The sequence below is a fragment of the Exiguobacterium sp. s40 genome, assembly GCF_018617905.1.
Taxonomy (GTDB): domain Bacteria; phylum Bacillota; class Bacilli; order Exiguobacteriales; family Exiguobacteriaceae; genus Exiguobacterium; species Exiguobacterium mexicanum_A.
Map to the genome: position 1 here is coordinate 1 of NZ_JACSLC010000012.1, position 56,540 is coordinate 56,540.

Below are 56,540 nucleotides of genomic sequence, written 5' to 3' on the forward strand. Positions count from 1 at the left end.
CGTCCTGAGCCAGGATCAAACTCTCCAAAGAATTTGATATAGCTCTTTAAAAATGACGAAGCTTGCGCTTCATTCAAAAATTGTAAAACATTTTTGCCTCATCGTTCAGTTTTCAAAGTTCGTCAGTTAAAATGGTGGGCCTAAGTGGACTCGAACCACCGACCTCACGCTTATCAGGCGTGCGCTCTAACCGGCTGAGCTATAGGCCCATAATAAAAATGGTGCACCCTGAGAGATTCGAACTCCCGGCCTTTAGATTCGTAGTCTAACGCTCTATCCAGCTGAGCTAAGGGTGCATATTGGTGCGGTCGAGAGGACTTGAACCTCCACGGTGTTAACCACCACTAGGCCCTCAACCTAGCGCGTCTACCGATTCCGCCACGACCGCAGCGTATTAAGGTGTTGCGAGGGATAAAAATGGTGAGTCATGCAGGGCTCGAACCTGCGACCCTCTGATTAAAAGTCAGATGCTCTACCAACTGAGCTAATGACTCAAATATAAGCTGGGCCGGAAGGGATCGAACCTTCGCATGTCGGAATCAAAATCCGATGCCTTACCACTTGGCTACGGCCCAACGTAAATGGCGGTCTTGACGGGATTTGAACCCGCGATCTCCTGCGTGACAGGCAGGCATGTTAACCCCTACACCACAAGACCGTTATACGTGCTTAAATTTGAAATGGTGGAGGATGACGGGATCGAACCGCCGACCCCCTGCTTGTAAGGCAGGTGCTCTCCCAGCTGAGCTAATCCTCCGTATGATGATGACCCGTACGGGATTCGAACCCGTGTTACCGCCGTGAAAGGGCGGTGTCTTAACCGCTTGACCAACGGGCCAGATGTATGTGTTTTCTAAAAATAAGTGGCGGAGACGGAGGGATTCGAACCCTCGCACCGGTTTCCCAGCCTACTCCCTTAGCAGGGGAGCCCCTTATAGCCTCTTGGGTACGTCTCCAAAATAAAATGGCTCCGCAAGTAGGATTTGAACCTACGACCTACCGGTTAACAGCCGGTTGCTCTACCACTGAGCTATTGCGGAACGTTGCTTGAATTTATCGAAGTAACGATTTAAATTGTAACCGCAAACCAGAAACCTGTCAATCACTTTTTTAGAAAAGCTTTAATATTCCATGCCGTCTCTCGGCGACTTCTATAAGATAGCACGGGCAGAAAAGACCGTCAACACTTTTTCGTAAAAAAATCGAGCAAAATGAAAAACATTTCGCTCGATGCTAGTTCTCTCTTATTTAATTGCGTGGCTCAAGCATCGTGAGACTGATTCGTCCACGATTGGCGTCCACTTGTTCGATCCATACGGTGACGATGTCACCGACCGCGACAACGTCGAGCGGATGCTTAACGTAGCGATTCGACAACTTCGAAATGTGGACGAGTCCGTCTTGCTTCACCCCGATATCGATGAACGCCCCGAAGTCGATCACGTTTCGCACTGTTCCTTGGAACTCCATACCGACCTGGAGATCTTCCAAGTTCATAACGTCTGTCCGAAGTAACGGCTTCTGAATGTCTTCGCGTGGATCACGTCCTGGTTTCGCGAGCGACTTCAAGATATCTTCAACCGTCGGCAATCCGGCATCTAGCTTCTCACTCAGCACTTTGGCGTCAACCGTCTTCAATCGATCTCGCAGTTCAGCCGTACCGACCGCTTGCTTCGAAACACCGAGTTCCTTCAATAGAGAGAGCGTCAACTTATAGCTCTCCGGATGAATCTCCGTTTGATCGAGTACATCGCTTCCGTTCGTGATCCGTAAAAAGCCGGCTGCTTGCTCATAGGCCTTCGCTCCAAGACGAGGCACTTTCTTGATTTCTTTCCGCGTATCAAAGCGCCCGAACTCATCCCGATACGCGACAATATTTTTAGCCGTCGTCTTGTTCAATCCAGATACATATGTGAGCAGCGATTCCGAGGCTCGGTTCACATCCACACCGACCATGTTGACGACACTCTCGACGACAAACTCGAGCGACCCCTTCAGCTTGTTTTGACTGACGTCGTGTTGATACTGTCCAACCCCCACCGATTGCGGGTCGACTTTAACGAGTTCGGCCATCGCGTCTTGGATACGTCGGGCGATCGAGACAGCCGAGCGTTCTTCTACTTTCAATTCCGGGAACTCAGACCGTGCAATCTCTGACGCCGAATAGACACTCGCCCCCGCCTCATTGACGATGGCGTAAGCAATCTCGCGTTCAGCTTTCTTCAGCCAGCTCGATACGAATTGCTCCGTTTCACGGGATGCGGTCCCATTCCCGATGACGATGACCGAAATCGGATAACGTTTCACGAGCGACGATAGCACTTTTTCCGATCCCGCGACATCGTGTTTCGGTGCCGTCGGATAGAAGACACCGACTTCTTCGACTTTCCCGATTTCATTGACGACGGCCCATTTACAACCTGTGCGATAGGCCGGGTCAATCCCTAGGACGACGACCTCACGAAGCGGCGGTTGCATGTAGAGTTGCTTCAAGTTTTTCGAGAACACGTCGATCGCCTGTTCTTCGGCCGTCTCGGTCAATTCGCTACGAATCTCACGTTCGATGGCCGGAAATACCGACTTCTTGAATGCGTCCTTCACGGCGAGCGTGACGAGTTCGCGTTTCTCTGTCGGCAAACGGTCAAACTTGCCGAGCGCTTGTCGCATGAAGCCGGCTTCGTCGAAGACAATCTTCACTTGCAACACGTCCGTGCGCTCTCCCCGGTTCAAAGCGAGAATCCGGTGCGGGACGATTCCTGCGATTTTTTCTTCATATTCATAATACTGGGCGAATACTTCTTTCTCGTCTTCCGCTTGTTTTTTCTTCTGCGAACGAAGGAGCGCCTCTTTCCGGACTCGTGTTCGAAGTGATTGTCGAAGCGTCGCCACTTCGCCCCACTCCTCCCCAATGATTGATTGGACGAACGGAAGTGCTTCTTCAAGCGAAAGATCACCCGCTAACGACTGCGCTTCTTTCAGCGAATAGGGTGTCGGTTGACGATACCAGTCAGCGAGGGCTTGTAGTCCTTTCTCCCGCCCTTGTTCAGCTTTCGTCCGTCGCTTCGGACGATAAGGGAGATAAATATCATCGACTTGTTGCAGGCTCGTCGCCGCTTCAAGCGCCCGTGTCAATTCCGGCGTCGCCTTCTCGAGTTCTTCAAGTTTGGCGAGGACGTCCGTCTTACGCTTGTGCAAACTCTCTTCATATTGTAAGGCGTCGAGAATCGCTTTGATTTCGACTTCATCGAGATTACCGGTCATTTCTTTACGGTACCGGGCCATGAACGGAATCGTCGCTCCGTCCGCGGCAAGTTGTTGCACCGTCTCGACTTGACTCGTCTTCAACTTCAACTCTTTTGCGACTTTCGTAATCAATCGAATCACTTCCTTTTCTCTTCTCTCTAGAAGTGTAGCAAACTCACGCCTAGACGACAAAAAAACGATGACTATTTAGTCATCGTTTGAAAATACTTCGTTGAGCGGGACTTTGATGGCCTCACGTAACTTCTCAAGTGCGCGTCGCTGCAAGCGCGATACGTGCATCTGCGAAATCCCGAGGAGTTCACCCGTCTCTTTTTGGCTCATGTTTTTATAATAAGCACATTCTAAAATCGCCTGTTCCCGTTCGTTCAGCACACTGAACGCTTTTTCAAGGATGAGGCGCTGGTCGACCGATTCGTAGCCACGTTCTTGGCTTCCGACAAGGTCGAGGAGCGTGACGGTCGAACCTTCGTTGTCCGCTTCGATTGAGCTGTCGACGGAAAGGGCTTGGTAGCTCTTGCCCATCTCGAGCGTCTCGAGAATCTCTTCATCGGAAACGCCGAGGTAATCGGCAATCTCATCGATTCGCGGTGAACGTTGCAACTCGGTCGTCAATTCTTCGACCGTCTTCTTGATTTTCGGTCCAAGCTCTTTAATCCGGCGTGGAACGTGGACGCTCCACGTCTTGTCACGGATGAAACGCTTGATTTCACCGATAATCGTCGGAACGGCAAACGACTCGAAACTACGACCGAACTCAGGGTCGAAACGACGAAGGGCAGCGAGAAGTCCGATCATCCCGACTTGAACGAGGTCATCGTGGATAGCCCGGCCGCGTGAAAACTTTCGTGCAAGCGCCTCAACGAGGTCCGAGTATCGGTTAATGAGGAGCATCTGGACTTCTGCATTTTGATCGTCCTGTTGATAACGCTCAATCCACTCTAATACTTCATCATCACTGTGATGGCGTTGTTGAGATTTTGCTGGCACTCTGATCCACCTCGTCCCTGTTAAGGAGTTTCGTCATCGTCACCTTGACACCATTGTCCTTGTTGATCGAGACGTCATCCATTAAGGCTTCAATGAGGAAAAGACCGAGTCCTCCTTCGTGAAGCGATTCAATTTCAGCCGTCTCTTCGACTGGCGCCGCTTGGCGTTTCACGTCGTCGGCAAATGTTTTGCCCGAGTCCTCGATCGTCATCTCGAGACGATCTTGATGGACGCCACACGTGAGTTTCACTTCACCTTCTTGGTCTTCATAAGCATGTTGAACAGCATTGCCACAGGCTTCCGAGACCGCGATTTTAATATCTTCGATCTCGTCGTACGTATATCCCATACGGTTAGCGATTCCTGAGACGACTAAACGGACCACACCGACATACTCCGGTTTGGCCGGGAACGTCATCACCGTCTGTTCGATGTTACTCATTGCGTGCCACCTCTTACGTTTGTATTGATCGAAAGCAACTTGTGCAGCCCTGTCAATTCAAAGAGACGATTGACGCGGTCGGTGACGCCGACGAGCGACAACTCTTTCTCATTACGTTTGGCTATTTTAAGGGCACCGACAAATACGCCGAGACCAGTTGAATCCATATAATCCACTTCATCCAAATGAACGGTGACATCTTGTTCCGTGATTGCCGGGTGCAAGACTTCCTTCAATTTTGGTGCGGTATATGTATCCACTTCTCCGGATAAGTAAAGGTGTAATTGTTCTCCAATGACTTGCTCGCGAATCGCTAAATCCATCGTATATTCCCTCCTAATGTGCGTACAGAAAAATTGAGTACGATTAAACTAAATTCCCGTTTTACAGAATTCTAAACTATTTTTTAAAGATTTTTTTGAAAAAAACCGATACCCATGTATCGGTTTCTTTATATGTAAGCTAGAGAGGGATTAATCCCAGACTAATCTCTAGCGCTCGGTCAACTTTGTGCATCGTCTCATCATCAAGATGAGTGACTTTATCCGTCAGACGACGCTTATCAATCGTTCGAATCTGTTCAAGTAAAATCACGGAATCTCGTTCGAGACCATGTTTGACTTGATATACCTCTACATGAGTCGGCAGTTTTGCTTTCTGGATCTGAGCCGTAATCGCAGCGACAATGACGGTCGGGCTAAAGCGATTGCCGATATCGTTTTGAATGACGAGAACCGGACGAACTCCACCTTGCTCTGAACCGACTACGGGCGACAGATTCGCATAAAACACGTCACCACGCTTTACGATCACTCCGCTCACACCCCGCTTACTTGACGTAAGAGAGCATGTTCGGCTTCCGTCTCAATCATCAGCATCTCTTCTGCCATATTCAAATTAAACGCGGCCATCTCTTGATAGCCTCTCGCCAATTCTTCGCGCAGTGTTTGTTGTCGATCAGCAATTTCTTTGGACAAGTACGTCACTACATCGTTCAATGACAATGATTCACGGTCTTTCATCGAAATCGGACCCCCATGCTGCGAGAACCGATCTGGAACGGACGCTAAAGCACCCGCAGTTCGCTGTTTCAACATCTTACACCTCCAGAATCGTTTCAATGACTGGCGGAAATATTCCCGCGTTCTTTACCAATATAACACGCGAGTTTGGGAAAATATAGAGAATTCCCGAAAGAATTCAGATAATTTCACACGTTTTCCGCTTTACACATAACGTCGCGGGAGGCGATTCGTTAATTGACAGACGACCTCATAGTTGATTGTCTCGAGATGCGTGGCCAGTTCGTCAATCGCGACTGGTCCGCCGATGAGCGTGACCAAAGTTCCGACCGGCAGCTCTTTAGGAAGCCTCACCATGAAGCGATCCATGCAGACACGACCGATAATGGGACAGCGCTCTCCATTGACGTCTACTTCGAAGCCGCTCGCTTTACGGATCCAGCCGTCGGCATATCCGACCGGCACAGTACCGATCCACTCATCTTCAGTCGTCGTATACGTCGCCCCGTAGCTGATCGTCTGTCCAGCTTCGAGTTGCTTCACTTGCATGAGCTTGCTCTTCAACGTGAAGGCCGGTCGTAAAAATGAATAGAAGGAAGCCATCTCAGCTGACGGGTAGAGCCCATAAATCGCAATTCCGACCCGCACCACGTTGTACGGCACGTCTTGTCCAGCCATGCGGATCGCCCCGGCCGAGTTTGACGTATGAATGTAGCGGAATCGCGAGTGGAGTCCATCTATCAACTGACCAAATCGCTCCTGTTGCTCATAGTAAAGCTCACTGTCCGGCTCATCCGCCGTCGCAAAGTGCGTATAGATCCCTTCGACGATAAAACGGTCATCTGCCGCTTCTAAAAGGGCATCAAGTTCGGCGCGGGTCCGCAAACCGAGACGACCCATCCCCGTGTCGACTTTCACATGAACGGTGAGCGGACGGTCAGATAGATGTGTGCGCGCCTCACGCAACCAGTCGGCCGAAAAGACGGACAACGTCACATCGTGTTCGGCTGCGACGCCCGCATATTCTGGGAACTGGGCCTCCATGACGAGAATCGGCGCTTTAACCCCAGCCTCTCGGAGCTCAATCGCTTCCTCGAGCAAGGCCACACCGAGCATCGTTGCTCCGTTATCAAGCGCAATCTTTGCCACTTCGACGGCACCATGCCCGTAAGCGTTCGCTTTGACGACGGCCATGAGCGCTTGCGGGATCCGTTTTTTGATTTCGATTACGTTATGTTTGATCGCCGCCCGATCGATTTCAATCCAACTTGGACGAAACATCGTGATCCCCCTCTTCAATGATGACTTGTGCCACGGCATATTGCTCGCTGTGGCTGATACTCATATGAATCCGGCCTGAGTACGGCGCCGTCATATACGGCCGTCCGGTCTCATCCGGTAAAATTTCGATTTGTTGCCACGACAGGCCCCGAGCAATCCCGGTCCCGACCGCTTTGGCATACGCTTCTTTCGCCGCAAATCGTCCGGCGACGAATTCGATGCGCCGTTGTTCTGGATAGGCGTCCGCAAGCGCCCGCTCGGCTTCGGTCAACAGACGTGCGACGAAACGGTCATTTTTGAGCGAGTGAGCAATCCGCTCGAGCTCGACGATATCGATTCCGATTCCCACAATCACAGGACACTCGCTCCTTTCCTTTTTCACTCGTTTCCTTATACAATTAAGGAAAGAGGTGATGTTATGTTTAGTCGTACTGAGAATGTTCAAACGTTCGTCCGGGCGTATCCACTCGTAACGCTGTTCATTGTAATCCAACTGCTCGTGTTTGTCATCGATTCTTTGGTCCCCGACCTCCGGATCGTCGCACTCGGCGGGTCATTCCATCTCGCACTCGCCCAAGGGGAATGGTACCGTCTCTTGACGGCCAACTTCATCCATTTAGGGCTCGGTCATTTGCTGTTCAACTCGTTCGCTTTGATTATATTCGGACCTGCCATGGAACGCATGGTCGGTCACATCAAGTTCGCCGTGTTCTATATCGTGGCCGGTGTGCTTGCCAACTTGCTCACGTTCTTCACGGTGAGTGAACTGTTCTACCTGCAAGCCGGTGCTTCAGGTGCGATTTTAGCGATTCTTGGCTTCTATGTGTACATCGGCCGGTTCCGCCGGACGCTCATCTATAGCCAGGACGCGCGACTCGTCTATATCTTCGTCGCCATCAGCGCCGTGTTCACGCTCATCGGGGCGAACGTATCACTTTGGGGACATGTGTACGGCTTCCTTGCCGGGTTCTTGCTTGCGGTCCCGCTTGCCCGGTTCGCGGTCCCATACTCGCGTCCGCTCCGTCATGGGAAGTACCAACCACGCAAGTATTCCCCGCCGATCATTCATACGGGTGAAGGCAAATGGATTTTTTACGTAATTGTCGGACTGGCCGTGTTCGGCCTGTTCGCCCGCTTTTTGTAATCACAAGTGCTCCTGAAAAGCAGACGGGTTTCGTCACGTGACCGATTTGTTTTCAGGAGCTTTTGTATTCGTGAAACATTTATCATATAGGGACAGCGATGAAGACAACATAAAAAACAGCCCGGCGCAACAGCACCGGACCGTGAATATGAATTAGATTTGATTTTTGTGACGAGCGTCTTGGAGCGCGTCGACCAAGTCTTTCACATCTTCGACGAGATTTTGAATCGTGTCTTGGTTCTCTTCGTAGAGCGCCTTCAAATCCATGACGCGATCTTTCAAGCTCCCTTTCGATGAGGCTTGAAGGCCGACCGAATGGCTTTGTGTTGACGCATCCTTCGACTTGAGTCGTGATTTCATATGTTTGAGCTGTCTGACTTGTTGTTCGCGCGTCTCTCTGTGGAGAAGCGATGCCCCGGCTCCGATGACGGCACCTGCGGCCATTCCCATCCAGAAGTAGTTCTTGTTCATAAAAAATCCTCCCCTAACATGACGTTATATTTATTATAAATCATCCGCTTCATCGACGACATAGTGTTTTATGATTGGACCGGCTCCTTTTTGTTCGACGGCTTCTTTCAGCCATTCTTGGAACAAGACATAGTCGGTCGAATCACGGAAACGATTTCCGCCCTCGGTGAATTGGATGAAGATAATCCCGTGGTGATCGTCCGGGTCGACACCGAGCCGATAGGCGGCAAAACCGCTATGGCCAGACCCAAGACGTGATTTGTCTTTCAACAAGCGATGGAACAAGAGCGACCGGGCGTTCGAATCGACCGGAATGTTCGCATAGACAATATTCCCTTTCGAGGCGAATTGTCCTTCCGCTTCTTCGATTTGAAACGTCTTCCCGCTTTGGAAGGGAGACTTGTCGCCTTCTGCGAGCAAAATCGTCTCGGTCCCGTTGGCGACAAGGATACCGGGTTGTTGACGCAATCGTTCAGCGACAGTTCCTGAGGCAAACGTCATGAACAGTTTAGACAAGCCTCTCACACCCTTTCGCGAGCATGATGTCTTTCTCCGTGATTCCACCTTCGTCATGCGTGGACACGGTCAATGTGACGTTCCGATACTCGATCAAGATGTTCGGATGATGATTGAGCTCCTCCGCCAAATCAGCGACGAGATGGACGAACTGAATCGCCTCTGGAAACGTCTCGAGCCGATACGTCTTTTGTAATTCCCCTTCAACAACATCCCAGCCATTTAAGCGGGATAGTTGCTCTGACAGTTCGGATGATGACAGCAGCATGTGCTGATTCCCCTTTCGCAAACGGTTCTTCTTACACCTAGTACCCGACCCCGATCAAAAATAATCTTTTTCGCATCACGCAAAATGATTTAGAATAAGAAGGATAGCCAACTATTCTTCACATGAGAGAGGAGATCTCGCCATGCGAGCATTGATTGTGATCGACTACACGTTTGATTTTATCGCAGATACGGGTCGTTTGACTTGTGGAAAACCAGGGCAAGACATAGAAGAACGAATCGTCCAGTTGATCGAGGAGTTTGCGGACGAGAATTATGTCGTCATCGCGAACGATGTCCACGACGCCGGCGACACGTATCATCCTGAGACGACGCTCTTCCCGCCCCACAACATTCGCGGTACAGAGGGCCGTGAATTATACGGTGCCGTCAAAAACGCGGCAAGCCGGGCCGATCATTGGATCGATAAGACACGCTATAGCGCCTTTGCCGGCACAGACCTCGACTTGCGCTTGCGCGAACGGGCCATCACAGAGATTCATCTCGTCGGTGTGTGCACAGACATTTGTGTGCTTCATACCGCTGTCGACGCTTACAACCTCGGCTATACAATCGTCGTCCACGCCGACGCCGTCCAAAGCTTCAACCCAGTCGGACACGATTGGGCGCTTGAACATTTTGTCACGACACTCGGGGCCACTGTGACCGGGAAGTGACGTAAAACAGAAAGGAACGATTATGTTACATCGCAACTTAGCGCTTCACACCGACCTATACCTCCCACGTTGGATGTATATCTATTGGAAACAAGGCCGTCACAACGAACGAGTCGTGTTCGACCTCTATTATCGCTCGAACCCGTTCAGCGGAGGTTACGTCGTCTTCGCCGGCATCCAAAATATCGTGCATTATTTAGAGAACGTCTCATTCACGGAAGAAGATATCCGCTACTTGAAACAGCAACTCGACTTCGAGGACGAGTTCGCGGATGTACTCCGTAACTTCAAGTTCACGGGCTCGCTCTACAGTGTCCGTGAAGGAGAAGTCATCTTCCCGAACGAACAAGTCGTCCGCATCGAATCGACGATCTTTGAGGCGAAGTTGTTCCAGACGGCGCTCTTGAACATCGCCAACCACGAATCACTCATCGCGACGAAATACGCGCGCATCCGCCAAGCTGCGCCGAACGAGACACTACTCGAAGGCGGTGCTCGTCGCGCCCAAGGCGTCGATGCTGCGTACTACGGAACACGGGCCGCCTATATCGCCGGTTTCGACGTCACGAGCTTGGTTTCGGCCGGACGTGATTTTGACGTCCCGACCGGTGGAACGATGGAGCACGCCGATATCCAGTTCCACGATGACGAACTCGAGGCATTCCGCTCGTTCGCCTCGATGTACCCGGACAATACGAGCCTGTTGATCGACACGTACGATACGCTCAAGTCAGGTCTCCCGAACGCGATCACGGTCGCCAAAGAACTTGAAGCGAAAGGCTACCGCTTGAAGTCGGTCCGACTCGACTCGGGTGACTTGGCCTACTTGTCGAAACGGGCCCGAAAAGCATTGAACGCGGCCGGACTCGATTACGTCAAAATCGTTGTCTCGGGCGACCTCGATGAGTACGTCATTCAAGACTTGCGGATGCAAGGAGCTGAAGCCGATACGTTCCTCGTCGGGACGCGCGGTATCACGGCCTATGAGCAACCTGCACTCGGTATGGTGTACAAACTCGTCGCCCGCGAAGGCGCCGACGGGAAGCTGAAGCCGGTCATCAAAGTGTCGTCTTCGAAAGTGAAAACGACGACTCCGCACAAGAAAGAATTGTATCGCATCATCGATAACGAGACCGGGAAGTTCAAAGGTGACTATATCACCCTTGCCGACGAACCAGTCGAGTCGTATAACGAGATTGACTTGATTGACGTGCGAGACCCCGCGTTCCGCATCAAGACACGTAACTTTAGCGTCAAACGTTTGCTTGTCCCGATTTTCCGAGACGGCGAACGCGTCTATGAGTTACCGAACGCAAAAGAAATCCGCACGTATCATCACGAGCAGATGAACGGTCTGTGGGAAGAGTACAAACGACTCCGCTTGCCGGAAGTGTACTCGGTCACATTCAGTAAACCGCTCTGGGACTTGAAGCTCGAAATGATTCGTCAAACTCGGATTCCGAAATAAAAACAAGAGGCTACGGATTTTTTTCCGTTAGCCTCTTGTTTTTATGTCGTCGTCATCTCATTCGTATGGATTTTATCTTCTTTTCTCCGAAAGTAAAGGGCGATCGAAAGAGAGATCAAAATCAATATGAAGTAAACGGTCCGTTGCCAAAACGTCGCTTCCGTATCCCCTCGGAACAACGCGATGATATAGTCACTCCCGCTCACGAAGAACAAGCCCGCGAGCAAAAGGAAGATTCGATATCCGGCCCGACTCCGCTCCTGCTTTACTTTGAAGAAAAGGACACCATAATAACCGATTGCTAGAATCGCGATATACCCGATTATGCCAACAACCCAACTCATCTTGATGCCTCCTTGTCCTCTATTTTTTTTACGTCGCTTCCCCGCTATCGTAACACAATCTTCGAATCAGACTGTGTTAAGATGAGTTAAAGAAAATGTGGAAGGGATCGATACGATGAAAACGTTCCGCCTAGTCCAAGTTCGCCTCGTCCAAGACGAGTACGGCAACGAATTGAACCTGCCCGTCGAACTGCTCGATGGGTTGATCATCTCAAAAGAGCACGACAACGAATGGCTCCTCGAGATGCTCGTACCGACTGAATTCGCCGTCACGCTTCATCACTATTTGAATAAGCGAATCCTGCTTCTCGCCGAAGCCGTCATCACGTCTCCATCGAACCGGCCGGCCGCCCTCGCCTTGACGTTCACGAGTGAACGGTCGCTAAGCGACCATCACACGTTCGTCGCCGAAGGGCTCATGCTGATGCCGAAACAAGATCCGACCAAGCAAGTGCTCGATTCGTTGATTTCCGAAGGCGTGGCGAACGCCGAACTCAAACCGTCCTTCTTCGAAAAACAAGTCGAACAGCAGCAGTCGTTCAGCCGCTCCGCCTTCACCCAGCTCGTCAAAACAGGATCGTTCGAATAAATCGAACGGTCTTGTTTTTCTTTCCCCGTTTTTATAAAACTCTCAACCCAAAAAGGCGAAGAAATTTCTTCGCCTCAAATGTAGATGAAAAACAAGATGACCATCATCGTCATCCCGACGACTTTGAGCATCGTGCTGCCGAGGAAAGCGAGCACGGTCCCGACACCGATGCTCCACGCTTCCCGCGTCGACTTCCCGAGCGTGAGTTCCGCTAAAAACGCGAAGATGAACGGGAAAATGAGCACTCCGACGAGCGGGAAGATGAACGGTCCTGCAATCAAACCGATGGTCGCTCCCCACTTCGCCCGTTCAGAGCCGCCCCGTTTATCGACCGTAGCCCGGGTGACGATATAGTCGACCACGAACAGGAAGATCAAGAACAAAATCTGCCAGAGCCAAAACGTCCATGTGAGCGGCTCGAATGAGAATCCAAAACCGTAAATCATATAACCGATGAATAAGAACAAGACGCTCGGGATGACCGGATAAATCAGACCCGCGAACGCGACAACAAATGATGCGATGATGAAAATCCAGAGCAATGTCGTCATGAGCTTCTCCTCACTTCGCGACAATCACATTCGTAATATGATCGGCGACATTAACCGCCTTGACCACGAACTGACCGTCTTGATGTTCGATATAGTTCGAGCAGGCATTGCGCATGGCATGACGGAACGTATACGTGTCGTCAATCGCCGATAGCGCAGCTTTAATCGCATGTGAATGACAGACGACGATGACACGTTTTCCGGCGTGCGCCTCGACGAGATCGTGCATACCGCTCAAGACGCGGGCTCGCATCTCGTCTTCGGACTCGAGACCAGGTACGCGGTCTTGGTCATCGGCTTGAACAGCCTCATAGATGCCCGGTACCGGTTTTCCCGACGCGGCCCCGAATTCACGCTCGATGAAGCGTTCGTCTTGAATGATGTGTGCTTCGTCGATGCCGCACGCCTCCGCGATGTAACGCGCCGTATCGACGGCCCTCGACAATGGGCTCGCCACGATGACGTCCCACGATTCTTGACTTAAAAAGGCCGCACTCTCTTCGGCCTGTCGATGTCCGAGTGCGTTGAGCGGGATATCTTCCCGTCCTTGAATGATTTCTTGAAAATTCCAATCGGTCTGACCATGTCGGACCAAGCATAGTTCTGTCACGCGAGTCACTCCTTTTTGATTCCTAAATCCTACCCCATCGTACCATCTTTGCGAAAAAGCGCAACGTCACATCATCGCGTCATCGATGAAACGGTCGATGCGAGCCATGAGCTGTGTTTCTTTGATCGGGTTATCGGATTGGAGGAAACTCGCTAACGAATGGGTGCCGTTCGGAAAAGAAATCAATTGCACGTTCGCGCCGACCTCGCTCGCATGCTCCACGAAATGGAGTGCTTGCCCGAACGGAACGATGGGGTCTTTCTTCCCATGCAAAAGGAGAATCGGCGGGGCATCATCGTACAGATGCGTGACCGGAGAACACTTCACCATCAGTTCGCGCCACGCCTCACGACTACCTTCGTAAAACTTCAAATGGGCGAGCCACGTCTGGATGAACTTGAACAACAAGAAGTTCGTCGGCGGATAAAGGGCGATGACACCTTTCACCGGCGGCACGTCTTCACCAAGTTCTCCTATAAACTGCTTACTTCGGTCGAGTGCTGTCGCAAGGACAAGGGCCGCGCCTGCCGAGTCGCCCCAGACAATCAATTTGTCGATGTCAAGATTGAGCAGACCGTCGTGTTGTTTGAGATAGCAAAGCGCATCGGAGACGTCGATGATGTTGTCCGGGAAATAGACCCCGTCCTCGAACAGACGATAATCGATGCTGATGACCGCGAATCCTTTGGCGAGGAAGTGGTCGAGCAATGGATGGAACAACGTCACCATGCCTCGATTCCCTCGAACGAATGCCCCGCCGTGTGCATAGACTACGACCGGAAACGGTCCTTCGCCGGGTGGGTAGTACACATCAAATTGGAGCGGACGGTCATTGACAATCTTGTACGTGTGAGTCCGGCGTTTACGGGTCGAGGGACGCACCGGCAACTCAGGCTCTTGCCAACGCACGAGCGATCCGTATTGGTTCCATACGCTTGCCCCGGCTGCGGTGGCGGCCGCGAGCGCCGCACCACCGACGAACCAGGCGGTCTCCTTTCTCATATACATCCACTCCTCGTTCTTTTTTTTAATCATATTCCCTTTTTCTCGAAAAACCATCCATCTGAAGTCGGACTTGACGTGTTCGCATTCGCCCCCTATAATATAAAACGCAGTCTCAGAACGTAACGGTTACGATTTAAAGGTTTTATATAGAGAGGACAGGTGGAGAGGGTTATGAACAAAAAACTGTTAGGTGTCGCCGCTGCCGGGACACTTTTATTAGGTGGTTGCGCAAGCAATGAAGAGGGCGGTGCCACAGAGGAAGCCAACGACCAGTTGACCGTATATGCGTCGACGTTCGCGTTGAAATCATTCGCCGAGGAGATTGGCGGCGACCGCGTCCGCGTCGAGATGGTCATCCCGCCTGGTGCCGACCCGCACACGTACGAGCCGACCTCAAAGCAAATGACAGACATCGCTGAAGCGGACTTGTTCTTGACGGTCGGCCATGACCTCGAGCCATACGTCGAGTCGATGAAGAAAAGCTTGGCCAATGAGAACGTCACGTTCGTGAAGACGGCCGAAGACATCACCCTTTTATCGGCTGATGACACGGTCCACGTCCACGGTGAGGACGAGCATAGTGAAGAAGACGAGCACGGACATGAGGACGATGACCATGCCGAAGAAGAAGCCGGTCATAGTGAAGATGATGGCCATAATCACGGTCAATACGACCCACACGTCTGGCTCGACCCAATGAATGCCGTCTCGATGGCCGAAGCGGTCGAAGCGGCCTTCAGCGAACAGGCCCCTGACTATAAAGATGAGTTTGCGGATCGCTTGAGCGCCTTTAAAGAAGAAGCCGACACGCTCGACGCCGAGCTGAAAGCGGCAGTCGAGGGCGGTTCGAAGTCAGAGCTACTCGTGACGCACGCAGCCTATGGTTACCTAGCAGAGCGCTACGGATTTGACCAACTCCCAATCACAGGTCTCACGCCTTCGGAAGAACCGTCACAACAGGCGTTGAAGCGCGTCATCGAAGAGGCTCAACTTCACGACTTGAAATACATCGCCTTCGAGGACACGGTTACCCCGAAAGTCGCCCAGGTCGTTCAAAATGAGATCGGCGCGGAGACGGTGACGATCTATAACTTGGAATCGGTCACGAAAGAACAGATGGACAAGAGTTACTTCGATCTCATGCGCGAAAACGTCAAAGCGCTTGAGACGGCATTGAAATAAGACAAAAAACTCGGCGCTGCGGCGTCGAGTTTTTTTGTCTAAATGGTAAAACTAGTGTTTGGCGTTGTCCTGTAGAATTCGTTCCGCGACCAAGACGTAGACTATAGAAACCAAAACGCCTACGGTACCTGGTAGAACGGCGACAATTGGGTCGGCCAAATATGAGGCCGGGATTAGGTTAGTTAACAAAACCTTAACGCCATAGAGTGCGATTAAAGCCGTAAGTAGAATTAAAGTGATCGTTTTTTTCTTCACATTCGCGAAAAATTGACGTTCAGTTTGATTTGTCTCATCTGCATTCGTTATACCTAACCAAGATAACATTCAGCGAACCCCCATGATCATCACACTTGTAGCACTTCTCCCCCATTAATTCACGTGAATCGAGACTAGAAGTGACTGACATCTTTCCTAATTATACCATTTAGGCGATATTACTCATAATAAATCAACACGAGCTCATCTCGTTCAATCGCTTCTTCGCAGAATCGTTTCAACAACGTCCATTTGAGCCATACATCATCGAGGCCTTCATGGTCGACGAACGCCATGTCGGCGACATCCTCTTTCGTGAACGCGTTCATCGCGTCTTTGACGATGTGGAGCAGTTGCGGCGTCAAAATCCCGACGACGACCGCCTGCTTCTCATTGACGATCAACTCTTCCCCAATGACCGCCATCTCCAAGTTATACGTGTCATCCCCATCGATATAGACTTCGATTTGCCCGAGAATTTTTTGGAACCGTTCAATGTTCGGGAGCGTCAACGTCTCATACGTGTCACGCTGTTGAGCGTGAACGTGCAACAGCCAATCTAAAATCATTTCCGGGTCTTGCCCGAACGAGACCCATACTTCTGGGGAAATGCGTATATAATGTGTCGTCTCCATGATTGAACGCCCCCCTTTTCTTCAGTTTACCCATCTTTTAGGCGCAAAAAAACCGCCTACGTGTTTTCGTAGACGGTTTGTCGCTTATGAACGAATCGTGCCTGTCTTGACTTCTTTCTCTTCTGCCGTCTCCCAAGCCTCGATGTACTCGCGGCCTGGCAAGTTGTCGATCGAATCGGCGTAAAATACCGGGTCATCACCTTGACGGCGTTGCTCCAAGTAATCGTCGAGGACGAGACGAGCGACTTTCGCGAGACGGAAAATCGCATACAAGTTGACGAGCGCCATAAGGCCCATGAACACGTCCGCAATCGACCAGACGAGACCGGCCGAACGGACGGCTCCGAAGAGGACCATACAGACGACACCGATGCGGTAGAGCGTGACGTAAACCTTTTTATCCGAGATGAACTGGATGTTCGTCTCGCCGTAGTAGTAGTTTCCAAGAATCGAGCTGAACGCGAACAAGAAAATCGCGATCGTGAGGAACGATGTCGCCATCGGACCAATCTCAGCCGTAAGCGCCGCTTGTGTCAATTCAACACCTGCGAACGACTCCGATCCGGCTACACCTGACAACAAGATGATCATCGCTGTCGACGTACAGACGAGAAGCGTATCAACGAAGACGCTGAACGATTGAATCAAGCCTTGCTTGACCGGGTGCGATACTTCCGCTGTCGCCGCCGCGTTCGGGGCAGAACCCATTCCGGCTTCGTTCGAGAAGAGACCGCGACGAATTCCTTGGAGCACCATCGCTCCGATGGCACCGCCGAACAGTTGCTGCAGACCGAACACGCCTTCTGAGAAGATCAAACCGAACACTTCCGGCAATAATGATGCGTTTGAAATCATGACCCATCCTGCGAGCAAGATATAGCCACCGGCCATGACCGGAACGATGATACTCGAGAGCACGGCGATCGACTGAATCCCACCGAAGACGACGATTGCTGTGACGACGGCCAAGACGAGACCGACTGTCGTCGTGCTCACGCCGAACTGGTTGCTCATCGAGAGCGAGATTGTGTTCGACTGCACCGAGTTGAAGGCGAATCCGAACGAGAACGTGATGAGAATTGCGAACAAGATCCCGAGCCAACGTTGACCGAGGGCGCGCTCCATATAGTACGCCGGGCCTCCACGCCATGTGCGTCCGTCCCGAATCTTGTAGACTTGTGCGAGCGTGCTTTCTACGAACGCCGAAGCCGATCCGATGAGGGCGATGAGCCACATCCAAAAGACGGCTCCTGGACCTCCGAGCGCGATTGCTGTCGCGACACCGGCGATGTTACCCGTTCCGACGCGGGCTGCTGTCCCGATCGCGAACGCTTGGAATGACGAGACTTGGCCTTTTTCACGTTTCATGCCGTCTTTGAACAAGAGGCGGAACATTTCAGGCAACATCCGGAACTGGACGAACCCCATCCGGACGGTGAAGTACAAACCTAAGGCGACAAGGACAACGATTAGCACTGATGACCAAAGCAAGTCGTTGGCTGATGAAACGAGACCTTCTACGAATTTCTCCATCTTTAAATCCTCCGTGTATGTATGAGTTATAAGAAAAAGTTATGTCAACTTTCTTTACATGAGTAGAATTATAGGAAAAACGTCTAAGAATTGCAATCTTTTTTCGACAAATTTCACATGAGCTGTCGAACAACAGAAAAAGCGACCGGTCAAGTGACCGATCGCCCATCCTGCATCATTTGATTAGATGAAGAGGTTCAAGTTGCCGCCTTCAGCCGCCCCGAGGTATGCTGCCACACCACCGAGATCGATGCCGTCGATCAACTCTTCTTCTTTGATTCCCATGACGTCCATCGACATCGTACAAGCGACCATTTTGACGCCTGCTTCTTGAGCCGATTTGATCATTTCGTCAAGTGATGGCACATTTTTGTCGCTCATCACTTTTTTCATCATCTTTTGACCAACTCCACCGAAGTTCATGTTCGAGAGTGGAAGTTCACCCGCATGCGATGGCATCATCATGCCGAACATCTTCTCGAGACCTTGTTTCTTCACTTCCGGTGCATCTGGCTTACGAATGACGTTGAGTCCCCAGAATGTGAAGAACATCGTCACGTCTTTGCCCATCGCCGCCGCACCTTGGGCGATGATGAACGAAGCGAGCGCGCGGTCGAGATCTCCGCTGAAGACGACCATCGATGCGCCGTCTGTCGCCGGTGCCCCTGCTTGTACAGCCGCAGGACCATTACCTTTTTGAAGAATTGCTTCCACGCGACCGTTCACGAACTGTTTCGAGACGAGCTTGTTGCCGGTTTTCTTAGCCCATGCTTCGATGTCTGCAAAGAAACCAGGGTCACTCGCGAGGACACGAAGCGTCTCGCCTTCGCCGAGCTCGGCTACTTTTTTATTTACTTCTAAAATTGGTCCCGGGCATTGCAGACCGCATGTATCTAGGAAAATCGGTTCCCCGACTGGTTCATTTGTCATTGCTGGTGGTGCCTCCTCCGTTACTGTTGCGGCAGTCTCACTCTCTGCCTTCGTGCCTGCCTCAATGGCATCAAAATCACGTTTTACTTGTGACCATGTTTTGTAGCCACCGCTCAAGTTTTTCACCTTGAAGCCGTTTTGACGCAAGATACGGGATGCGAGATATCCGCGAAGCCCGACTTGGCACGTCACATAAATCGTTTCGTCTTTGCTGTAGTTGTCCAAGTGATCGCGTAGCGAGTTGAGCGGAACGTTGATTGAACCAGGAATTTTGCCAAGTTCATGTTCTGACTCGTCACGGACGTCGAGCAATGTCGCGCCGTTTTGGACCAACTCGTCAATCTCGTTCCAGTGCACGACTTCGTTATCGCCGAGAACGACGTTCGACGCGACGTAACCGATCATGTTGACTGGATCTTTCGCTGAGCTGAACGGTGGTGCGTAGCTGAGTTCAAGGTCTGGAAGGTCAAGGACCGTCAAGCCACCTTTCATCGCTGTCGCAATCACATCGATCCGTTTATCGACGCCGTTCATCCCCACGCCTTGCGCGCCGTAGATTTCACCTGTCGTCGGATGGAACAAGAGTTTGAGTGATACCGGTGTCGACCCTGGGTAATAACCCGCATGTGAACCCGGGTGCACGTGAACGGCTTCGAATTCTTTACCAGCTGCTGTTAAACGTTTTTCGTTCCAACCTGTCGAAGCAACTGTCATATCGAATACTTTGGCGATCCCAGTCCCCATCGTTCCGTTGTATTTAACGTCACGACCGTTGATGATATCGGCGACAAGACGGCCTTGGCGGTTGGCCGGCCATGCAAGCGGAACGACCGTCGGCTCTTTAAAGATATAGTCGAGTACTTCGACAGCATCTCCGATCGCGTAAATGTTCGGGTCTGACGTGAGCATCTTCTCGTTGACGCGGATGGCGCCGCGGATGCCTGTTTCAAGCCCTGCTTCCGTTGCGATCGACGATTCTGGCACGACGCCGATTGACAAGACGACCATATCAGTATCGATGACGCGACCGCTCTTCAAGTGGACACGTTTCCCTTTCTCAGAGAACGAATCGACACCGTCAGAAAGCTGAAGGTCGACGCCATGGAGACGCATGTGTTCGTGAACCGGTGAGACCATCTCACGATCGAGCGGTGTCATGACTTGATCGGCCATCTCGACGAGCGTGACGTCGACGCCGCGCTCCCGTAAGTTTTCAGCCATTTCGATCCCGATGAAACCACCACCGATGACTGTCGCGTGTTTTGGCGCTTTGTCGTCAACGTAGCTACGGATTTTATCCGTATCTGGGATGTTACGGAGCGTGAAGATGTCTTCTGCTTCTTCAATTCCAGGGATGTTCGGACGAATCGGTTTCGCTCCTGGTGACAAGACGAGTACATCGTACGACTCATCGTATGTCTCACCTGTCTTGACGTTTTTCACCGATACCGTCTTTTCGGCACGGTTGATTTTCGTCACTTCCGTCAAGTTACGGATGTCGAGTTGGAAACGCTTGTTCATCCCTTCGACGGTTTGAACGAGCAATTTTTGACGGTCTTGAATCACGTCACCGATGTAATAGGGAAGACCACAGTTCGCGAACGAGATATACTCGCCCCGATCGAACATGACGATATGATTCTCTTCATTTAAGCGACGAAGGCGGGCCGCTGCCGAAGCACCACCGGCGACCCCACCGACGATTACGATTTTTTTACTCATTGCGCATTTCCTCCTTTGACGACTTCACCTGGCCAGCTCATCAAGCCATCTTCTATATTGATCACTTTATAACCTTTCGCTTCCATTTGCCAAGTTGCTTGCGTGCTGCGAGCACCTGAACGGCAGAGAACGATGTATTCTTCTTCAGGGTCGAGTGTCTCGATCCATTCCGAAATTTCAGATAGCGGATAATTGCTCGCGCCAGCAATGTGCGCTTCTTGGAACTCGTCACGTTCACGAACGTCGACGATGTTCACTGGTACTTCAAAATCCATTTGACGTTTTAAAGCAGATGCTTTCATGTTATTTACCCATCCTTTTAATCTATGATGTTTCACTTATTTATTCGTCATCTTGGTAGCGGGCGTCCGACGAAAGTTTGTGATTCGTTGAACATATTGCTTCCACGTCATTAATATACCCCCTATGGTATTCGATTGCAAGGGATTTGTTTGACTAAATGGTAAACTTTCAAAAAATCTTTATCTCAAACGTTGTGGCTCGACACATACTCCCCCACGTATTAAGATGAGACTACACAATAAATAGTTGGGTTACTGAACGATTTGAATATAGAGGTGAATCTAATGGAACAGTATCAATACGATGCGAAAGTATTGAACCGGATGAAACGAGTCGAAGGACAAATCCGGGCCATCATCCGTATGATGGAAGAAGGGAAAGAGTGCCGCGACGTCGTGACGCAGTTGAGTGCGGCTCGTTCGGCACTCGACCGTGCTTCGACCATCATCGTCGCGAAGAACTTGGAGCAGTGCATCATCACCGCCCAACAAGATGGCGAAGATACGTCAGAAACCGTCGAAGAAGCCATCAAAATGTTGATGAAACGCTAGTTCCCCTTGCTTTCCCTCCGCAAATGGGAGAAAGTTAGAGTAACGACTTTTAAGGGGGACTTGTTTGTGAACTTCGAAGAAAAAGTAGAATCATTTAAAGCGCTCGTCGCTGAACGCAATATGACGTTCAAAGAGAGCGAGACTGAAACGCACGTCACATTCTTGACGCGTGAAACGACTAAATCCGGGGCTCAGCCCGTTATGATTATCGCCTTCAATAAAAAGACGACGGATGCGGAACTTTATGCCGCGACAGTCACACACGTGCCGGACTACGTGGAAGACCTACCGATTCTTAACGCCTTGAACGAGTTCAACCAAGAGTTCAAATACTTCCGTTGCGTACTCGATAGCGACCGTGATGTCACGCTCGCCTCGACGCTCGACCTCGACCTCGGCTTCTCGCCAGAGATCATCTTGCAACATTCATTCATGATGTTCCAAGCGGCCGATGAAGTGAACGAGTACATGCAGAAGTTGTATACGCAAGTCCAATAACAAACAGCCGCCCCGGACGAATCCAGGGCGGCTGTTTTTGAATCATTCTTTCGATTGTACTCGTATAAGGAGCAAAAGGAGGAATTGCTGATGCTGACACGTTACACCCGTTACCTCGAAGCACTCGAAGGAATCAGGGGAGCGACAAAGTGGTTCACCGATGATTTCCGACGTTTGATGGCCATCAACTATGCCATGCACGATACCCCGTTCGATTCGGGACGGTTCGAACACGCTCAAGCGGTTCTGAAACAGAAGACCGGCATGTTCTCGAAATTTCGCGGCAGTACTAATTTTGTCTGGCTGTCGTTTCTCGATGCCAAGTACGAAGACATCGAACCGGCCATCGACGAGGCACTCCGGCTCGATACGTTACTCGACCGGAAGCACTTCCATTTCAGTATGTTGCGGCCCTTTATCGCGAGCCAACTGATCAACGTCGATGAGCCCGAGCGCCGGCTCGATGAGGCAAGCGCACTCTATCAAACGTTCAAACGAAACCATCCTTGGCTGACGAGCGAAGAAGACCTTCTGTCTGCCCTCGTCCTCGTTCAAGCGTTCGATGACCATGTTGCGCTAAATGAACGAATCGAGACGTATTACGAAGCGTTGAAAGCCGAGTTGCCCCGCTCAAACGAGCTCCAACTCGTCTCCCATCTACTTGCTTTTAGCGACTTGCCTTCAGACGAGGTCATCAACCGCCTGCTCGAGTGGCGCACGCGGCTCCAAGGACAAACAATCGCTGTCAAAAACGAGCATCTGCCAGCGCTCGCCCTCTTGGCCATCGTCGCGGCTCCGAACGACAACGACGAGCGCGACCTGATCGAAATCACGAACGCCGAGAAGGAAAAGCATCGCTGGTTCCACACCCACGCGTTGACGGTCGCCCTGCAACTCGTCGCGGCAAACAACATCAAGGAAGACGCGAGCGATTTACTGTTACACGGGACGTTCGCCCACCTGCTCGCCATGCAACAGGCAGCAACGGCCGCGACGACTGTCGCCATCATCTCTAGCAGCGCTTCAAGCGATTAAAAAAAGAAGGGTCGCCCCTTCTTAAGAAAATAAATACCAGCTGAGACAACCGAGCACGAACACCGAGTTGGCGATTTCGACGATCCCGATCTTCATGATGGGGATCTTTTTGCCGTAGAACGCGACCGCCCGGACGAGACTTGGCGCGTAAGCGAGTGCCAAAACCGGATAGCCGAACGTGATGAAGATGGCGACAAGCAAGGAGTGATACCCCCATGATACGTTTCGATAAAATAGACTTTTTTTCTCTCGAATCATCGTCTTGACGAAAAAGATACTTCCGAGGAAATATAAGTACGGCAAGACGAACATCCACATCATTGTCTCGTCCAAGACCCGTGCCCCGAGATAATAACTCGCCATCCCGCCGATACAAAATGAAGTGACGGCGCTGACGTCGTTCCAGACGTTGCGCTCGTCTTTGATTTTGGCGAAATAGGCGTTGACGAGTCCGAACGGGATCATGGCAAGGACAAACCAGACAAGACGCCACTCGGACAGAAACACCGGGACGGCGGCGACGGTGGCAATCGTCAAATACGTCACGACCGTACGCAACAGTTCCTTAGACTTCTTCCGTTGCTTGATGTATTGGAACAAGAAAAACGTGCCCATATAAACGAATAACCAAGCGATCGCGAACGGGATGTGCGCGAGTGTCCACCCTCCGACGATACCGCCGAGTAAGAACGGTAAGATCAGCATCGACCAGGCGCCGTGCTGTTTTGGAATCATCCATGTCATGTGACTCCCTCCTTCTATGTTTAGTGTAGAGCAACAGCTCAAGAAAGCGCTGTGACGTTTGTTACTGTTCTCCGCATATTCGATTTCTCATGTCCCTGTTACATAAAACGATTGTCTATTTAGAATTTTATTTCGGTATGCTAGAAGTGATTCGAATGAGAGGAGACAGAACAGTGACCCGTCAACCAAATCAAAGAACCAGCCGTCCCATATTCAAAGTCATTTTTGGCTTGATTTTTATTCTTCTGATTGCCGGAAGGGCTCCATTACCACTCACATTCACGACATCGTTCGTTCCGTTCGAAGTCAATGAACCTAATTATCTCCCAATCGAAACAACGAATCACTACTCCAATGTCGTCAATTTGAGTCAAGTCAAACTTGTATACGAGAACGACGTCGAATCGTTGACGATATGGGCCACGACAAACCTAGGCTGGAATCACGTCACTAGTTGGGACGAGTCGATCAAGTTATCGGATGGCTCGAGCGGATATTATACAGAAGTTGATCAAACAAAAATGGTTAGTTGGCAATACGAAAATGTTGAATACGCAATCGACTATTCAGGGAGTCGTCTTTCAAAAGAAGAGTTACTAAAGATTGCGAGTTCAATCGAGAAGTAAGTAATGACAAGCTCCTTTAAATACGCCATTAAAAAAACGATCTCACGCGAGATCGTTTTTTGTTTTTAGTTTGGTCACACTTGGCACGGTTACTTCGACCACATCGTCCGTCAACATTTTCGTGACGACACGACCTGCGATCGAGACCGCGAGAAGCGTGTAAAGCGCGTTCGACAGCGGCAAATAGATGAGCGAGATCGCCAAAACGATGACATCAAATATGATGAGAATCGTCCCGACCGATACGCCGGTCCATTTCGATAGGCCGAGGGCGAATAAATCGTCGCCTCCGGTCGCCCCGCCTGACTTCAAGACAAGACCGAGACCGTAACCGGTCACAATCCCGCTCGCGATGGCGGCAAACAACGTTGCCGGCCAGACTTGAATGTCGAATGTGAGTAAATCCAATCGGTCCCACATCGCATAACTGAGCGATAACGACGCGGCGGCAAGCACGGCTTGTCCGACGAAGCGCCAGCCTTTCCACCAAAGGGCGATTAAAAAGAAGGGGATATCGAGTACGATCATCGAGATCGCTGGATCGATATCAAATAAATAGCGGCCGAGCAATGCTAGCCCGACGAAGCCCCCTTCTGCCAAACCAAACTGTTCATTCAAATAATAATAACCGAACGCCATGATTAGCGTTCCGAGCACTATGGTAGCAACTCGTTTCATTCCGATTGTCCTCCCCGTTTTCAACGGAGAGGAGGATCCTCAGTCGTAGCCGCGGTTCCATCTGTTCCATCTCCGATCTTCCGTTTGTTGATTTTTACATTGATGTCGCTTGTAAAAACTCAACGCTAGAAGTCCGGCAATTGAAACAGAGGCCATGTCCTCTCGGTATCCATAAAGACCTTCCTTTCCAAAATTGCGCGTAATCATGAAATTATTTTAACACATTTTCACGACTATTTCATTAAATGTATATTTAGTGTAGATTACGTTTCGGTAAATCTTTCTTCCCGAACCACCACCAGTTCCAGTCCCCGAACATTTTCATCAAAGACGGTACGAGCAAGATGCGTATGATTGTCGCATCGATGAAGATGGCGAGCGCGATCCCGACCCCGAGCTGTTTGATCGGGCTGACGCCGGTGAAGGCGAACGCCCCCGTGACGACGATCATGATGACCGCGGCCGACGTGATGATTTTACTCGTCTTGGCGAGTCCCATCTCCGTCGCGTAATCGTTATCCCCGGTCTCCCGATAATATTCCTCAATCCGCGAGACGAGGAACACCTCGTAGTCCATCGATAGGCCGAACACAAGCGAGAAGATAAACACCGGGGTCAATATACTGATCGTCTCGGCGTCATACACGTAACCCGATTCGAAGATGATGACGAGCAGCCCGAACGTCGCCCCGAGACCGAGCACGTTCATGATGATCGCTTTGATTGGGATCAAGACGGAACGGAACGCCCACATGAGGATGAACATCGTCGCCAAGATCACGGTCACGACCGCATATGGGATGCTGTCATAAATCTCTTCATAAATTTCTTCGTTGAACGCGGCTGGTCCCCCGACGTCAAAACCGTTCTCGCGCCAATCTCGGACGAACGCCTGCGCGTCTTTATCACTTGGCGGGACGTCAAAGCTGACGTTGACGAGGGCAAGGTCTGTATTTCCTTCAAGCGTGACGAGACGTTCGAACGCCTCAAGTTGCTCTGGTGCCGCTTCAGCGAGTTGTTGGAATTCGGCTGGTTCGAGACCGGATGCCGTCAAGAACGTCGTGACGTTGTCGACAATCGGATCCTCGGATAGCTCATCGGTGAGTGCGGTCAATTCATCGAGAATCATCGAATCGGTCAAGTCATTCGTCTCAAACAAGAGCACCGCATCGGTCGACGTCTCTCCGAACACGTTGTCCCACCGCTCAAGGGCGGCCCGTGATTCGTACGAGGTCGGGAGCGCATCGGCGTCCGGGATGTTCAGTTCAAGGTCACGGACGAACCAGAGGCTTGGCAGTAGCAGCAAGAGCGCGACGAGCGTCATCGTGACGGGACGTCTCATGACGAAGCGGGCCAACTTCTGCCACCGCACTTCAGAACGTGTCTCATTCGTCTTGACGAGCCGTCCTTTATTGATCGTGTCTCCGACGATGTACAGGGCAGACGGCAACAACGTGAGCGCGGACAAGACCGCACCGGCGACGGCAATCAACGCACCGAGGGCAATCGCTTGGAACACATCGACTTGGATGAACAACAACCCAGCCAGTCCGACGAAGACGCAAAGTCCTGAGAATAGAATCGATCGTCCAGCCGTCGCGACCGTTCGGACGATGGCCGCCTCACGTGACTTCCCTTTCGCGAGCTCTTCCCGGTACCGGTTGACGAGCAATAAGGAGAAATCAATGCCGAGCGCGATGGCAATCATCGCGACCGCATTCAACACGAAAATAGACAGTTCCATCGTTTGGGCAAAGAAGAATAGCGAACCCGCTGCCACGATGAACGTGATTAAACCGACGAATAATGGCATAAATGCGGCGAGCGGCGTCCCGAAGACGAGCAAGAGCACGAGCAGCGCGACCGGGATCCCAATCAACTCGGCCCGAATCAAGTCATTCTTTGACGCCTCGTTCAAGTCATCCGCGAAGACCGGCTCTCCGGTCAATCGCACGTCTGTATCCGTATCTCGAATCAAGGCGCTGCGGACGTCTTCAATCGACGTCTCGGCCGTATCGTAGTCCTCGAACTCGAGCAATAAATAGGCGACGTCCCCATCGCGTGCCTCCGGATTCTCGGCTGGCGTGATCACGCCATCGACCCCATCGACTTCGACGAGTCGATCGCGTTGCTGCTCGATGACCGTATCAAGGTCACCACCTTCCAACAAGACGATCATCGAGGCACCGGCCCGGTCGAACCGGTCGTTCAACGTATCTTCCACTTGGGCGAAGCGCCCGTCTTGAATCGCAAATCCATTGCCGCGCAGTTCACTTGGCAACTGTAATCCGAAATATACCGATACCGCGAGCAACACCGTCCAAATCAACACGACAGCGTAGCGCCATCGGACTAACGCTTGTCCTAATCGTTCCATCCCTGTCCACTCCTCTCCATCTAAGAAGACTGTTCCCGTTTTTTTCGGGATTCACCAAGTCTTCGTAAAAAAATCCTGAACCATGGTCTGGTCCAGGAGCATCAACGCTCGAACACTTGAAGCCAACTATGGCAAAAGCGACGTGGCGTTGACAAGACGACAAGTCGGTCGCCCGGTTCGTCCAATAAGACGACTTTCAGTAATTCAGTTTCAGCACACACTTCAGACGAGAACACTTCGCGATCGCGTTCAAACAGTTGGAACGACGTCATCGATGTGATCGCGGTCGTCTCGCCGATTTGATCGACGATGGCCAGATCGCGGTCACCTCCGTATGGAATCATCCAAGACGCGCTCGACGCAACATTCTCGACCACGAACTGTTGATTCGGTTCGTCGTACAGCGTCACGAGGCCCGGTGCCGTGAATCGTTCGAAATCATAGGTCGGCTGATAGGCAAGTTCGATGATACTCCCGAACTCGGGGACCTCTTCGTAGCGGCTATACCGGAACGTGTGGTCGTTCAAGTTCAAAGCGACAATGTCTGATTCGGCCGAGTAAAGAAACAGGTCGTCTCCTGACCAGTGGTGCAGGTTACTGAACCAATCGTCATGAAACGTCCGTGGGATCGGATGACTTTCCATCGTCCCGTTTGTTAAATCCATGACTCCGTATGTCTGTAAATCCCGAAACAGCGCGACGGCTCGTCTACCATGAGGCTCAATATATAGTGCGCACGGTGCCCATTTCCACTCGAGTTCCCATCGGATTTGGAACGTCTCGTCAAAAAACAGAAAACCGGTTTGCGCCAAATACAACATCCATCCTCCACCAACGCGCTCCAACCATTCAACCGTTTGATGAAATTGATAGTCAGCTACTTGTTTGTACATTTGATCACTTCCTAGTTTCAGCTTAGCAACGCCCCACGCATTTTTCGATTTTGAATGTGTTCACAGAACACATTCTCCATGCGCCTGATTTTCCTGTATACTGGCATTAGCATACCCTGAATGTGAAAGGAGGAACCTCAATGCGCCCACTTCAACTCTCTCCCGAGACGGCGGTCGAGCTTGCTAAAAAGCTGAACGTTCCGCTCGAGGAGCTCATGCATATGCCAAAACACATCATCGTGAAGAAGATGATGGAACTGGAGGCAGCCAAAACTGAAACGAACGAGGAAAAGGAGACGGAATGACGTCTCCTTTTTTGGTTACTGCTGTTTGTTCTTGCGTTTTTTCGCGACGTACCAGAGACCAAGGATCGCAAGGGCAGCGCCGCCGGCGACCGCATATTTGCTGTAATCCGGGCGGCGTTCCGTCACGACGAGCGTCGAGAGCGGTGCCACAGTGACGTGTCGTTCTTCAAGGAGGCGCGGCGCTGTCAAATTGACGGTATGGTCTTCAACGTGGACCTCGAACTTACCGGCCGGCAGCTTCACCTCGACCGCTTCCTCGAGCCCGTTATGGTAGACGAGGTGACGTTCGACATACCCTTCGACGTGGCGACTCAGTTCAAAGGCGATCACCCCTTCTTCTTCATCGAAGAAGCGCAAATGTTTGCGAATCTGCTCCGTGTTCTCGAGACGGAACAACGGATATTGTTTCCGCAGACTGATCAATCCCTTCACGTATTCGACGCTCGGCGTCTCCTGCTCGGCCCGTGTCCAGTCCAAACGGTTGACGACCTCACCTGAGTTGAAGCTGTTCTCGTCCCCATCTTTTGTTCGGAAGAACTCTTGACCGCTATGCAAGAATGGGATGCCTTGACCGAGCATGACGATCGTTGTCGCGAGGCGATGCCGGCGACGACGTGTCGTCTCGTCATCGTCCGGGTTCGTGACGGCGAGCTTGTCCCAAAGCGTCAAGTTGTCATGACACTCAACGTAGTTCACGACTTGGTTCGGTTCATCGGCAAAACTCTGACTTGTCACCGCGCCGGCAATGCCGCGCTTGACGTCCGCCGTCATATCCGCGTTGCCGCTGATCCAGCCTGGCAAGTCCTCGATGAACACGTCCCCACGGACGCCGTCGCGAATCGCGTCGTTGAACTGGGCGATACGTGGCATCTTATGGGCGTTATGCTGGTTCGCTTTCTTGCGGACCGAGAGCGGCGTGTCGAGATCCCAACCTTCTCCGGTGACGAGAATCGATGGGTCGATGCGATCGAGTGCTTTCCGGACTTGGTTCATCGTCTTGACGTCATGGAGCCCCATCAAATCGAAGCGGAAGCCATCGATCATGAACTCTTTCGCCCAGTATGAGACACATTCGACGATCAACTTCCGCATCATCGCGCGCTCTGAAGCCGTATCGTTCCCACACGCCGAACCATCGGCGAGCGTTCCATCCTCGTTCAAGCGGTAATAGTAATCGGGCACAAACTGACCGAGCGGTGTCGTCAACGCATCATACGTATGGTTGAACACGACGTCCATGATGACACGAATCCCACGGTCGTGCAGTGCCTGGATCATCGCCTTCAACTCGATGATGCGAGCAGCCGGATCATCGGCAGACGAGGCGTACGAACCTTCGACGGCGAAATAATGGACCGGGTCATAACCCCAGTTATAATTCGCCTCACTCTCACGCGACTCGTTCACCGAACCGTAATCGAAGAACGGCATGAGTTGGAGGTGCGTGACGCCGAGCGCGGTGATATAGTCGAGCGCGGTCGGATTGCCGTTCGGCGTTTTCGTGCCGACCTCGGTCATCCCAAGGAATTTGCCACGATGCATGACGCCGCTGTCGGGATGGCTCGTCAAATCACGGACGTGCGCTTCATAAATGACCGCCTCTTGTGAAGAGTGGAAGAGCGGACGTTCTTTGACCCAATGGTCCGGGTTGAGCGCTGACGGGTCGAGCAGACACCCGCGCTTCCCATTGACACCGACGACTTTCGCATACGGATCGAGCGACTCGACACGTTTGCCTTCGACGGTAGCTTCAAACACGTAAAAATATCCTTCGAATGAAGCGCGGTCGAGTTCAAGGACCCACGTCCCTTTCTCGGCCCGTTCGAGCTCAATCCGTTCGAACTTTCGTGCCCGCGGCGTCCGGTATAGTTTTACGGTCATCTCTTCGGCGACTGGCGACCAGACCCGCAACCGGATGATATCACCTTTAAACGTCACCCCGAGGTCTTTGCCGTGATACGCCATATGGTCTAAATCTACATTTGTCTGTTGATCGATAGTATGTTCCATCTCTTTCACTCCTTCACTACTTCAAATCTGCTATCATTATAACAAAACCCTTGTAAAGGATGGATGAAACATGGCAAAAGACAATTCTTTTGATATTGTGTCAGAAATGAACCTGGAAGAAGTGAAGAACGCGATCCAAATCGCCGAGAAAGAAATTTTAAACCGTTACGACTTTAAAGGATCGAAGAGTGAGATGTCACTCGACAACGGCGACCTCGTCCTCGTATCGGATGACGACTACAAGCTCGAGCAATTGAAGGACGTCATGATCTCGAAATTGATCAAGCGCGGCGTGCCGACGAAAAACCTCGACTACCAAAAAATCGAGCGCGCCCTCGGTGGCACCGTCCGTCAGCGCGTCAAGTTGAAGAGCGGCATCGATAAAGACGATGCGAAAAAAATCAACAACGCCATTAAAGAATCAAAATTGAAAGTGAAGTCGCAAATCCAAGACGATCAAATCCGTGTGACGGCCAAGTCACGCGATGACCTCCAAGCCGTCATGCAGCTCGTCCGTGAGCTCGAATTGTCTGTCGATGCCCAATTTACGAACTACCGATGAAGCTCGCCATCATCAGTGACCCGCACGGTTCGTTTGATGATTTGAAGGCCGTCCTCGAGTCGGTCCGGCGTGAGACGGAGCATATCCTCTGCCTCGGCGATTTATATGAATGCCACATTGGCAAAAAGCGACGGAACGAACGGTTCCACGAAGTGTCCGACGTCGTGACGTACGATCCGGATTACGAGGCGCTGCTCACGTTCCCGAGCCTGCGTGGCAATCAAGAAGAACGGATTGACGAGGTGCTCGTCGTGTCGCATCCAGTTAAGACGCGGATTTCATTATTACCGGAACAGACGACGCTCGATGAGGCGTTGTTCTTGCATGGCCATCAAGTGAATTGGAGTCCGGACTGGGAACCGATTGTCGAGAAAGGCAAGTATCCGCTCGTCTTTATCGGCCACAGCCATATCCCGGGGATTTACCGGAAAGGCCGTTCGATTCCCTGGGAAATCGGGAAACCGTTCACATTGAAGAAAAAACGGTACGTCATCAACGTCGGCGCTGTCATCTTCGACCGGGAATGGTGTTTGTACGATACAAAAACCCGGACAGTCACACGAATGAAGGCATAGGAAAAGGGACCCCCCTCAAAAGGGTCCCTTATTTGTGCTTACATTTCTTCTGGAGCTTGAACACCGATCAGACGGAGTCCTTCTGTCAATACGATCGTCACCGCTTTGACGAGGGCGAGACGCGACTGTTTACCAGCATCTTCTTCGAGTACACGGACATGGCCGTAATACTTGTTGAACGATTGCGCCAAGTCGAGGACGTAACGGCTGATGATCGACGGTTCACGGCGCTCATGGGCACGTGTGATCACGTGTGGGAACGCGTTGAGCATCGTCACGACGCCCCACGTGTGGTCATCATCCGCACCCGTGAATGTCGAGCCGTCGTAGTTGCCCTTACGGAGGAGCGAGTTCGCACGCGCGTTCGTGTACTGCACGTACGGGCCTGTCTCGCCTTCAAACTTGAGCATGCTGTCGAGGTCGAACTCGATGTTGTTGATGCGCTCGTTCTTCAAGTCGTGGAAGATGACCGCGCCGACACCGACCATACGTGCCACGTCGTCCGCGTTCGCAAGTTCTGGGTTCTTCTGGGCGATGTTGCCTTGAGCTTTCTCGATTGCTTCTTTCAGCACTTCCTCGAGCAAGACGATGCGACCTTTTCGTGTCGACATCTTTTTCCCTTCTTGCAAAATCAAACCGAACGGCACGTGGTGCATGCCATCGACGAAGTCGTAGCCGAGTTTACGGAGGACCGAGAACAACTGCTTGAAGTGAAGCGCCTGTTCGCCGCCGACGACGTAGTTCGCTTGGACGAAGTTATACGTCTCATGACGATAAACGGCCGCTGCCAAGTCACGTGTCGCGTAAAGCGTCGCGCCATCTTTCTTTTTAATCAAGCATGGCGGCAAGTTCTCGTCTTCGAGTGAGACGACCATCGCCCCTTCACTTTCGACGAGAAGGTTCTTCTCTTCGAGCATGGCGACGATGCGGTCCATCTTGTCGTTGTAGAACGCCTCCCCGTGGAAGCTGTCGAACTCGACGCCGAGCAAGTCGTAGACTTTTTGGAACTCTTTGAGCGACTCGTCACGGAACCATGTCCATAGCTCTGTCGCTTCTTCGTTGCCGTCTTCAAGTTTCTTGAACCAAGCACGGCCTTCGTCCTCAAGTTCCGGTTGCGTCTTCGCCTCTTCATGAAAGTGAACGTAAAGCTTCAACAATTCGGCAATCGGATGCTCACGTACCGCTTCCTCGTTGCCCCATTTTTTATAGGCGACCATCAGTTTTCCAAACTGTGTCCCCCAGTCCCCAAGGTGGTTGACCCCAACGACGTCGTAGCCGTTTTTACGGGCGATCTGGTTAATGGCGTTCCCGATTACCGTTGAACGGAGGTGTCCCATCGAGAACGGTTTGGCGATGTTCGGTGACGAGAAGTCGGTCACGATTGTCTCGTTGCGTGTCGCATGCGTCGCATAGTCCGCTTTTTCGTCGAGCACCATGTTGATGATTTCTTGTGACACGACGTCACGGCTCAAGAAGACGTTCACGTATGGTCCAGCCGCCTCGACTTTTGTGAACAATTCATCGTTCAAATCGTTCGCGATATCAGTCGCGATCATGACCGGCGCTTTCCGGTAGGCTTTCGCGAGTTGGAAGCAAGGGAAAGCAAGGTCCCCGTGTGCCTCATGTTTTGGTTTTTCAATTAGAGCTTCAATTTGGTCAAGCGTCAACTCGTCCCCGATGACACGGGACAAGGCTTCCGCATATTTGCGTTCATAACTCATTACAATTCCTCCTTATAAAATTTTCATAAAAAAAACGCCCTTTGCACAGATGCAAAGAGACGGGATGGCCCGCGGTACCACTCTTCTTGCCTGCTTGACGCAGACCGCTTTATCGGTGATAACGGGGGTCCCCCGGCTACGCCTACTAAGGTTCGGGCAGCATCTCAAAAGTGCGTTTCGCGATGTTTGTCAGCCTAGGCTCTCACCAATCCCTAGGTCGCTTTGTTGACGGAACGATCGTTACTCTCTTTTTCATCGACTTTCGTCTATGTGGTTGAAAAGCAATTTCATTATAGAGGATATTTCATATAGACTCAATGCTAGAATTCCGCCATTATGATGAATAGGCAGGACTCGGGCATGATTGTGCCGAATCTCCTACCATACATATCGAATTTTCCCATATAGGAGGGAACCATGAACCATTTTCGCAAGATGTCCGTCCTTGGTTGGAGTATTTGGAGTATGCTATTCAGTTTGACGCTCATCTTGTTCGCTACAGGCGTATTAAACATGCCGGCCATCGAGCCGTTGCCGTTCATCTTGATTGCGTTGCTCGTCATCATTTTTCAAATGGACTCCATCGAACGGAAAGGCGTCTACTTCACGTTTTCGGAAAGTATCGTCCTCATCATTTTCTTGTTTTTTGATTTCGAGACGGCGCTTTTCGTCAATCAGATTGGTCTCCTCGTCTTCCAGTTCGTCAACTTGAAACCGCGCATCGCGCTTCGACGCTTCCGCTTCACGTATCCTTGGAACGCCATCACGTCTTTCTTGGAGATTGCCATCCCAGCCGGTGTTTACTTGGCGCTTGGTGGTGTGACCGGTCTCGGCTTCTATTCTCAAGACTCGTTCCTGCCGCTCGCCGGTTTGATTCTGGCCATCATCTTGAACACGGTCGTGCAAAAGTATCAAGTCGGTTGGTGGTTCCGCGTCGACATCCCGGTCCGCGATTTTCTGAGCATCGCGTTTTATACGTATATCGTCAGTCTCGTCTTCATTTTGGCGGCCTCGTTGTTCCGGGAGACGAATTTACTCGTCGTCAGCAGCATCGCTGCCGCGTTGACGTTCTTCATCAAGCGGCTCATCATCCAAAAAGGCCGGCAAGACGCCTTTAAATCGTTGATTGAACAGTATGACGAGGCAAAAGAAGCCGTGTCGTTATCGCAGAGCGAGGCGCAAGCCATCGAAGTGTTTCTCAGTCAATGTGAGCGGCTCAATCACTATGACGAAGGGTTCGTCGAGTTTAAACTGTTCGACCGTACCCTGTACTTTGATTTGAAGACGCGTCAGCCGATTGACCGTCACATCGTGTTCGATTTGCTCGATCACGCTTATCCGAACGAAGCCTCGGTCGAATATGAGATGCGCTTCGAATGGGACGCACCACTGTCGAACGAATTTGACGACGACTATCATAGTTTCATCTCGGTTCGGTCCGAGGAGATCGAAGGGATTCGCACGTGGCTCGTCATGACGGGTGAACACGTCTATGGGTATCCCCCGACCATCCAACGTGAAATCGTCAAACTTCTCAAGTCGTTCAACCGGACGATCAGCCGTTGCCATGAGCGCGACCGTCTTTACACGGAAAGTCGGACCGACAGCTTGACGCTGCTCGCCAATGCACGCGCGTTTTACGAATACGGGATTCAACAAATCTCGGACGGTTCGATGTATCCGATTTCGGTCGCGATGCTCGACATCGACTTTTTCAAAAAAATCAACGATGTGCACGGACATCAAGTCGGGGACAGTGTGCTCCAAGAGTTTGGACGGCGGATTCGCCAGGCACTCCGCACCGAAGATTTTGCCGCCCGTTACGGCGGTGAAGAGTTCATCTTGCTATTGAACCGTTGCGATGTCGAACAGGCAATCGAAATCGCCGAACGAATCCGGCAACAAATCGAGAACAAACCGTTCCACGTCGACGGGATCGATATCCCCGTCACCGCTTCGATCGGTGTCGACACGATTCAGGCGTTCGGTGACAAACGCCTCGACGATACGATTCGTAACGCTGACCGGGCCCTCTACGTCGGCGGGAAGTACGCCGGACGCAACCGCGTCGCCCATTACAATTTCTTAACGACCTGACTCACCCCCACGTTCACCGCGTGGGGGTTTGCTATTGACAAGCGGATTTGAAACAAGTACGTTAGGGAACGTGTCTTATAATTAAATATCACAACTTTTTTATCAAGAGAGACTGAGGGACTGGCCCAGTGACGTCTCGGCAGCGGGTAACCTGTGCCAAATCCAGCGAGCAGTCTGCTCGAAAGATGAAAAAAGTGTTTTCTTGTAGAGAGAGCCTTTTTTCAGAAGGCTCTCTTTTTATTTTATGAATGAGGTGAATCGATTGGAACAACCGACAGCTAACAAATGGGCACTATTGCCTTTGCTCGTCTTCCTCGTCTTCTTTATCGGGGCAGGCATCTACTATAACGACTTTTATAAATTCCCGGTCCTGATCGCGGCGTTGATCGCGGTCATCGTCGCGGCGTTGATGACGAAAGGCAGCGTCACTCAGACGGTCGAGCGTGTCGCCCAAGGTGCGGGGAACCCCGGCATTTTAATCATGGTCTTCATCTTCTTGCTCGCCGGAGCGTTCTCGAGTGTCGCCGAAGCAATCGGCGCAATCGACGCGACCGTCAATGCGGCGCTGACATTTTTACCGTCCTCGCTTCTACTGAGCGGTTTATTCGTCATCGCGGCATTCATCTCGATGGCGATGGGAACGTCGACGGGCACGATTGCCGCCCTCGCCCCGATCGCGCTCGGTATCCACGAAGAAAGTGGCGTCAATATCGCCATCGCGGCGGCTGCCGTCGTCGGTGGTGCCATGTTCGGGGACAACTTGTCGTTCATCTCGGACACGACAATCGCTGCCGTCCGGACCCAGCGTACCAATATGCGTGACAAATTCCGAACCAACTTTTGGATTGTCCTCCCGGCCGCCCTTATCACAATCGTCCTCTTATCGGTGTTATCGAGTGGAGAATCGACTGTCGATGCAGCCGCGTTCGAATGGTATAAACTCATTCCGTACCTTGCGGTCATCGTGCTCGCCTTGACGGGAATGAACGTCATCCTCGTCTTGCTCGGCGGCATCGCCCTGACCGGCATCATCGGTCTGTTGGACGGCAGTCTAGCCGTCACCACGTACGTCACCGCCATGGCGGACGGCATGATGGGCATGGCCGAGATTTCACTCCTGACATTGCTCATGGGTGGGCTCGTCGGACTCATCTCGCATAACGGCGGACTCACGTACTTGCGTGACGCGCTCACGTCCCGAATTAAAAGACGGGCCGGCGCGGAGTGGAGCATCGCCGGGCTCGTCAGTGCGACAAACGTCGCGACGGCGAACAACACGATTTCGATTCTCGTGGCTGGTCCGCTCGCCGCGAACATCGCCGACGATTATGACATCGAACGTAAAAAGTCAGCGAGTGTACTCGATATCTTCTCGTGTGGGGTCCAAGGTCTGTTGCCTTATGGGGCACAGCTTCTCATTGCGGCCGAACTGACGAACACAGCGTCACCGGCGCTCGTTCCGTATATGTTCTATCCGTTCTTGTTGTTCATTTGCGGAGGATTGGCCATCGTCTTTAACTTCCCGCGTTTCAAAAAGCGCGTCTAACCAAAACGACCCTTTGAAGCACTAGCTTCGAAGGGTCGTTTGACGTTTCGTTTCACGTTCACGTTGAAGTTGTTCGTTGCGTTTTTTGAAGGCGCGCCGCTTGAGCAATTCCTCGAGGCCACGGCTGATCGCCCAAAGGACAAACAATAACAGTCCAAGCATCGATAAGCGGAACGGACTTTGAATAAACTCTTCCCACTGGTCACCAATGACCGAAAAAATCAAGACGACAAGCAGTTTCCCGAACCCCGCCGCCATGATGAATGTCCGAAGCGGCATTTGAATGAGGGCGAGTAAGTATGTGATCAAACTGACCGGGATGAACGGGAGCGAATATAAAAAACCAAGCGAGATCGGGCTCATATGGTTGATGCGTTCCAGCCAATATACCCCTTGTTTATGTTTTTCGAGCCACCGTGTCATCGGTTTACGGAATACGTAACGGACGGCTGTAAAGACAAGAATCGTCCCTAGTAAACTACCGACCCAAGACAATAACGTCCCGAGCAAGAACCCATACGTGGCCGCGTTCGCCGAAATGATGAGGACGAGCGGAAGAAATGGAAAGATCGCCTCAAGGAACGGCGCCCCTAGTCCCGCCCATGGGCCTCCCGGAAGCTCTTGCAGCCATTCAATCAGTTGGATAATCCATTGTTGGAGTGATGTGAGCATATCAGTTTCCACCTTCGACTTTCATTAATACCTTTTACCCGATTTCGCTCAGGAAGACGCATCCCCCTGCACGCCAGTAAAAAAAATAAAAAGTATTTGCGAAATTTCGCTGTGATATCTATCATATAATATGGACTTGTGGTTGCAGGCAAGTCCGCTCGTCGAACGACACAACCCAACGTTCGTTTTCCTGCAAAAAACTGAACACAGGGGAGTAATAACATGGAAACAAAACCAATGCGGGTCTTGCTGTACTATAAGTACGTCAACATCGAAGACCCAGAAACGCTCACACAAGAGCACCTCAAGTATTGTAAGGACCTTGGCATCAAAGGACGGATCTTGATTTCTTCCGAAGGAATCAACGGAACGTGCTCTGGGACTTGGGAACAGACCGAGCAATACATGAACGACTTGAAAGCGAACCCGCTTTTCAGCGATATCGAGTTCAAAATCGATGAAGTCGAAGAGCATGCGTTCAAAAAAATCTTTGTCCGTCATAAGAAAGAGCTTGTGACGTGGCGCTTTGATGGTGAGTTCGACGTTCCTAAACAGCACGGTGCGTACCTCGAACCGGCAGAATGGAAAGAGATGATGAATCGCGACGATGTCGTCATCCTCGACGTTCGTAACAACTACGAGTACGATCTTGGTCACTTTAAAAATGCGATCAAAATCGACGTAGAGGCTTCTCGTTACATGCCAGATTGGCTCGAAGAGAACAAGGACCTCTACGAAGGGAAAACCTTACTCACGTACTGTACCGGAGGCGTCCGTTGCGAGAAATTTACCGCATATATGCGTGACCAAGGTCACGACAACATTTTCCACCTTAAAGGCGGCGTCGCCATGTACGGCAAAGACGACGCCACGAAAGGCGAAGACTGGGAAGGTGAGCTTTACGTCTTTGACGAGCGCATCAACGTCCCGGTCAACACGGTCAACCCGTCCGTTGTTTCGGAGTGCATGCACTGCGGAACGAAGACGGTCCGCTACGTTAATTGTGCCAACCCGGTGTGTAATGCTCAACACTTCTGTTGTGAAGAGTGTGAACCGAAACAAATGCGTTCATGCTCGAAAGAGTGCCAGGAGCATCCACGTAACCGCTATATCATCGAGAATATCGCGGACAAACTTCAGCAGACTGAAGGCGTCGTCGGGTAACAAAAATCGACCAGAAAGCACTTCGAGCCTATGCTCGAGGTGCTTTTTTGACAGAAACTTTACGTCTAGCCGATGACAGAATCGGGTATAGTGTAGATACCATTGTCAGACAGGAAGTGAATCGATTGCTCTTTAACGAACCTTTACTCGCCGCCTTGCTCGCTTGGTTCATCGCACAAGCAGCCAAGCTCGTAACCGAACTCATTAAAACACGAGATTTTGAATTAGAAATCATGTTTGCCTCGGGTGGGATGCCAAGTTCCCACTCTTCGACCGTCGTCGCCTTAGCGACCGTCATCGGTCGAGTCGAAGGAATCGATTCCAGTATGTTCGCACTCGCCTTGATTTTTGCGACGATCGTCATGTACGATGCGACCGGCGTTCGTCAAGCGGTCGGATTCCAGGCCCGTTTGTTGAACGACTACTTCAAAGGAATCAAGCACGAGACACCCATCTTAAATGAGCTGGTCGGTCATACCCCGTTCCAAGTCATCGTCGGGGCTTTACTCGGTCTCGTGGTCGGACTGTTTTTCCCAATTTAATGTGAATGATGCAGGCATGTCGTTCCCTCCTTCTAAAAACTCACCATCTTTTTGTGAACTTTCACAACAGAGACGGTATAGTGAAAGAGAGGAGGAATCGACATGCCTTTTTTGCAGAAATCTTATGAATCGCTCGATACGCTCGCCGAAGCAATCGGACAAGCGATTCGGGCCCCAATCACGATTGAAAATCGCCACCATCAGTTGCTCGCCTACAGCACCCACCCCGACTCGACCGACCCGGCACGAATCGCGACGATTATCGGCCGCCGTGTCCCGGAAGCAGTCATCGAAGACTTATGGGAAAGTGGCATCCTTCAAGAAGTGATCGACCGCGACGAACCGGTCGTCATCCCGGCCCGCATGGCCGTCGGTCTCGGTGAGCGGGCGGCCGTCGTCATCAAGCAACAAGGTGACGTGCTCGGTTACATTTGGAGCCTGGCCCGAACGACGCCGTTCTCAGAACAAGAACTCACCGTCCTACAAGAAGGGGCGAACATCGCCAAAAAATTGCTGATGACCATCGCGATGCACGAACGGCGCATCGACGCCGAATTGGAACGTTTCTTTTTAGAAGTGCTGGCCACTCCCGTCTTATCGCCATCCCACCGCGATCGCTTGAATGAGCTCGCACCGATTGCCGTCGCCAGCCGCCTCACCGTGATTGAATGTGCCCAGCCGGTCACCCCGCAACTGGCGGAACGACTGTTTTATGTATTGGCGACCCAACAAGCGATCGAGGTCGTGCTGCACGCCATCGATGGTCAACAGCTCCTCGTCTGGCATTATATGAAATCGGAGTTAGCCGAGGAAGAGACGGCACTTTTGCAGTGGGCCAATCGCTTCGAGACACAGCTCCGAGAGAAATTCACGGAAGTCGATCCACGTTTAGGCGTCAGCCGTCGTTTCTTTGAGAGCGACATGCTGTATGCCGCGATGGAAGAAGCACGACAGGTCACGTCGCTTCGTCGGAAGTTCCCCTATGAGCTTGCCGCGACGCACACGTTCGAACAAATCGGGATTTATCAGCTCGTCCCAGATCTCGCTCGCCGAATCGGGCTTCGGCTCGAAACGCATCCGACCATCGAGCGTTTGCAGGCATATGATGTCGCCCATCATACCGAGCTCGTCACGACGCTCGAGTGGTATTTCTATTTTGATGGGAACGTCAAACGCGTCGCCGCCCATCTTCACATCCACCCGAACACCGTGCTCTATCGGATTCGCCGCATCGAGGAACTGACGAATATTACGCAAGTCTCACTGCCCGAACGAGCCGCTGTTTACCTCGCCATCAAGGCAGGCCAATACCGACAGGATGATTGATGCCCGCTTTGTGATTTTTCACAAAGTGGGCATTGTCATTTTTAGAATCCATGCTAAAGACAGCGTTTTCGGATGGGTCTATACTAGAGGTGTGAACAAATTGTGTCAGTAGAGAGAAAGGGGAACTTTACATGAAAATCGGGGTATTGAAAGAAATCAAAAACAATGAAAACCGCGTCGCCTTGACGCCGATGGGTGCAGCCGTATTAACTGAGCTTGGACACGAGGTTCTCGTCGAGACGGAAGCCGGTGTCGGGAGCGGCTTCACGAACATGGAGTATGTCGATGCAGGGGCGACAATCGTCGACACAGCCGCAGACGTTTGGGGAAACGTCGAATTAGCGTTGAAAGTAAAAGAACCGCAACCGTCTGAATATCGTTATTTCCGTCCGGACTTGACGCTCTTCACCTACTTGCACTTGGCAGCCGAACCAGAACTCACGAAAGCACTCGTCGATTCAGGCGTGACGGCGATCGCTTACGAGACGGTTGAGATCGACCGCACGTTGCCGCTCCTCACGCCGATGAGCGAAGTGGCTGGACGGATGGCCGCTCAAATCGGGGCCCAAATCCTTGAAAAACCGCACGGTGGAAAAGGGATTCTCTTGTCAGGCTTGCCTGGCGTACCACGTGCGAACGTCACCGTCATCGGGGGCGGTGTCGTCGGGATGAACGCAGCCCGCATCGCCATCGGCCTCGGTGCCAACGTCACAATCATGGACATCAGCCCAGCCCGTCTTCGCCAAATCGACGACCAATTCGGCAACACGATCAATACGCTCATCTCAAACAGCTACAATATCGCCAAACAAGTGGCGGACAGTGACCTCGTCATCGGTGCCGTCCTCATCCCAGGCGCGAAAGCACCGAAACTCGTCACAAAAGAAATGGTGCAACAGATGTCACCTGGGTCGGTCATCGTCGACGTCGCCATCGACCAAGGCGGGATTTGCGAGACGATCGACCATATTACGACGCATGACGCACCGACGTATGAGCGCTACGGCGTCCAACACTATGCCGTCGCCAACATGCCAGGTGCTGTCCCACGGACGTCGACGCTCGGTTTGACGAATGCGACGATGCCGTATATCGTCGAGTGCGCTCAAAAAGGGATTTTCCCGGCGCTTCGTGAAAACGCGGCGTTACTCAAAGGCTTGAATGTCATCGACGGGACAGTCACGTATGAGGCTGTCGCGCGTGACCTCGGCTACACGTTCGTGGCGCCTGCTGAAGCGGTCACAAAACAATTACAAGCGTAAGGACCAAACCGACAGAATAGTTCTGTCGGTTTTTATGTCGTCACATCATCAAAAAACGCTCGAACCGGTTGGTTCGAGCGTTTTCGTGCTTATGCGTTTTCGACGGCGATATCCTCACCAATGATTTTGACTTCTGGTTCAAGCTCAATCTCGAACTTCGCCTTCACCGTCGCTTGGACGTGACGGATGAGCGAGATATATTCAGTCGCCGTCGCTTCATCGATATTGACGATGAATCCGGCGTGCTTGAGCGAGACCTCCGCCCCGCCAATCCGCTTCCCTTGCAGGCCGCAGTCTTGAATCAATTTACCGGCAAAATAACCAGGCGGTCGTTTAAAGACGCTACCACACGATGGGTATTCAAGCGGTTGTTTCGACTCGCGCTTGTGCGTCAAGTCATCCATCACTTCTTTGATCGCCTCATAGCCGAGCGGCTCGAGTTCGAACGTCGCTTCGAGGACAATCAGCCCGTCTTTAGAAACTCGGCTCGTCCGATAATCGAGGTCGAGCTCTTCTTTCGTGAGCGTCATGAGTTCGCCTTCTGGTGACAAGACGACCGCGCTCGCGATGACGTCTTTCGTCTCTCCACCGTAGGCGCCTGCGTTCATGTAGACCGCGCCACCGACCGTCCCCGGGATGCCACAGGCGAATTCTAAGCCTGATAGTTCCTCGGTGAGCGCTTGGCGTGACACATCGATGATGGCCGCGCCGGCTTGAGCGATCAATTGATTCCCATCGCGACGAATCGTTTTCAACTCGTTCAAGTTCAAGACGATTCCGCGAAGGCCGCCGTCACGGACAATTAAGTTTGATCCAAACCCGAGAATCATGAACGGGACGCTCTCGCGATGAGCAAGTTCAAGCACGGCTTGTACTTCCTCGTACGTGTGCGGGGCCACGAAATAATCGGCCTTCCCGCCTAATTTTGTATACGTGTGTGCCGACAGTGGTTCGTCTTGGTTGACGCGATCGGCCGGAATGATAGTAAGTAGTTGGTCTAAAAAGCTCATGCGTTGCCTCAATCCTTTACGTTCTATTTTAAGCATGCCTCGGTTCGTCAAGAGAGAGGCAAACACGTCACTGAATGATTTCAGTACGAAACACAGTATACAAATCTTTGACAGGGGTGACAAGCAACGTTTTCTTTACAACGAAGCAATTAGTTTATAGCAATAATGATGTAGCTACTGCCACCACGATAGGAATTGTGAAATTATCCCAGTCCCGATACGAAATCGCTTCTGTCAACGTAGCGATAATGGAAATGATGAATCCATATGTTACCACTTGCCAAAGTGGAACATCATCCCACAAAAACAATAAAAAGAGGACAGCGTACGAACTGAGGAACATGGCCATGCTCCCTTGAAACGAGCGTTTCTGTCCGTATAAGTCGTACGTCACTGTACCATATTTACGTCCAATCAGAGCGGCCAACCCATCTCCCCACGCCAAAACGAGCGATCCGCCCAAAAAAGCGAGCGGCTCCGATTCGAAGAAAAAGTACAGGATGACGAGCAAGGCGATCGGATAATAGACGGTACCGAGTGATTTGCGCTCCGTCTGGTGGACCGGTGACGGACTCTTATAAAGAAGCAATGCGTTCGCAAACGTGAAGAAGACGAGCGGGACGGCTGCGACGTACCAAGTCTCCATTAACCAGACTGCAAGCAGCGACCAATGGCCGACCGCGATATGTACACTCTTTCGAATTGTCTCATCCGTCCAGCCGAGGCGTTTGCCAATCTGTTCAAGACCGACGAGAAACACCAGGACAATGACGATGGACAGGATGGAACTGACCCATTCATTCATCGTTGGACCACCTTTATCTACATTTTTTTATACGTTTCCATTATACCTTAATCAGGCGATAGCCTAGCTTCCTTTTCAAACATTTGGTAGAATGAGGTCAAATGACTGTATAGCCAACGGACGTAGGTGGCTATAGAAAGGATGCCTGTATGCGCGACGCAATTTCGATTCAAACTTTGGCTGATTGCCTTCATTATATGCGGGTTGGCGACGTAGACCGGGCCATCTCTCTCTTCCCAGAGGACGTGCGTGAGCATTTCCCGAAAGAACTTCGCAAAATTCATTTGTTTCATATTGAAAAGAACGGATTGTCGATCAATCAAATCGTTGCTTTGGCGAACACGTTGACGGGGGAACACTTATCCGCCACCACGATCCAAAACTGGACGAAACGAGAGGTCCGGAAAATCATCGGAGTGCCCCGGGTCGGTAAAAAGTACTCGCTCCAACAAGCGGCCATCATTTATTTACTCGATGATTTGAAGCACTTGTTCTCGCTAGAAGAGACGAGTTCGCTCCTGGCGCTCATCTTCAACAACCCTGACCGTGATGAAGACGACCTCATCTCACCGATCGACTTTTATCGTCTCTACGCCGAGTACGCCAAATCGACGAGCCCGATCGAGCTCCTCGACACCCGTGCGAAGCGTTCAATCGAGAAGATGGGCTATACCCATCCGAACATCTTGCACGTCCTTAAACTCTGTTTATACGCGCACCGCGTGACGACCCTCGAGATCGAGGCCAAACATTATTTGAACCGCTTCATTTGACCACGTCGAATGGAGCTTTTTTTCATAAAAAAACACCAGTCGCCGTGACTGGTGTTCGTCATATTGGTCACACCGATACCGTGATGGGCATCCGTGATTTTACTGTCAACGTTTTAAGGACAGACAACAACTCGAACATCGAGAGTTGGTCGGCCTCTTTCGTCAAGCAGAAGCAGTCATCCTCTTGTTTGCGGAGTTCCGCCACAAGCTTGCCTGCTTTGTCTCGAACGCTGAACTTATAGCGCTCGACATCGTATTGAATCGTATAGAGACCGCGTTCATAGACGTTGTACTCACACTTTTTCCCGAATAACGAGAATTTGTCCTTCAACTGACCAATCGCCTGCCCGTCGTGGTTCATGACGACCCACTTTTGACAGTTCGGGATGTACTTCCCGTGAGCGATTTGACGGCCTGACAAGTTGTGCACTTGAACACTGCCCTCCGCGTCGCGGTGAACAGATCCGATCGCATCATTTGTCTCGTCATAAATGGTTGCTTCGCCTTGCGTAAAGACACAACCTTTTACATAAATTAATTTGCGCACCGCTTTTCCTCCTAATACGTTCCAACCTTGGATTTGTGTGTGTTTGGTTGGTCTTTCTATGAAACCCCCAAATTGGTACTGCTAGCCGCCTTTTCTCGTTTCAGCGACTACATATTTCATATGACGAAGATGATTATTGCATCGATTGATGAAAAAGACAACCCCTTTTTCTTCGACACAATCCGCCATTCTGTCAAAGTTGTGAACACGCCTGATTTTATCGCTTAAAACCGGCCTCTTTTAGCAACTGTTCGAGCTCCATTCTTGCAATCAGACGAACTTGATTCGGTTCCGCCAATTCGTACGCACTATCGGTATACGATGAGTTCGTCACGACCCAGCCCTCGTTCACGCCATAGTATGGAACAGACGCCGCGACTTGCTGGACGGCTTCGAGTCCGACCGCCTTTTCATAGCGTTTCGCTTGGACCGCGATCGACCATCCATCTTCTGCTTCAAGGAGCAGATCCGCCCCGAAGTCACGTGACGCCGGGGTCACCGTCACGGTGTACCCGAGCGCGGTGAACACTTCCTCTAAAAATAGTTCAAATTCTCGGCCGTCCATCCGGTCGATGCGGTGGATCGTCGAGAGACGCATCCGCCAAATGAGCCAAAGCAGGCCGACTGCCACGCAAGCGATGATGCTCCAAATCGGTGCATCCCACCACCATAACCCGAGGGCAATCATTAAGCTGAGCCCCATTCCTTTCACGTCCATCGCCCTCTCTATGTGTTCTTATCTTCACTTTACCGTTTGAAGGCAGGAAAACAAAGGGGGAGCTGTCGAATGTATTGAAGATGTACCCGTTTGATATAGAGAAGGAGGGATCATCGTTAATGGAGAACCGAGGACATCTCCAAAGCGAACTGCTACACGCCTTACCGTACGGTGTAGCGTTAATCACGACGGATGGGACAATCGTCCAAGCAAACCGTCCGTTTTTAGAGCAATTCCCTGAAGACTTACAAACGCGATCAAACATCTTTCATATGGTCAACCAGTCACCGATCACGATGGAGCTGTCACGACGGATGGAGCAAGGACTATCTTGGACGTATGAGATGCCGACGATCCGGATTCACGCCATCCCCAATGGTGACGTCTACATCCTCTCAATCGAGCCGCTTCCGCTCGATACACGGGTGACGGTCCAACATAACGCGTTCGAAGCCATGATGCACACTGAGCTTGATATGGCGATGATCATGACCGATGCCAATCTGTTGATCAATCGCTTCAATAAAGGGGCGACCGAACTGTTCGGATATGCGCCGCACGAAGTACTCTATGAAATGACCCCGTTTGGTCTGTTCGAGTCAAGAGAACTGAGCGAGAAGCGGACCCACTATCAAGACGAGACGGAGCGGCTCTTGTCATTCGAACAGATGCTGCGTGTGGCGTTAGACCGAGGCGACCGTGAATGGAAGTTCCAACGAAAAGACCGGACCCATTTCGTCGGAAAACTGTTCATGCACCCTGTCTATGAGCAGGCATGCGTCATCGGATTTTTCTTTTTCGTGTTCGATGTCAGTCCTGAGATCGCCTTGAAAGGCGAATTGCTTCATAAAGAACAACGCTATCGCATGTTTGCCGAATCAGTCATCGAAGCCGTGCTATTCCATGAAGGCGGGACGATCTTAGACGCGAACAAGGCGGCCGAAACGATTTTTCGCATCCCGGCCGAACAGATGGTCGGCCGTCAAACGATCGAGTTCATCGCCGAAGGCTACCGGGCCGATGTGTTGCGCCGCATTCGCAATCATATCCAGACACCGTATGAGGTCATCGGCCGTCGTGAGGACGGGACGTTCCTCGAGATGGAAGTGTACCCGAAAGAAGTGGCGTTCCAAGGCCAGACGCTTCGTGTCGCCGTCATGCGCGACATCAGCGACCGAAAGAAAGTCGAGCGCATGCTCGAGCGGGAGAAGAACGCCATCGCCCGGCAACGGGATATCATCCAATCGATTTTACAGGCGTCCAATGAAGCGTTCGTCTTGACCGAATCGAACGGCAGCGTCCTTTTCATGAACGTGCACGCCCGTCGTCTGCTCGATTTGCCGGGTATCGCCCCGAACAAGATGCAAGAGCGAATTCCGCTCCTGACGACATTCCGCGCGCGTGACCGCACCGAGATGTTGAGAAAAATCGATTTGTTGCTCGACGGATCGGCGCGAGAAGTGTCAATGCGCTTCTCGATTCCGCAACCGAATGATCGGGACGAGCAATATTACGAGATGTATGGGACTGGTATGGATACGAAACGCCAAATCGGAATGGACAGTGGGTTCTTGTTTGTTTTTCGCAACCGGACCGAAGAAGAACGGATGGACCAAATCAAAAACGAATTGGTCAGCACCGTGTCCCACGAACTGAGAACCCCGCTGTCGTCACTGTCGGGATATATCGAATTGATGCTCACTCGCGATTTGAACCCCGAAAAGCGTGAGCGCTACTTAAAGACGATGGCGAAGGAAGCGAAGCGACTGACCGACCTGTTGAACGATTTTCTCGATATTCAACGAATGGAAGACGGCAATCAAGAGTATAAAAAAGACCACTTCATCTTGAACGAACTCGTCCGCGATGTTGTCGAACGCTTCCGCGAGACGAGCAATCACTCGATTCATTTCGATGACGCCGATGAATCGCTTCACCTCATCGCCGACAAAGACCGCATCGAGCAAGTCATCATCAACCTGCTCTCGAACGCAATCAAGTACTCGCCTCATCACCACGAAGTCGAGGTACGGGTCCGCCATGAACGTAACCAAGCCCACGTCTCCATTCAAGACTTCGGCATCGGGATTCCCGAGCATGCGTTCGAAGAGTTATTCAAAAAGTTTTATCGCGTCGACAACTCGGACACACGTCAAATTGGCGGGACGGGTCTTGGGCTGTCAATTTGTAAGGAAATCATCGAATCACATGGCGGTAGTATCGAGGTCGAGTCGAGCGTCGGCGTCGGCTCGACATTCACGTTCACGTTGGACTTAGCGGAGGAGACAATATGAACCATTACGCTTTCACCGGTTTCCCCGGCTTTTTAGCCGGAAAGATGATTACGCACCTCGCAACCTTGCCGAATCAAATCGGAACGATTTACGCGCTCCACCTCCCGACCGAACGTTCCGGGGCACTCGCTTTAAAACAGGAGCTGTTGGAAGCGACATCGTTACGAGATGATCAACTCGTGCTCGTCGAGGCCGATATCACGCTGCCTGAAGTCGTGCTCGACCCGATCATGCGCTCGGTCATCGAACGTGAAGTGAATTACGTGTTTCACTTGGCCGCTGCGTACGACTTGAGCATCCCTTATGATGTCGGGTATCGCATCAATCTGTTTGGGACGAAACACATCACCTCGCTCGCGAAACGGGCCCCGCACTTGAAACGATACGTCTACTTCAGCACCGCCTATGTGTCCGGACGCCGTCAGGGCACCGTTTATGAGAACGAGTTATGGCACCGTGTCCGCTTTAAAAATCATTACGAGGCGACGAAGTATGAAGCCGAGGCCATCGTCTCGCGGGAGCTCGGTTCGATGCCGGTGACCATCATCCGTCCCGGCATCGTCATCGGCCATAGCGAGACCGGCGAGACGAAAAAGTTTGACGGGGTCTACTTCGTCTTGAAGCTGATGGACCAACTCCGCCAAGCCGCCCCGCTGCCGTACATTGGACGACAGAATATCGAAGTGAACCTCGTCCCGTACGATTATGTCGTCGAGGCGACCGCTTACCTCGCCCACGCCCCGGTCGGTCTAAAACGGACGTTCCATTTGACCGACCCGTTCCCGCACGGGGCCCGCGAAGTGTACCGCATGATTCATGAAGAGATGTTCGGTCGCTCTCCACGCGGGACAATCCCGCATGCGGTCGCGGAGACCGGGTTCTCGGCGCTGCATCTGTCGGAACGTTACGGGGTTCCGCGCGAGCTGCTCGCCTACTTCAAGCATCAAGTCCATTTCGATACGACGCAGACGCTCCGCGCACTGAGCGGTACTGATATCGTCTGTCCGGATTTGAAGGATTATCTGCCGAAAGTCGTCGCCTATTATGAGACACACAAAAAGCCCTGACCAGGGCTTTTTGTGTGTTATCCGATTAACAACTTCTCTTTTGGATAGCGAATCTTTCGATCCATCTGGCGCGCAACCGTGAACAGGATGGTCAACGAGCCGACACGTCCGAGCAACATCATGAACATGATGAGACTTTTGCCCGCATCGTTCAATTCTGTTGTGACTCCGAGCGACAATCCGACCGTCCCGAACGCCGAGACCGTCTCAAACAAGAGCGCCGTCGCCGGAATATGACCGTTCGTCAAGATGGTCAGTGCGGTAATCAATAAGATAAAGAAGAAACTCGTGATGGCCACGACGTACGCCTTTTTAATTTGAAACGCGTCAATCGTCCGCTCCAAGATGACCGTCTCTTTCTTCCCGACGATGAACGCCCACATATCCGCCAGAATGACAGCCACCGTTGTCACTTTAATCCCCGACCCTGTCGAGGCGGCGCCGGCCCCGATATACATAAGAATGATCATGACGCCAATCGAAATCGGCGCCATCGTCGTCAGGTCGATTGTGTTAAAGCCTGCCGTTCGCGTCGTCACCGCTTGGAAGAAAGTGACGTGCATCGCTTCACCGAACGGGCGGCCATACAGCCCACCTTCATTCGACACCCATTCGAACAACATGAGCGAGAACCAGGCGATTCCGTTGACGATGACGAGTGAAGCAATCATGATTTTCGAATGGAGGGCGAGACGTTTCCAACGTTTCACCTCGGTCGCGTCGGCGATGGTCGTAAAACCGAGCCCCCCAATCATTAAGAGCGCGGCAATCGTGATAACGATAGCTGTGTTCTGCTCGAACTGCATCAAATTGTCCGGCCATAGGGCGAATCCGGCATTGTTGAACGCTGACACCGCATGGAAGAACCCATAATAGAGCGCCTCACCGAAACGATAGTCACCGGTGCTGTACAGTTCGACCGTCAAAAACAACATGCCGATGAACTGGACGATGAGTGTCGTAAAGACGATGTTGCGGACGAGACGCACCGTGCCGCCCGGTCCCGACAAGTTGAGTGACTCTTGGAGCAAGATGCGCTGCTTTAAACCGATTTTCTTCCCGAGCACACTGAGCAACATAAGCGCGACCGTCATAAAGCCGAGACCACCGATTTGAATCAGCGCAACGATGACGAGCTCGCCGAACGTATTGAACGATGTTCCAATGTCGATTGTCGATAATCCAGTCACCGTTCCGGCCGATGTCGCGATAAACAGACAGTCGATCCAAGACACGGGTTGTGTCTGCGCGAACGGCATATAGAGTAATGTCGCCCCAATAAAGATGGCGAGCAAAAAGCCCGTCGCGATAAAACGGGCCGGCTTTTCAAACACGAGCCGGTAAAGCGCCTCAATTCGTTTTATGCGCAATTCCCGTACGGTCAATCGATGTCGCATCTCGCTATCTCCTTCAAATCAAGTTTTCTAAGGCTCATACTACTCCTCACTTATAAAATTGCCAACTAGAAAAATGTATCGCTAACTGTTTGCCAGATTTTTTGGTAATATGAGAGATAGACTTTATGAATGTTGAGGAGGTTGAATGAAACCGTGGACCCTAGTACGGTAGATCATTCGCTAACGGATGTCTCGCGAAGGTTGGAGCGTCAGTCACAATGCATGCCCGCCCATCTTTATTTCCAGCTCGAAGAACTGCTACATTGGTCACTTGATCAAGAAGTTGTGAATCAATTGTACGCATTATTAAAAAAATACGACGTGTTAACCGATATAGAGCGTGAAGAACGAAATATCAGCATCCAAATGCTGATTGACGAAAACGGCGCTTAACCATCGGGAACGCATTTGCGGGAGACGAGTTAAGTCTCTCGCTTTTTTTGTCTCCTGATTTTTTTTAGAAAGGTGGAAAACATAGACATGGATGTCGTCACGTTAGTAGGACTCATACTTGGGTTCCTCACCCTCGTCGGAGGGATGGTATTGAAAGGAGCCGGGATTGCCCCGCTCATCAACCCGGCAGCTCTCGTCATCATTTTTGTCGGGACAGCGGCCGCAGTCAGTATCGCCGTCTCCAAAGAACAACTGCAAAACGTACCGAAGTTGTTCGGCATTCTCTTCAAAAAGCAGGAGTTGCCAAGTAAATCCGGGCTGTTGACACAGTTCGTCGACTTGTCGACGCAAGCGCGTAAAGAAGGACTCTTGTCGCTCGAGACAGCGCTCGAACAAGTCGAAGAGCCGTTCTTGAAACAAGGGATGATGATGGTCATCGACGGCCAACCGTCCGAATATATCGCCGAGGTCATGTCACGCGATATCGAGAACATGGAGCAACGCCATAAAGCGAACTCGGACATCTTTACCCAAGCCGGCACGTATGCGCCGACACTCGGGGTTCTCGGAGCCGTTATCGGGTTGATTGCGGCCCTAAAAGATTTGTCTGATATCGAAAAGCTCGGTCACGCGATTTCAGCCGCGTTCGTCGCGACGTTGTTCGGGATTTTCACAGGATACGTCCTCTGGTTCCCGTTCGCCAATAAATTGAAGCAGTATTCGAAGAGCGAGGTCATCATCAAAGAGATGATGATTGAAGGAATTTTATCCATCCAAGGCGGAGAATCACCAAAGACGCTAGAAGATAAGTTGGCCGTGTATTTGTCTCCAAAGGAGCGAGCGAACTATGAAGCGCAAAAAGAAGCATGATCATGAAGAACATATCCCTGAAGGCTGGCTCATTCCTTATGCCGATCTCCTGACGCTTCTGCTCGCTTTGTTCATCGTCTTGTTCGCCTCGAGTAACGTCGACCAGACGAAGCTAGAAAAGATGTCCCAGTCCTTTAATCAAGTGTTCTCAGGCGGGACGAGTGTGTTTCAAGCCTCGACCGCCTCGAACAGCGATATTAGCCGCACGAACAAAACGGACACGACGGCGAATCCACGGACGTACGAACTCGCCAAGCTCGATGAGTTGAAAGAAGAGGTCAATCAATACATTCAAAAGAATGGACTCGAGGATGAGATCGAAGCGACCATCAATTCGAGCGGTCTCGTCCTGACGATCCAAGACCGGGCTCTATTCAGCATGGGTGAAGCGACGCTCGATGGCGATGCTAGAGCAGTCGCCCGCTCCATCAGCGGTATTCTCGAACAAGCCGGCAATCGTGAAATCGTCGTATCGGGTCATACGGATAACATCCCAATCAACACGGCCCGCTTCCCGTCGAACTGGGAACTCAGTTCAGCCCGAGCCACCGCCTTCATGCGCGGCTTGTTGACGAACGACGCCTTGAACCCTGGGCAGTTCACACTTGCGAGCTACGGGGAATACAAACCGATTGCGACGAACGACACGGAAGCCGGACGTTCGAAAAACCGCCGCGTCGAAGTGTTGATTAAACCACTCGTCGATTTATCAGAAGGCTCACCGAAGATGCTCGAAACGATCGTCTTACCATAAAAAAATCCCACTCTGTCGAGAGTGGGATTTTTCGTTATCGGGTCCATTCGAAATATTTACGAGCGAGCTCAGTGAGCGGACTGTTGAACAAACGTTTCCGCCAGTACAAGTCGGCCGCCTTCTTGACCGCTTCGCTACGCGATGGGTACGGATAGATCATCCGGGACAGTTTACCGATCTTATCGCCCCGCTGCATTGCATAGACGACGATTTGCATCCAATCCCCGGCCGTCATTCCGACCGCGTGCCCACCGATAATCTTACCGTTCTTCCGGGTGATGATTTTGACGAATCCTGTCTCTTGACGGTCGGCGACGAACCGATCGACCTCAGACAGTTTCGCTTCAAAAATCTCGACGTCATCGCCGTGACGCTCACGTGCCTCGGCCTCGGTCATGCCGACGTGGAACACTTCCGGGTCCGTGAACGTGATCCACGGCATCTTCGTGTAGTCGACCTTGTTCCATAGTCCGAACAAGGCGTTCGCCACGACGGCTTTCCCTTCTTCTCCGGCCGCATGGGTGAACGGTAACGTCTTGATCGTGTCACCGATCGCGAAAATGTGCGGTTGGGACGTCCGGTATGTCGAAGTGACATCAACGTACCCGTCTTTCACGTTCACATGCGCCCGGTCGAGCCGTAGTTCATCAATTCTCGGTTTACGGCCCGTCGCCATGAGCAGTTTGTCAGCCTCATACGTCACGGTCTCGCCATCGACTTCAGTCGTGACGTGAATACGTCCGTCCTCTTCCGCAATCTGCTTCACTTTCACCCCGATTTTCAGACGCATCGCCATCTCGAGCTGGGAGCGGAGCAATTTGCTGACAGACTCATCTTCTTTCGGTAAGAACGTGTCCTGTGCCTCAAGCACGGTCACTTGGCTTCCAAGACGAGCGAACGATTGGGCAAGTTCAAGCCCGACCGTGCCGGCGCCGATGACGATGATACTTTCTGGCAGCGTTTCTTCTTCAAAAACTTGTTCGTTCGTTAAGTACGGCACACTGTCCAATCCATCAATCGGCGGTACGGTCGGTTTCGATCCGGTCGCGATGACAAACTTTTTCCCAATCAACAAATCGTCTCCGACTTTAAGCTCGTACGGGCTTTGGAATGATGCCTCGCCGATATACACATCGACACCAAGTTTTTCGAAACGCTCCGTTCCGTCATGATCTTGGATAATGGCGCGGGCACGATCGACACGCGCCTTCGTCGTCTGGTAATGGTCGCGGCCATCAAACTCAGCTCCGAGCACACGCGCCGCCTGCATCATGCTACTCGCTTCTTTCGAAGCGGCAATCAGCGCTTTCGACGGGACACACCCGACGTGAAGACAGTCTCCACCAAGGTGTTTTTTCTTCTCGACCAAGGCGACCTTTGCGCCTAAGTTTGCGGCACCAGCCGCGACCGTCATCCCGGCCGCGCCTCCACCAATCACAATCAACTGATAATCCTTCATCTCATCAACCTCCGATAGCGTTCACTCACATCCTGCATCCGTTTCCGGTTCACCCCAAAGTCAGAGTGACCGAGTCGTGATGCCGAGCGGAATTCAATCTGTCTTGTCTCATCGTCGAATCGGAATTCAACGTCATCCTTAAAGCGCATCATTTTCGACGTGACGACATAATGGAGCGTGTCATCCGTCTCCTTGACGAGCTCGGTCCGAGGCAGTTGCCCCATCACCATCTTCATTGTCTCGATGCTCTCAGCGCGGTCTTCCCCGTATGGGAGCGGCTCCATGCGTAGCGCCTCAATTTCTGTTTCGGTCGAGACAGCGTTCGGACTACCTGACAATGGCTTCAATGATTTCGTTGCCACGAAAAAAACCTCCCTCATTCTACATACAATTACATGTATCCTGAATTCGGAAGGTTTAACCCTTTTAATGCAGTTCGCTCGGATCGAGCGGCAACAAAACAGTCACCGTCGTCCCATGACCGACCTCACTTTCAATGACGAGCTTTCCTTCGTGCGCCTCGATCAACTCCTTCGCAATCGCGAGACCAAGACCACTGCTGCCTTTCGTCACTTGCGCCTGATAGAACATTTCCGTGATGCGTTGCAGGTGATCCCGTGAGATACCAGGCCCCTCGTCAATAATCGAGATGAACGCGACCCGCTCCGATTGCACGAACCGTACGGTCAACGTCCCACCTTCGGGTGAGAAGCGAATGGCGTTCTCGAGTAAGTTTAAAAATACTTGTTTCAACCGGTTCTCATCAAACAGTCCAATCGATTTTTGGGGGTACCGTTCGATGAGGGTGATCTGTTTATCCTCGAGCGACTGTTTCAACTGAATCGTCACTTTCCGTAACAGCGATACGAGGTCGAGTTCTTGCCGATACAAAACGAGCCGGCTCTCTTCAATTTTCGTGTAATCGAGCAACTGCTCGACGAGCCCAATCATCCGCTCCGTCTCCGAATGGATGATGCTCAAACCGAGCTCGGTCTCCTCTGACACTTTCTCGTCCCCGCCGCGAATCGTCTCGGTCCATCCTTTGATCGAAGTGAGCGGCGTCCGCAACTCGTGCGACACGTTTGATAGAAATTCATTTCGTGTCGATTGATGCTGCTGCACTTTCGCTCCTAAATACGTCAGCGTCCGGGCCAGTGCCCCGAGCTCATGTTTTTCATTGGAATAGACTTCGACGTCAAAATCACCTTGCGCCATCTCATCAGCCGTCTCAATGATGTCTCGAATCGGTCGGACGAAGCGGTCTGCAATCCGAATGACGGCATAGAGCGCGACCAGCCAAATCAAGACGCCAATCATGACGACAGCCATCCAAATCTCGCGAATCAACGTATCGAGATCGGCGAGCGGCCGCGTGAAGCTGATGGCGAATTCACTCGTGCCGTCCGTGATGATGGGACTCGTCACGGACAAATAGTGGTTCCCTTCCGCATCGTAATCTTGGACGATGGACTCACCGCGGGCGAGGTCTTGCAGTTGTTCCGGTGTGAAGGCCGCCTGCTGCACCCGCTGTCCCGTCGTTTTAATGATTTGACCGGTCCGGTCGACAATCGTCAAATCGGTGCCTGGATACCCGAACGTCCGGACGAGAACCGAGAACGCGCTCGGTGTTTCAAAACCGACCTGCGCCTGGGGATAGAGATAGGCACTCGTCGTCGCATGGCTAAGTAAGGCCTCTGATTCATATTCATAGTAGTAGCGGTACGTTCCGTACGACAAGACGCTCACGAGCAAGACGAGCACGAACGTCATGACGAGCATAATCCGAATGACGAGCTGTTGCTTCATCCGTCATGTCTCCGCCATTTGTACCCGTGCCCCCACAGTGTCTCGATATAAGCCGGGTGGCTCGGATCATCTTCAATTTTTTGACGGAGACGACGAATGTTGACGTCGACCGTCTTTCTGTCCCCGAAGTAATTGATGCCCCAAACGGCATCTAACAGCGCATCACGTGATAAGACGACTTCCTCGTTTTGGACGAGGTGACAAATCAAATCGTATTCGGTCGGGGTCAAATCAATCGACTGCCCATACTTCGTCACTTGCTTCG

The 56,540-nt window shown here is 51.7% G+C and carries 59 protein-coding genes, 10 tRNA genes, 1 riboswitch and 1 other annotated feature (1 of these 71 running past the window's edge); of the genes, 24 read left to right on the forward strand and 45 right to left on the reverse strand.

What is annotated here, in order from left to right; genetic code table 11:
• Window positions 1–132 precede the first annotated feature (132 nt).
• The 18 genes from KNP02_RS10800 to acpS form a co-directional block, all read right to left on the reverse strand.
• Window positions 133–209, reverse strand: a tRNA-Ile gene (locus tag KNP02_RS10800).
• A 10-nt stretch (window positions 210–219) separates the two neighbouring features.
• Window positions 220–296 (reverse strand) — tRNA-Arg (locus KNP02_RS10805).
• A 4-nt stretch (window positions 297–300) separates the two neighbouring features.
• Window positions 301–388, reverse strand: a tRNA-Leu gene (locus KNP02_RS10810).
• 30 nt (window positions 389–418) lie between these two features.
• Window positions 419–494, reverse strand: a tRNA-Lys gene (locus KNP02_RS10815).
• A gap of 9 nt (window positions 495–503) precedes the next feature.
• A tRNA-Gln gene (locus KNP02_RS10820) sits at window positions 504–575 on the reverse strand.
• Window positions 576–582: 7 nt separating this feature from the next.
• Window positions 583–658 (reverse strand) — tRNA-Asp (locus KNP02_RS10825).
• Between the two features lie 23 nt (window positions 659–681).
• Window positions 682–757 (reverse strand) — tRNA-Val (locus KNP02_RS10830).
• A 9-nt stretch (window positions 758–766) separates the two neighbouring features.
• A tRNA-Glu gene (locus KNP02_RS10835) sits at window positions 767–838 on the reverse strand.
• Between the two features lie 26 nt (window positions 839–864).
• A tRNA-Ser gene (locus KNP02_RS10840) sits at window positions 865–956 on the reverse strand.
• 9 nt (window positions 957–965) lie between these two features.
• Window positions 966–1,040 (reverse strand) — tRNA-Asn (locus KNP02_RS10845).
• Between the two features lie 208 nt (window positions 1,041–1,248).
• On the reverse strand, window positions 1,249–3,384 hold the full coding sequence (locus KNP02_RS10850) for a Tex family protein (RefSeq protein ID WP_371819498.1): 2,136 nt from the start codon (window positions 3,382–3,384) through the stop codon (window positions 1,249–1,251).
• Between the two features lie 66 nt (window positions 3,385–3,450).
• Complete coding sequence (gene sigB / locus KNP02_RS10855) at window positions 3,451–4,251, reverse strand: RNA polymerase sigma factor SigB (protein WP_214709359.1); 801 nt, start codon at window positions 4,249–4,251, stop codon at window positions 3,451–3,453.
• A complete protein-coding gene (gene rsbW / locus KNP02_RS10860; protein ID WP_021068184.1) occupies window positions 4,217–4,693 on the reverse strand; it encodes an anti-sigma B factor RsbW in 477 nt (158 codons plus the stop codon). Before rsbW ends, sigB begins: the two co-directional genes overlap by 35 nt.
• On the reverse strand, window positions 4,690–5,016 hold the full coding sequence (locus tag KNP02_RS10865; RefSeq protein ID WP_214709357.1) for an STAS domain-containing protein: 327 nt from the start codon (window positions 5,014–5,016) through the stop codon (window positions 4,690–4,692). Before KNP02_RS10865 ends, rsbW begins: the two co-directional genes overlap by 4 nt.
• Window positions 5,017–5,155: 139 nt before the next feature.
• Window positions 5,156–5,506, reverse strand: coding sequence for a type II toxin-antitoxin system PemK/MazF family toxin (locus KNP02_RS10870; protein WP_029596222.1), 351 nt, complete (start codon window positions 5,504–5,506; stop codon window positions 5,156–5,158).
• A 5-nt stretch (window positions 5,507–5,511) separates the two neighbouring features.
• Window positions 5,512–5,790, reverse strand: a complete 279-nt coding sequence (locus KNP02_RS10875; RefSeq protein WP_034780874.1) for a hypothetical protein — start codon at window positions 5,788–5,790, stop codon at window positions 5,512–5,514.
• Between the two features lie 129 nt (window positions 5,791–5,919).
• Window positions 5,920–6,996 carry an alanine racemase gene (gene alr, locus KNP02_RS10880; protein ID WP_214709355.1) on the reverse strand — a complete coding sequence of 359 codons (1,077 nt, stop codon included), beginning with the start codon at window positions 6,994–6,996 and terminating at the stop codon, window positions 5,920–5,922.
• A complete protein-coding gene (acpS, locus tag KNP02_RS10885; protein ID WP_214709353.1) occupies window positions 6,974–7,351 on the reverse strand; it encodes a holo-ACP synthase in 378 nt (125 codons plus the stop codon). Before acpS ends, alr begins: the two co-directional genes overlap by 23 nt.
• Before the next feature lie 63 nt (window positions 7,352–7,414).
• Between acpS and KNP02_RS10890 the strand changes: the two genes are divergently transcribed.
• Window positions 7,415–8,140 carry a rhomboid family intramembrane serine protease gene (locus tag KNP02_RS10890; RefSeq protein ID WP_214709351.1) on the forward strand — a complete coding sequence of 242 codons (726 nt, stop codon included), beginning with the start codon at window positions 7,415–7,417 and terminating at the stop codon, window positions 8,138–8,140.
• A gap of 153 nt (window positions 8,141–8,293) precedes the next feature.
• Here KNP02_RS10890 and KNP02_RS10895 read toward each other — a convergent pair whose 3' ends face one another.
• Genes KNP02_RS10895 through KNP02_RS10905 form a run of 3 tightly spaced genes read right to left on the reverse strand, consistent with a single transcriptional unit; the run spans window position 8,294 to window position 9,395 of the window.
• Window positions 8,294–8,611, reverse strand: a complete 318-nt coding sequence (locus KNP02_RS10895; protein ID WP_214709349.1) for a hypothetical protein — start codon at window positions 8,609–8,611, stop codon at window positions 8,294–8,296.
• A 33-nt stretch (window positions 8,612–8,644) separates the two neighbouring features.
• Window positions 8,645–9,127, reverse strand: a complete 483-nt coding sequence (locus KNP02_RS10900; RefSeq protein WP_235420248.1) for a hypothetical protein — start codon at window positions 9,125–9,127, stop codon at window positions 8,645–8,647.
• Window positions 9,120–9,395: a 4a-hydroxytetrahydrobiopterin dehydratase gene (locus KNP02_RS10905; RefSeq protein ID WP_214709347.1), complete on the reverse strand. Its 276-nt coding sequence runs from the start codon at window positions 9,393–9,395 to the stop codon at window positions 9,120–9,122. Before KNP02_RS10905 ends, KNP02_RS10900 begins: the two co-directional genes overlap by 8 nt.
• A 142-nt stretch (window positions 9,396–9,537) precedes the next feature.
• Between KNP02_RS10905 and KNP02_RS10910 the strand changes: the two genes are divergently transcribed.
• Complete coding sequence (locus KNP02_RS10910) at window positions 9,538–10,071, forward strand: cysteine hydrolase family protein (protein ID WP_214709345.1); 534 nt, start codon at window positions 9,538–9,540, stop codon at window positions 10,069–10,071.
• Between the two features lie 22 nt (window positions 10,072–10,093).
• Window positions 10,094–11,539, forward strand: coding sequence for a nicotinate phosphoribosyltransferase (locus tag KNP02_RS10915; RefSeq protein WP_214709343.1), 1,446 nt, complete (start codon window positions 10,094–10,096; stop codon window positions 11,537–11,539).
• A 41-nt stretch (window positions 11,540–11,580) separates the two neighbouring features.
• Here KNP02_RS10915 and KNP02_RS10920 read toward each other — a convergent pair whose 3' ends face one another.
• Entirely contained in the window at window positions 11,581–11,883 is a 303-nt protein-coding gene (locus KNP02_RS10920; protein ID WP_214709341.1) for a hypothetical protein, read from the reverse strand.
• Between the two features lie 115 nt (window positions 11,884–11,998).
• Between KNP02_RS10920 and KNP02_RS10925 the strand changes: the two genes are divergently transcribed.
• Window positions 11,999–12,472: a YwpF-like family protein gene (locus KNP02_RS10925; protein ID WP_214709339.1), complete on the forward strand. Its 474-nt coding sequence runs from the start codon at window positions 11,999–12,001 to the stop codon at window positions 12,470–12,472.
• A 74-nt stretch (window positions 12,473–12,546) separates the two neighbouring features.
• Here KNP02_RS10925 and KNP02_RS10930 read toward each other — a convergent pair whose 3' ends face one another.
• The 3 genes from KNP02_RS10930 to KNP02_RS10940 all read right to left on the reverse strand — a co-directional run bounded on the left by KNP02_RS10930 (window position 12,547) and on the right by KNP02_RS10940 (window position 14,635).
• Entirely contained in the window at window positions 12,547–13,023 is a 477-nt protein-coding gene (locus KNP02_RS10930) for a DUF456 domain-containing protein (protein WP_214709337.1), read from the reverse strand.
• A gap of 10 nt (window positions 13,024–13,033) precedes the next feature.
• Entirely contained in the window at window positions 13,034–13,633 is a 600-nt protein-coding gene (locus KNP02_RS10935) for a histidine phosphatase family protein (RefSeq protein ID WP_214709335.1), read from the reverse strand.
• 66 nt (window positions 13,634–13,699) lie between these two features.
• Window positions 13,700–14,635 (reverse strand): alpha/beta hydrolase, encoded by a 936-nt coding sequence (locus KNP02_RS10940; protein WP_214709333.1) that lies wholly within the window; start codon window positions 14,633–14,635, stop codon window positions 13,700–13,702.
• A 174-nt stretch (window positions 14,636–14,809) separates the two neighbouring features.
• On the opposite strand from KNP02_RS10940, the gene KNP02_RS10945 reads away from it, so the two are divergent.
• Window positions 14,810–15,820 (forward strand): metal ABC transporter solute-binding protein, Zn/Mn family, encoded by a 1,011-nt coding sequence (locus KNP02_RS10945; RefSeq protein ID WP_214709331.1) that lies wholly within the window; start codon window positions 14,810–14,812, stop codon window positions 15,818–15,820.
• A gap of 434 nt (window positions 15,821–16,254) precedes the next feature.
• Here the strand turns inward: KNP02_RS10945 and KNP02_RS10950 are convergent, their stop codons facing one another.
• The 4 genes from KNP02_RS10950 to KNP02_RS10965 all read right to left on the reverse strand — a co-directional run bounded on the left by KNP02_RS10950 (window position 16,255) and on the right by KNP02_RS10965 (window position 21,197).
• Entirely contained in the window at window positions 16,255–16,710 is a 456-nt protein-coding gene (locus KNP02_RS10950; RefSeq protein ID WP_034780851.1) for a DUF1877 family protein, read from the reverse strand.
• An 84-nt stretch (window positions 16,711–16,794) separates the two neighbouring features.
• Window positions 16,795–18,243, reverse strand: coding sequence for an alanine/glycine:cation symporter family protein (locus KNP02_RS10955; protein ID WP_214709329.1), 1,449 nt, complete (start codon window positions 18,241–18,243; stop codon window positions 16,795–16,797).
• Window positions 18,244–18,426: 183 nt separating this feature from the next.
• Complete coding sequence (locus KNP02_RS10960; protein WP_214709327.1) at window positions 18,427–20,895, reverse strand: CoA-disulfide reductase; 2,469 nt, start codon at window positions 20,893–20,895, stop codon at window positions 18,427–18,429.
• Window positions 20,892–21,197 (reverse strand): rhodanese-like domain-containing protein, encoded by a 306-nt coding sequence (locus tag KNP02_RS10965; RefSeq protein ID WP_214709325.1) that lies wholly within the window; start codon window positions 21,195–21,197, stop codon window positions 20,892–20,894. The genes KNP02_RS10960 and KNP02_RS10965 overlap by 4 nt, the downstream gene beginning before the upstream one ends.
• A 285-nt stretch (window positions 21,198–21,482) precedes the next feature.
• Here KNP02_RS10965 and KNP02_RS10970 point away from each other — a divergent pair, with 285 nt between their 5' ends.
• From KNP02_RS10970 to KNP02_RS10980, 3 genes are all read left to right on the forward strand, one after another.
• Entirely contained in the window at window positions 21,483–21,749 is a 267-nt protein-coding gene (locus KNP02_RS10970) for a metal-sensitive transcriptional regulator (RefSeq protein WP_021068154.1), read from the forward strand.
• Window positions 21,750–21,815: 66 nt separating this feature from the next.
• Window positions 21,816–22,247, forward strand: a complete 432-nt coding sequence (locus tag KNP02_RS10975; protein ID WP_016509669.1) for a type III secretion system chaperone family protein — start codon at window positions 21,816–21,818, stop codon at window positions 22,245–22,247.
• Window positions 22,248–22,337: 90 nt separating this feature from the next.
• Complete coding sequence (locus KNP02_RS10980; protein ID WP_214709323.1) at window positions 22,338–23,282, forward strand: DUF4003 family protein; 945 nt, start codon at window positions 22,338–22,340, stop codon at window positions 23,280–23,282.
• Between the two features lie 21 nt (window positions 23,283–23,303).
• On the opposite strand, the gene KNP02_RS10985 is transcribed toward KNP02_RS10980, so the two are convergent.
• A complete protein-coding gene (locus tag KNP02_RS10985) occupies window positions 23,304–24,026 on the reverse strand; it encodes a YwiC-like family protein (protein WP_214709321.1) in 723 nt (240 codons plus the stop codon).
• Between the two features lie 155 nt (window positions 24,027–24,181).
• Between KNP02_RS10985 and KNP02_RS10990 the strand changes: the two genes are divergently transcribed.
• Window positions 24,182–24,652, forward strand: a complete 471-nt coding sequence (locus tag KNP02_RS10990; RefSeq protein WP_251130739.1) for a DUF4367 domain-containing protein — start codon at window positions 24,182–24,184, stop codon at window positions 24,650–24,652.
• Window positions 24,653–24,694: 42 nt separating this feature from the next.
• Here the strand turns inward: KNP02_RS10990 and KNP02_RS10995 are convergent, their stop codons facing one another.
• The 3 genes from KNP02_RS10995 to KNP02_RS11005 form a co-directional block, all read right to left on the reverse strand.
• A complete protein-coding gene (locus KNP02_RS10995; RefSeq protein ID WP_034780845.1) occupies window positions 24,695–25,330 on the reverse strand; it encodes a YitT family protein in 636 nt (211 codons plus the stop codon).
• A gap of 253 nt (window positions 25,331–25,583) precedes the next feature.
• Complete coding sequence (locus KNP02_RS11000; protein ID WP_214709317.1) at window positions 25,584–27,707, reverse strand: MMPL family transporter; 2,124 nt, start codon at window positions 27,705–27,707, stop codon at window positions 25,584–25,586.
• Between the two features lie 101 nt (window positions 27,708–27,808).
• Entirely contained in the window at window positions 27,809–28,600 is a 792-nt protein-coding gene (locus tag KNP02_RS11005) for a hypothetical protein (protein WP_214709315.1), read from the reverse strand.
• Window positions 28,601–28,740: 140 nt separating this feature from the next.
• Between KNP02_RS11005 and KNP02_RS11010 the strand changes: the two genes are divergently transcribed.
• The gene (locus tag KNP02_RS11010; RefSeq protein WP_021068148.1) at window positions 28,741–28,905 is read left to right on the forward strand and encodes a YycC family protein; all 165 of its coding nucleotides are present in this window, start codon (window positions 28,741–28,743) and stop codon (window positions 28,903–28,905) included.
• 15 nt (window positions 28,906–28,920) lie between these two features.
• On the opposite strand, the gene pulA is transcribed toward KNP02_RS11010, so the two are convergent.
• Window positions 28,921–30,915: a type I pullulanase gene (pulA, locus tag KNP02_RS11015; RefSeq protein ID WP_214709313.1), complete on the reverse strand. Its 1,995-nt coding sequence runs from the start codon at window positions 30,913–30,915 to the stop codon at window positions 28,921–28,923.
• A 70-nt stretch (window positions 30,916–30,985) separates the two neighbouring features.
• Here pulA and KNP02_RS11020 point away from each other — a divergent pair, with 70 nt between their 5' ends.
• Both KNP02_RS11020 and KNP02_RS11025 read left to right on the forward strand, forming a co-directional pair.
• Window positions 30,986–31,477, forward strand: coding sequence for a YajQ family cyclic di-GMP-binding protein (locus KNP02_RS11020; RefSeq protein WP_034780837.1), 492 nt, complete (start codon window positions 30,986–30,988; stop codon window positions 31,475–31,477).
• Window positions 31,474–32,052, forward strand: a complete 579-nt coding sequence (locus tag KNP02_RS11025) for a metallophosphoesterase family protein (RefSeq protein ID WP_034780835.1) — start codon at window positions 31,474–31,476, stop codon at window positions 32,050–32,052. The genes KNP02_RS11020 and KNP02_RS11025 overlap by 4 nt, the downstream gene beginning before the upstream one ends.
• A gap of 38 nt (window positions 32,053–32,090) precedes the next feature.
• On the opposite strand, the gene argS is transcribed toward KNP02_RS11025, so the two are convergent.
• A complete protein-coding gene (gene argS, locus KNP02_RS11030; RefSeq protein ID WP_034780833.1) occupies window positions 32,091–33,773 on the reverse strand; it encodes an arginine--tRNA ligase in 1,683 nt (560 codons plus the stop codon).
• A 52-nt stretch (window positions 33,774–33,825) separates the two neighbouring features.
• Window positions 33,826–34,038: a binding site (T-box leader), on the reverse strand.
• A 152-nt stretch (window positions 34,039–34,190) separates the two neighbouring features.
• Here argS and KNP02_RS11035 point away from each other — a divergent pair.
• Both KNP02_RS11035 and KNP02_RS11040 read left to right on the forward strand, forming a co-directional pair.
• Window positions 34,191–35,870, forward strand: a complete 1,680-nt coding sequence (locus KNP02_RS11035; protein ID WP_251129288.1) for a GGDEF domain-containing protein — start codon at window positions 34,191–34,193, stop codon at window positions 35,868–35,870.
• Window positions 35,871–35,966: 96 nt separating this feature from the next.
• A riboswitch (SAM riboswitch) is annotated at window positions 35,967–36,062 on the forward strand.
• Between the two features lie 52 nt (window positions 36,063–36,114).
• Window positions 36,115–37,416: a Na+/H+ antiporter NhaC family protein gene (locus tag KNP02_RS11040; protein WP_214709311.1), complete on the forward strand. Its 1,302-nt coding sequence runs from the start codon at window positions 36,115–36,117 to the stop codon at window positions 37,414–37,416.
• A gap of 21 nt (window positions 37,417–37,437) precedes the next feature.
• Here the strand turns inward: KNP02_RS11040 and KNP02_RS11045 are convergent, their stop codons facing one another.
• On the reverse strand, window positions 37,438–38,088 hold the full coding sequence (locus KNP02_RS11045) for a TVP38/TMEM64 family protein (RefSeq protein WP_034780827.1): 651 nt from the start codon (window positions 38,086–38,088) through the stop codon (window positions 37,438–37,440).
• A 222-nt stretch (window positions 38,089–38,310) separates the two neighbouring features.
• On the opposite strand from KNP02_RS11045, the gene trhO reads away from it, so the two are divergent.
• The 4 genes from trhO to ald all read left to right on the forward strand — a co-directional run bounded on the left by trhO (window position 38,311) and on the right by ald (window position 42,382).
• Window positions 38,311–39,252, forward strand: coding sequence for an oxygen-dependent tRNA uridine(34) hydroxylase TrhO (gene trhO / locus KNP02_RS11050; RefSeq protein ID WP_214709309.1), 942 nt, complete (start codon window positions 38,311–38,313; stop codon window positions 39,250–39,252).
• 116 nt (window positions 39,253–39,368) lie between these two features.
• Window positions 39,369–39,794 (forward strand): divergent PAP2 family protein, encoded by a 426-nt coding sequence (locus KNP02_RS11055; protein ID WP_131471602.1) that lies wholly within the window; start codon window positions 39,369–39,371, stop codon window positions 39,792–39,794.
• A gap of 102 nt (window positions 39,795–39,896) precedes the next feature.
• Complete coding sequence (locus KNP02_RS11060; protein ID WP_214709307.1) at window positions 39,897–41,120, forward strand: PucR family transcriptional regulator; 1,224 nt, start codon at window positions 39,897–39,899, stop codon at window positions 41,118–41,120.
• Window positions 41,121–41,251: 131 nt separating this feature from the next.
• A complete protein-coding gene (gene ald, locus KNP02_RS11065) occupies window positions 41,252–42,382 on the forward strand; it encodes an alanine dehydrogenase (protein ID WP_034780820.1) in 1,131 nt (376 codons plus the stop codon).
• A gap of 89 nt (window positions 42,383–42,471) precedes the next feature.
• On the opposite strand, the gene murB is transcribed toward ald, so the two are convergent.
• Together murB and KNP02_RS11075 are read right to left on the reverse strand one after the other, a co-directional pair.
• On the reverse strand, window positions 42,472–43,392 hold the full coding sequence (gene murB, locus KNP02_RS11070; RefSeq protein ID WP_034780819.1) for a UDP-N-acetylmuramate dehydrogenase: 921 nt from the start codon (window positions 43,390–43,392) through the stop codon (window positions 42,472–42,474).
• A 154-nt stretch (window positions 43,393–43,546) separates the two neighbouring features.
• On the reverse strand, window positions 43,547–44,197 hold the full coding sequence (locus tag KNP02_RS11075; protein WP_214709304.1) for a diacylglycerol/polyprenol kinase family protein: 651 nt from the start codon (window positions 44,195–44,197) through the stop codon (window positions 43,547–43,549).
• Window positions 44,198–44,346: 149 nt separating this feature from the next.
• Between KNP02_RS11075 and KNP02_RS11080 the strand changes: the two genes are divergently transcribed.
• Complete coding sequence (locus KNP02_RS11080) at window positions 44,347–44,970, forward strand: DUF1836 domain-containing protein (RefSeq protein ID WP_034780815.1); 624 nt, start codon at window positions 44,347–44,349, stop codon at window positions 44,968–44,970.
• A 67-nt stretch (window positions 44,971–45,037) separates the two neighbouring features.
• On the opposite strand, the gene KNP02_RS11085 is transcribed toward KNP02_RS11080, so the two are convergent.
• Together KNP02_RS11085 and KNP02_RS11090 are read right to left on the reverse strand one after the other, a co-directional pair.
• On the reverse strand, window positions 45,038–45,517 hold the full coding sequence (locus KNP02_RS11085) for an LURP-one-related family protein (protein WP_214709303.1): 480 nt from the start codon (window positions 45,515–45,517) through the stop codon (window positions 45,038–45,040).
• 217 nt (window positions 45,518–45,734) lie between these two features.
• Window positions 45,735–46,220: a restriction endonuclease gene (locus KNP02_RS11090; protein WP_235420246.1), complete on the reverse strand. Its 486-nt coding sequence runs from the start codon at window positions 46,218–46,220 to the stop codon at window positions 45,735–45,737.
• A 134-nt stretch (window positions 46,221–46,354) separates the two neighbouring features.
• On the opposite strand from KNP02_RS11090, the gene KNP02_RS11095 reads away from it, so the two are divergent.
• A complete protein-coding gene (locus KNP02_RS11095; RefSeq protein ID WP_214709301.1) occupies window positions 46,355–48,529 on the forward strand; it encodes a PAS domain-containing sensor histidine kinase in 2,175 nt (724 codons plus the stop codon).
• Window positions 48,526–49,596 (forward strand): SDR family oxidoreductase, encoded by a 1,071-nt coding sequence (locus KNP02_RS11100; RefSeq protein ID WP_214709300.1) that lies wholly within the window; start codon window positions 48,526–48,528, stop codon window positions 49,594–49,596. The genes KNP02_RS11095 and KNP02_RS11100 overlap by 4 nt, the downstream gene beginning before the upstream one ends.
• A 17-nt stretch (window positions 49,597–49,613) precedes the next feature.
• Here the strand turns inward: KNP02_RS11100 and KNP02_RS11105 are convergent, their stop codons facing one another.
• Complete coding sequence (locus KNP02_RS11105) at window positions 49,614–50,993, reverse strand: TrkH family potassium uptake protein (protein WP_214709298.1); 1,380 nt, start codon at window positions 50,991–50,993, stop codon at window positions 49,614–49,616.
• Between the two features lie 141 nt (window positions 50,994–51,134).
• Here KNP02_RS11105 and KNP02_RS11110 point away from each other — a divergent pair, with 141 nt between their 5' ends.
• The 3 genes from KNP02_RS11110 (at window position 51,135) to KNP02_RS11120 (ending at window position 53,010) form a co-directional block, all read left to right on the forward strand.
• Window positions 51,135–51,386: a hypothetical protein gene (locus KNP02_RS11110; protein ID WP_233005246.1), complete on the forward strand. Its 252-nt coding sequence runs from the start codon at window positions 51,135–51,137 to the stop codon at window positions 51,384–51,386.
• Between the two features lie 87 nt (window positions 51,387–51,473).
• Complete coding sequence (gene motA / locus KNP02_RS11115) at window positions 51,474–52,256, forward strand: flagellar motor stator protein MotA (RefSeq protein WP_214709297.1); 783 nt, start codon at window positions 51,474–51,476, stop codon at window positions 52,254–52,256.
• A complete protein-coding gene (locus KNP02_RS11120) occupies window positions 52,234–53,010 on the forward strand; it encodes a flagellar motor protein MotB (protein WP_214709294.1) in 777 nt (258 codons plus the stop codon). Before motA ends, KNP02_RS11120 begins: the two co-directional genes overlap by 23 nt.
• Window positions 53,011–53,044: 34 nt before the next feature.
• Here KNP02_RS11120 and KNP02_RS11125 read toward each other — a convergent pair whose 3' ends face one another.
• The 4 genes from KNP02_RS11125 to KNP02_RS11140 all read right to left on the reverse strand — a co-directional run.
• Window positions 53,045–54,469: a dihydrolipoyl dehydrogenase family protein gene (locus tag KNP02_RS11125; protein WP_034780806.1), complete on the reverse strand. Its 1,425-nt coding sequence runs from the start codon at window positions 54,467–54,469 to the stop codon at window positions 53,045–53,047.
• Window positions 54,466–54,831: a DUF1499 domain-containing protein gene (locus KNP02_RS11130; protein ID WP_200881509.1), complete on the reverse strand. Its 366-nt coding sequence runs from the start codon at window positions 54,829–54,831 to the stop codon at window positions 54,466–54,468. The genes KNP02_RS11125 and KNP02_RS11130 overlap by 4 nt, the downstream gene beginning before the upstream one ends.
• A gap of 64 nt (window positions 54,832–54,895) precedes the next feature.
• Window positions 54,896–56,275: a sensor histidine kinase gene (locus KNP02_RS11135; protein WP_214709281.1), complete on the reverse strand. Its 1,380-nt coding sequence runs from the start codon at window positions 56,273–56,275 to the stop codon at window positions 54,896–54,898.
• Window positions 56,272–56,540, reverse strand: partial view of a response regulator transcription factor gene (locus KNP02_RS11140; protein WP_034780802.1) — the final stretch only. The gene runs 424 nt beyond the window's last position; the window shows 269 of its 693 coding nt (coding positions 425–693); its start codon lies beyond the right edge, outside the window; the stop codon is at window positions 56,272–56,274. Before KNP02_RS11140 ends, KNP02_RS11135 begins: the two co-directional genes overlap by 4 nt.

Coding starts and splice junctions, on each gene's coding strand:
- KNP02_RS10915 (WP_214709343.1), top strand. CDS start 10,094: ATGTTACATCGCAACTTAGCGCTTCACACCGACCTATACCTCCCACGT.
- KNP02_RS11090 (WP_235420246.1), bottom strand. CDS start 46,220: ATGGGGCTCAGCTTAATGATTGCCCTCGGGTTATGGTGGTGGGATGCA.
- KNP02_RS10955 (WP_214709329.1), bottom strand. CDS start 18,243: ATGGAGAAATTCGTAGAAGGTCTCGTTTCATCAGCCAACGACTTGCTT.
- KNP02_RS10940 (WP_214709333.1), bottom strand. CDS start 14,635: ATGAGAAAGGAGACCGCCTGGTTCGTCGGTGGTGCGGCGCTCGCGGCC.
- KNP02_RS11040 (WP_214709311.1), top strand. CDS start 36,115: ATGAATGAGGTGAATCGATTGGAACAACCGACAGCTAACAAATGGGCA.
- KNP02_RS10920 (WP_214709341.1), bottom strand. CDS start 11,883: ATGAGTTGGGTTGTTGGCATAATCGGGTATATCGCGATTCTAGCAATC.
- KNP02_RS10970 (WP_021068154.1), top strand. CDS start 21,483: ATGGAACAGTATCAATACGATGCGAAAGTATTGAACCGGATGAAACGA.
- KNP02_RS10950 (WP_034780851.1), bottom strand. CDS start 16,710: ATGGAGACGACACATTATATACGCATTTCCCCAGAAGTATGGGTCTCG.
- KNP02_RS11135 (WP_214709281.1), bottom strand. CDS start 56,275: ATGAAGCAACAGCTCGTCATTCGGATTATGCTCGTCATGACGTTCGTG.
- KNP02_RS10995 (WP_034780845.1), bottom strand. CDS start 25,330: ATGAAACGAGTTGCTACCATAGTGCTCGGAACGCTAATCATGGCGTTC.
- KNP02_RS10890 (WP_214709351.1), top strand. CDS start 7,415: ATGTTTAGTCGTACTGAGAATGTTCAAACGTTCGTCCGGGCGTATCCA.
- trhO (WP_214709309.1), top strand. CDS start 38,311: ATGGAAACAAAACCAATGCGGGTCTTGCTGTACTATAAGTACGTCAAC.
- motA (WP_214709297.1), top strand. CDS start 51,474: ATGGATGTCGTCACGTTAGTAGGACTCATACTTGGGTTCCTCACCCTC.
- murB (WP_034780819.1), bottom strand. CDS start 43,392: ATGAGCTTTTTAGACCAACTACTTACTATCATTCCGGCCGATCGCGTC.
- KNP02_RS11125 (WP_034780806.1), bottom strand. CDS start 54,469: ATGAAGGATTATCAGTTGATTGTGATTGGTGGAGGCGCGGCCGGGATG.
- KNP02_RS10980 (WP_214709323.1), top strand. CDS start 22,338: ATGCTGACACGTTACACCCGTTACCTCGAAGCACTCGAAGGAATCAGG.
- KNP02_RS10895 (WP_214709349.1), bottom strand. CDS start 8,611: ATGAACAAGAACTACTTCTGGATGGGAATGGCCGCAGGTGCCGTCATC.
- KNP02_RS10875 (WP_034780874.1), bottom strand. CDS start 5,790: ATGTTGAAACAGCGAACTGCGGGTGCTTTAGCGTCCGTTCCAGATCGG.
- argS (WP_034780833.1), bottom strand. CDS start 33,773: ATGAGTTATGAACGCAAATATGCGGAAGCCTTGTCCCGTGTCATCGGG.
- KNP02_RS10960 (WP_214709327.1), bottom strand. CDS start 20,895: ATGAGTAAAAAAATCGTAATCGTCGGTGGGGTCGCCGGTGGTGCTTCG.
- KNP02_RS10910 (WP_214709345.1), top strand. CDS start 9,538: ATGCGAGCATTGATTGTGATCGACTACACGTTTGATTTTATCGCAGAT.
- KNP02_RS10905 (WP_214709347.1), bottom strand. CDS start 9,395: ATGCTGCTGTCATCATCCGAACTGTCAGAGCAACTATCCCGCTTAAAT.
- KNP02_RS10865 (WP_214709357.1), bottom strand. CDS start 5,016: ATGGATTTAGCGATTCGCGAGCAAGTCATTGGAGAACAATTACACCTT.
- KNP02_RS10945 (WP_214709331.1), top strand. CDS start 14,810: ATGAACAAAAAACTGTTAGGTGTCGCCGCTGCCGGGACACTTTTATTA.
- KNP02_RS10930 (WP_214709337.1), bottom strand. CDS start 13,023: ATGACGACATTGCTCTGGATTTTCATCATCGCATCATTTGTTGTCGCG.
- KNP02_RS11005 (WP_214709315.1), bottom strand. CDS start 28,600: ATGTACAAACAAGTAGCTGACTATCAATTTCATCAAACGGTTGAATGG.
- pulA (WP_214709313.1), bottom strand. CDS start 30,915: ATGGAACATACTATCGATCAACAGACAAATGTAGATTTAGACCATATG.
- KNP02_RS10965 (WP_214709325.1), bottom strand. CDS start 21,197: ATGAAAGCATCTGCTTTAAAACGTCAAATGGATTTTGAAGTACCAGTG.
- KNP02_RS11080 (WP_034780815.1), top strand. CDS start 44,347: ATGCGCGACGCAATTTCGATTCAAACTTTGGCTGATTGCCTTCATTAT.
- KNP02_RS10990 (WP_251130739.1), top strand. CDS start 24,182: ATGAGAGGAGACAGAACAGTGACCCGTCAACCAAATCAAAGAACCAGC.
- KNP02_RS11020 (WP_034780837.1), top strand. CDS start 30,986: ATGGCAAAAGACAATTCTTTTGATATTGTGTCAGAAATGAACCTGGAA.
- KNP02_RS11120 (WP_214709294.1), top strand. CDS start 52,234: ATGAAGCGCAAAAAGAAGCATGATCATGAAGAACATATCCCTGAAGGC.
- KNP02_RS11025 (WP_034780835.1), top strand. CDS start 31,474: ATGAAGCTCGCCATCATCAGTGACCCGCACGGTTCGTTTGATGATTTG.
- KNP02_RS10985 (WP_214709321.1), bottom strand. CDS start 24,026: ATGACATGGATGATTCCAAAACAGCACGGCGCCTGGTCGATGCTGATC.
- ald (WP_034780820.1), top strand. CDS start 41,252: ATGAAAATCGGGGTATTGAAAGAAATCAAAAACAATGAAAACCGCGTC.
- KNP02_RS10925 (WP_214709339.1), top strand. CDS start 11,999: ATGAAAACGTTCCGCCTAGTCCAAGTTCGCCTCGTCCAAGACGAGTAC.
- KNP02_RS11060 (WP_214709307.1), top strand. CDS start 39,897: ATGCCTTTTTTGCAGAAATCTTATGAATCGCTCGATACGCTCGCCGAA.
- rsbW (WP_021068184.1), bottom strand. CDS start 4,693: ATGAGTAACATCGAACAGACGGTGATGACGTTCCCGGCCAAACCGGAG.
- KNP02_RS11045 (WP_034780827.1), bottom strand. CDS start 38,088: ATGCTCACATCACTCCAACAATGGATTATCCAACTGATTGAATGGCTG.
- alr (WP_214709355.1), bottom strand. CDS start 6,996: ATGTTTCGTCCAAGTTGGATTGAAATCGATCGGGCGGCGATCAAACAT.
- KNP02_RS11105 (WP_214709298.1), bottom strand. CDS start 50,993: ATGCGACATCGATTGACCGTACGGGAATTGCGCATAAAACGAATTGAG.
- KNP02_RS11000 (WP_214709317.1), bottom strand. CDS start 27,707: ATGGAACGATTAGGACAAGCGTTAGTCCGATGGCGCTACGCTGTCGTG.
- KNP02_RS11010 (WP_021068148.1), top strand. CDS start 28,741: ATGCGCCCACTTCAACTCTCTCCCGAGACGGCGGTCGAGCTTGCTAAA.
- KNP02_RS11075 (WP_214709304.1), bottom strand. CDS start 44,197: ATGAATGAATGGGTCAGTTCCATCCTGTCCATCGTCATTGTCCTGGTG.
- KNP02_RS11035 (WP_251129288.1), top strand. CDS start 34,191: ATGAACCATTTTCGCAAGATGTCCGTCCTTGGTTGGAGTATTTGGAGT.
- KNP02_RS11095 (WP_214709301.1), top strand. CDS start 46,355: ATGGAGAACCGAGGACATCTCCAAAGCGAACTGCTACACGCCTTACCG.
- KNP02_RS11100 (WP_214709300.1), top strand. CDS start 48,526: ATGAACCATTACGCTTTCACCGGTTTCCCCGGCTTTTTAGCCGGAAAG.